This is a genomic window from Phenylobacterium sp., assembly GCF_025351295.1.
GTDB lineage: Bacteria > Pseudomonadota > Alphaproteobacteria > Caulobacterales > Caulobacteraceae > Phenylobacterium.
In genome coordinates this window covers 1-55361 of the sequence record NZ_JANXWD010000087.1, presented here as the reverse complement: position 1 = coordinate 55361, position 55361 = coordinate 1, and the positions used below count along the sequence as shown (strand labels likewise).

55 protein-coding genes and 1 pseudogene (1 of these 56 running past the window's edge) are annotated in these 55361 nt (G+C 70.5%); 14 read left to right on the top strand and 42 right to left on the bottom strand.

Annotation, left to right across the window (positions count from 1 at the left end):
- The 8 genes from Q0R13_RS12265 to Q0R13_RS12230 all read right to left on the bottom strand — a co-directional run.
- On the bottom strand, window positions 1–626 hold the 5' portion of the coding sequence (locus tag Q0R13_RS12265; RefSeq protein WP_293904263.1) for a crotonase/enoyl-CoA hydratase family protein. It extends 220 nt beyond the left edge of the window; the window shows 626 of its 846 coding nt (coding positions 1–626); the start codon lies at window positions 624–626; its stop codon lies off the left edge, out of view.
- A gap of 99 nt (window positions 627–725) precedes the next feature.
- Window positions 726–1634, bottom strand: coding sequence for a glutathione S-transferase family protein (locus Q0R13_RS12260; RefSeq protein ID WP_293904261.1), 909 nt, complete (start codon window positions 1632–1634; stop codon window positions 726–728).
- Between the two features lie 211 nt (window positions 1635–1845).
- A complete protein-coding gene (locus tag Q0R13_RS12255) occupies window positions 1846–3708 on the bottom strand; it encodes an AMP-binding protein (RefSeq protein WP_293904259.1) in 1863 nt (620 codons plus the stop codon).
- 370 nt (window positions 3709–4078) lie between these two features.
- A complete protein-coding gene (locus tag Q0R13_RS12250; protein ID WP_293904257.1) occupies window positions 4079–4297 on the bottom strand; it encodes a hypothetical protein in 219 nt (72 codons plus the stop codon).
- A 472-nt stretch (window positions 4298–4769) separates the two neighbouring features.
- Window positions 4770–5561 carry a glutathione S-transferase family protein gene (locus Q0R13_RS12245; protein ID WP_293904255.1) on the bottom strand — a complete coding sequence of 264 codons (792 nt, stop codon included), beginning with the start codon at window positions 5559–5561 and terminating at the stop codon, window positions 4770–4772.
- Entirely contained in the window at window positions 5558–6199 is a 642-nt protein-coding gene (locus tag Q0R13_RS12240) for a glutathione S-transferase family protein (protein ID WP_293904253.1), read from the bottom strand. Before Q0R13_RS12240 ends, Q0R13_RS12245 begins: the two co-directional genes overlap by 4 nt.
- Complete coding sequence (locus tag Q0R13_RS12235) at window positions 6196–6993, bottom strand: enoyl-CoA hydratase/isomerase family protein (protein WP_293904251.1); 798 nt, start codon at window positions 6991–6993, stop codon at window positions 6196–6198. The genes Q0R13_RS12240 and Q0R13_RS12235 overlap by 4 nt, the downstream gene beginning before the upstream one ends.
- Window positions 6994–6995: 2 nt before the next feature.
- Entirely contained in the window at window positions 6996–7961 is a 966-nt protein-coding gene (locus Q0R13_RS12230; protein ID WP_293904249.1) for an alpha/beta hydrolase, read from the bottom strand.
- A gap of 123 nt (window positions 7962–8084) precedes the next feature.
- Here Q0R13_RS12230 and Q0R13_RS12225 point away from each other — a divergent pair, with 123 nt between their 5' ends.
- Both Q0R13_RS12225 and Q0R13_RS12220 read left to right on the top strand, forming a co-directional pair.
- Entirely contained in the window at window positions 8085–8897 is an 813-nt protein-coding gene (locus tag Q0R13_RS12225) for an enoyl-CoA hydratase-related protein (RefSeq protein WP_293904247.1), read from the top strand.
- Window positions 8898–8901: 4 nt separating this feature from the next.
- Complete coding sequence (locus Q0R13_RS12220) at window positions 8902–9684, top strand: SDR family oxidoreductase (protein WP_293904245.1); 783 nt, start codon at window positions 8902–8904, stop codon at window positions 9682–9684.
- Between the two features lie 17 nt (window positions 9685–9701).
- Here the strand turns inward: Q0R13_RS12220 and Q0R13_RS12215 are convergent, their stop codons facing one another.
- From Q0R13_RS12215 to Q0R13_RS12185, 7 genes are all read right to left on the bottom strand, one after another.
- Window positions 9702–10334, bottom strand: a complete 633-nt coding sequence (locus tag Q0R13_RS12215; protein WP_293904243.1) for a hypothetical protein — start codon at window positions 10332–10334, stop codon at window positions 9702–9704.
- A 147-nt stretch (window positions 10335–10481) separates the two neighbouring features.
- Entirely contained in the window at window positions 10482–13130 is a 2649-nt protein-coding gene (gene ppc / locus Q0R13_RS12210) for a phosphoenolpyruvate carboxylase (protein WP_293904241.1), read from the bottom strand.
- Window positions 13131–13256: 126 nt separating this feature from the next.
- The gene (locus Q0R13_RS12205) at window positions 13257–13679 is read right to left on the bottom strand and encodes a hypothetical protein (protein ID WP_293904239.1); all 423 of its coding nucleotides are present in this window, start codon (window positions 13677–13679) and stop codon (window positions 13257–13259) included.
- Window positions 13680–13770: 91 nt separating this feature from the next.
- Window positions 13771–14217, bottom strand: coding sequence for a response regulator (locus tag Q0R13_RS12200; protein WP_293904237.1), 447 nt, complete (start codon window positions 14215–14217; stop codon window positions 13771–13773).
- A 32-nt stretch (window positions 14218–14249) separates the two neighbouring features.
- Window positions 14250–15350 carry a sensor histidine kinase gene (locus Q0R13_RS12195; RefSeq protein ID WP_293904235.1) on the bottom strand — a complete coding sequence of 367 codons (1101 nt, stop codon included), beginning with the start codon at window positions 15348–15350 and terminating at the stop codon, window positions 14250–14252.
- A gap of 158 nt (window positions 15351–15508) precedes the next feature.
- Window positions 15509–16180 (bottom strand): bifunctional 4-hydroxy-2-oxoglutarate aldolase/2-dehydro-3-deoxy-phosphogluconate aldolase, encoded by a 672-nt coding sequence (locus Q0R13_RS12190; RefSeq protein ID WP_293904353.1) that lies wholly within the window; start codon window positions 16178–16180, stop codon window positions 15509–15511.
- A 174-nt stretch (window positions 16181–16354) separates the two neighbouring features.
- Complete coding sequence (locus Q0R13_RS12185; protein WP_293904233.1) at window positions 16355–16945, bottom strand: TIGR00730 family Rossman fold protein; 591 nt, start codon at window positions 16943–16945, stop codon at window positions 16355–16357.
- 186 nt (window positions 16946–17131) lie between these two features.
- Between Q0R13_RS12185 and Q0R13_RS12180 the strand changes: the two are divergent.
- Window positions 17132–17320: pseudogene (locus Q0R13_RS12180) on the top strand (cold-shock protein); the annotation flags it as partial.
- 303 nt (window positions 17321–17623) lie between these two features.
- Window positions 17624–17821, top strand: a complete 198-nt coding sequence (locus tag Q0R13_RS12175) for a cold-shock protein (RefSeq protein ID WP_240606517.1) — start codon at window positions 17624–17626, stop codon at window positions 17819–17821.
- A 66-nt stretch (window positions 17822–17887) separates the two neighbouring features.
- Here the strand turns inward: Q0R13_RS12175 and Q0R13_RS12170 are convergent, their stop codons facing one another.
- Together Q0R13_RS12170 and Q0R13_RS12165 are read right to left on the bottom strand one after the other, a co-directional pair.
- Window positions 17888–18985: a phosphatidylinositol-specific phospholipase C1-like protein gene (locus tag Q0R13_RS12170; RefSeq protein ID WP_293904231.1), complete on the bottom strand. Its 1098-nt coding sequence runs from the start codon at window positions 18983–18985 to the stop codon at window positions 17888–17890.
- Between the two features lie 42 nt (window positions 18986–19027).
- The gene (locus Q0R13_RS12165; RefSeq protein WP_293904229.1) at window positions 19028–19522 is read right to left on the bottom strand and encodes an NUDIX domain-containing protein; all 495 of its coding nucleotides are present in this window, start codon (window positions 19520–19522) and stop codon (window positions 19028–19030) included.
- Between the two features lie 85 nt (window positions 19523–19607).
- On the opposite strand from Q0R13_RS12165, the gene Q0R13_RS12160 reads away from it, so the two are divergent.
- The 4 genes from Q0R13_RS12160 to Q0R13_RS12145 all read left to right on the top strand — a co-directional run bounded on the left by Q0R13_RS12160 (window position 19608) and on the right by Q0R13_RS12145 (window position 24366).
- Complete coding sequence (locus Q0R13_RS12160) at window positions 19608–19868, top strand: hypothetical protein (protein ID WP_293904227.1); 261 nt, start codon at window positions 19608–19610, stop codon at window positions 19866–19868.
- 82 nt (window positions 19869–19950) lie between these two features.
- Window positions 19951–21570, top strand: a complete 1620-nt coding sequence (locus Q0R13_RS12155; protein WP_293904225.1) for an EAL domain-containing protein — start codon at window positions 19951–19953, stop codon at window positions 21568–21570.
- Between the two features lie 192 nt (window positions 21571–21762).
- Window positions 21763–23790: an elongation factor G gene (locus Q0R13_RS12150; protein WP_293904223.1), complete on the top strand. Its 2028-nt coding sequence runs from the start codon at window positions 21763–21765 to the stop codon at window positions 23788–23790.
- Window positions 23791–23970: 180 nt separating this feature from the next.
- The gene (locus Q0R13_RS12145; RefSeq protein WP_293904221.1) at window positions 23971–24366 is read left to right on the top strand and encodes a VOC family protein; all 396 of its coding nucleotides are present in this window, start codon (window positions 23971–23973) and stop codon (window positions 24364–24366) included.
- On the opposite strand, the gene Q0R13_RS12140 is transcribed toward Q0R13_RS12145, so the two are convergent.
- Window positions 24335–24970, bottom strand: coding sequence for a glutathione S-transferase family protein (locus tag Q0R13_RS12140; RefSeq protein ID WP_293904219.1), 636 nt, complete (start codon window positions 24968–24970; stop codon window positions 24335–24337). The two genes, Q0R13_RS12145 and Q0R13_RS12140, sit on opposite strands and share 32 nt — an antisense overlap.
- Before the next feature lie 72 nt (window positions 24971–25042).
- Complete coding sequence (locus Q0R13_RS12135; protein WP_293904217.1) at window positions 25043–25660, bottom strand: DUF2306 domain-containing protein; 618 nt, start codon at window positions 25658–25660, stop codon at window positions 25043–25045.
- Window positions 25661–25819: 159 nt separating this feature from the next.
- Here Q0R13_RS12135 and Q0R13_RS12130 point away from each other — a divergent pair, with 159 nt between their 5' ends.
- Complete coding sequence (locus Q0R13_RS12130; RefSeq protein WP_293904215.1) at window positions 25820–26575, top strand: LytTR family DNA-binding domain-containing protein; 756 nt, start codon at window positions 25820–25822, stop codon at window positions 26573–26575.
- A 209-nt stretch (window positions 26576–26784) separates the two neighbouring features.
- On the opposite strand, the gene Q0R13_RS12125 is transcribed toward Q0R13_RS12130, so the two are convergent.
- The 5 genes from Q0R13_RS12125 to Q0R13_RS12105 form a co-directional block, all read right to left on the bottom strand.
- Window positions 26785–28479 carry a hypothetical protein gene (locus Q0R13_RS12125; RefSeq protein ID WP_293904213.1) on the bottom strand — a complete coding sequence of 565 codons (1695 nt, stop codon included), beginning with the start codon at window positions 28477–28479 and terminating at the stop codon, window positions 26785–26787.
- A gap of 35 nt (window positions 28480–28514) precedes the next feature.
- On the bottom strand, window positions 28515–28799 hold the full coding sequence (locus tag Q0R13_RS12120) for a hypothetical protein (protein ID WP_293904212.1): 285 nt from the start codon (window positions 28797–28799) through the stop codon (window positions 28515–28517).
- A gap of 46 nt (window positions 28800–28845) precedes the next feature.
- On the bottom strand, window positions 28846–29616 hold the full coding sequence (locus tag Q0R13_RS12115; RefSeq protein WP_293904210.1) for an alpha/beta fold hydrolase: 771 nt from the start codon (window positions 29614–29616) through the stop codon (window positions 28846–28848).
- The gene (locus tag Q0R13_RS12110; RefSeq protein ID WP_293904208.1) at window positions 29616–30521 is read right to left on the bottom strand and encodes an alpha/beta hydrolase; all 906 of its coding nucleotides are present in this window, start codon (window positions 30519–30521) and stop codon (window positions 29616–29618) included. The genes Q0R13_RS12115 and Q0R13_RS12110 overlap by 1 nt, the downstream gene beginning before the upstream one ends.
- A 76-nt stretch (window positions 30522–30597) precedes the next feature.
- Window positions 30598–32403 (bottom strand): DUF885 family protein, encoded by a 1806-nt coding sequence (locus tag Q0R13_RS12105; protein ID WP_293904206.1) that lies wholly within the window; start codon window positions 32401–32403, stop codon window positions 30598–30600.
- Between the two features lie 180 nt (window positions 32404–32583).
- Between Q0R13_RS12105 and Q0R13_RS12100 the strand changes: the two genes are divergently transcribed.
- Together Q0R13_RS12100 and Q0R13_RS12095 are read left to right on the top strand one after the other, a co-directional pair.
- Entirely contained in the window at window positions 32584–33879 is a 1296-nt protein-coding gene (locus tag Q0R13_RS12100; RefSeq protein WP_293904204.1) for a M20/M25/M40 family metallo-hydrolase, read from the top strand.
- Between the two features lie 4 nt (window positions 33880–33883).
- Complete coding sequence (locus Q0R13_RS12095) at window positions 33884–35089, top strand: TIGR03862 family flavoprotein (protein WP_293904202.1); 1206 nt, start codon at window positions 33884–33886, stop codon at window positions 35087–35089.
- On the opposite strand, the gene Q0R13_RS12090 is transcribed toward Q0R13_RS12095, so the two are convergent.
- Window positions 35086–35949 (bottom strand): TauD/TfdA family dioxygenase, encoded by an 864-nt coding sequence (locus Q0R13_RS12090; RefSeq protein ID WP_293904200.1) that lies wholly within the window; start codon window positions 35947–35949, stop codon window positions 35086–35088. The two genes, Q0R13_RS12095 and Q0R13_RS12090, sit on opposite strands and share 4 nt — an antisense overlap.
- Window positions 35950–36000: 51 nt before the next feature.
- Here Q0R13_RS12090 and Q0R13_RS12085 point away from each other — a divergent pair, with 51 nt between their 5' ends.
- Entirely contained in the window at window positions 36001–36837 is an 837-nt protein-coding gene (locus Q0R13_RS12085) for a phytanoyl-CoA dioxygenase family protein (RefSeq protein WP_293904198.1), read from the top strand.
- Between the two features lie 166 nt (window positions 36838–37003).
- Here the strand turns inward: Q0R13_RS12085 and Q0R13_RS12080 are convergent, their stop codons facing one another.
- The 14 genes from Q0R13_RS12080 to Q0R13_RS12015 all read right to left on the bottom strand — a co-directional run bounded on the left by Q0R13_RS12080 (window position 37004) and on the right by Q0R13_RS12015 (window position 49441).
- Window positions 37004–37744 carry a dienelactone hydrolase family protein gene (locus Q0R13_RS12080; RefSeq protein ID WP_293904196.1) on the bottom strand — a complete coding sequence of 247 codons (741 nt, stop codon included), beginning with the start codon at window positions 37742–37744 and terminating at the stop codon, window positions 37004–37006.
- Window positions 37741–38559, bottom strand: a complete 819-nt coding sequence (locus Q0R13_RS12075) for an SDR family NAD(P)-dependent oxidoreductase (RefSeq protein ID WP_293904194.1) — start codon at window positions 38557–38559, stop codon at window positions 37741–37743. The genes Q0R13_RS12080 and Q0R13_RS12075 overlap by 4 nt, the downstream gene beginning before the upstream one ends.
- 87 nt (window positions 38560–38646) lie before the next feature.
- Window positions 38647–38868 (bottom strand): hypothetical protein, encoded by a 222-nt coding sequence (locus tag Q0R13_RS12070; RefSeq protein ID WP_293904192.1) that lies wholly within the window; start codon window positions 38866–38868, stop codon window positions 38647–38649.
- Window positions 38865–39923 carry a tetratricopeptide repeat protein gene (locus tag Q0R13_RS12065; protein ID WP_293904190.1) on the bottom strand — a complete coding sequence of 353 codons (1059 nt, stop codon included), beginning with the start codon at window positions 39921–39923 and terminating at the stop codon, window positions 38865–38867. Before Q0R13_RS12065 ends, Q0R13_RS12070 begins: the two co-directional genes overlap by 4 nt.
- Before the next feature lie 78 nt (window positions 39924–40001).
- Window positions 40002–42074, bottom strand: coding sequence for a cell cycle histidine kinase CckA (gene cckA, locus Q0R13_RS12060; protein WP_293904348.1), 2073 nt, complete (start codon window positions 42072–42074; stop codon window positions 40002–40004).
- 151 nt (window positions 42075–42225) lie between these two features.
- Complete coding sequence (gene flhB / locus Q0R13_RS12055) at window positions 42226–43311, bottom strand: flagellar biosynthesis protein FlhB (RefSeq protein ID WP_293904188.1); 1086 nt, start codon at window positions 43309–43311, stop codon at window positions 42226–42228.
- On the bottom strand, window positions 43308–44069 hold the full coding sequence (gene fliR, locus Q0R13_RS12050) for a flagellar biosynthetic protein FliR (RefSeq protein WP_293904186.1): 762 nt from the start codon (window positions 44067–44069) through the stop codon (window positions 43308–43310). Before fliR ends, flhB begins: the two co-directional genes overlap by 4 nt.
- An 11-nt stretch (window positions 44070–44080) precedes the next feature.
- On the bottom strand, window positions 44081–44344 hold the full coding sequence (fliQ, locus tag Q0R13_RS12045) for a flagellar biosynthesis protein FliQ (protein ID WP_293904184.1): 264 nt from the start codon (window positions 44342–44344) through the stop codon (window positions 44081–44083).
- Window positions 44345–44701: 357 nt separating this feature from the next.
- On the bottom strand, window positions 44702–45628 hold the full coding sequence (locus tag Q0R13_RS12040) for a PEPxxWA-CTERM sorting domain-containing protein (protein WP_293904182.1): 927 nt from the start codon (window positions 45626–45628) through the stop codon (window positions 44702–44704).
- Window positions 45629–45747: 119 nt separating this feature from the next.
- Entirely contained in the window at window positions 45748–47301 is a 1554-nt protein-coding gene (locus Q0R13_RS12035) for an ABC transporter permease/substrate-binding protein (RefSeq protein WP_293904180.1), read from the bottom strand.
- A 10-nt stretch (window positions 47302–47311) separates the two neighbouring features.
- Window positions 47312–48079 carry an ABC transporter ATP-binding protein gene (locus Q0R13_RS12030; RefSeq protein WP_293904178.1) on the bottom strand — a complete coding sequence of 256 codons (768 nt, stop codon included), beginning with the start codon at window positions 48077–48079 and terminating at the stop codon, window positions 47312–47314.
- Window positions 48080–48140: 61 nt separating this feature from the next.
- Window positions 48141–48467 (bottom strand): flagellar hook-basal body complex protein FliE, encoded by a 327-nt coding sequence (fliE, locus tag Q0R13_RS12025; protein ID WP_293904176.1) that lies wholly within the window; start codon window positions 48465–48467, stop codon window positions 48141–48143.
- A 10-nt stretch (window positions 48468–48477) separates the two neighbouring features.
- The gene (gene flgC / locus Q0R13_RS12020) at window positions 48478–48897 is read right to left on the bottom strand and encodes a flagellar basal body rod protein FlgC (RefSeq protein ID WP_293904174.1); all 420 of its coding nucleotides are present in this window, start codon (window positions 48895–48897) and stop codon (window positions 48478–48480) included.
- A 130-nt stretch (window positions 48898–49027) separates the two neighbouring features.
- Window positions 49028–49441 (bottom strand): flagellar basal body protein, encoded by a 414-nt coding sequence (locus Q0R13_RS12015; RefSeq protein WP_293904172.1) that lies wholly within the window; start codon window positions 49439–49441, stop codon window positions 49028–49030.
- A gap of 91 nt (window positions 49442–49532) precedes the next feature.
- On the opposite strand from Q0R13_RS12015, the gene Q0R13_RS12010 reads away from it, so the two are divergent.
- Window positions 49533–49808 carry a flagellar biosynthetic protein FliO gene (locus Q0R13_RS12010; protein WP_293904170.1) on the top strand — a complete coding sequence of 92 codons (276 nt, stop codon included), beginning with the start codon at window positions 49533–49535 and terminating at the stop codon, window positions 49806–49808.
- Entirely contained in the window at window positions 49805–50605 is an 801-nt protein-coding gene (gene fliP, locus Q0R13_RS12005) for a flagellar type III secretion system pore protein FliP (RefSeq protein WP_293904346.1), read from the top strand. The genes Q0R13_RS12010 and fliP overlap by 4 nt, the downstream gene beginning before the upstream one ends.
- A 46-nt stretch (window positions 50606–50651) precedes the next feature.
- Here fliP and Q0R13_RS12000 read toward each other — a convergent pair whose 3' ends face one another.
- From Q0R13_RS12000 to Q0R13_RS11990, 3 genes are all read right to left on the bottom strand, one after another.
- Window positions 50652–50969 (bottom strand): DUF559 domain-containing protein, encoded by a 318-nt coding sequence (locus Q0R13_RS12000; protein ID WP_293904168.1) that lies wholly within the window; start codon window positions 50967–50969, stop codon window positions 50652–50654.
- A gap of 210 nt (window positions 50970–51179) precedes the next feature.
- A complete protein-coding gene (locus tag Q0R13_RS11995) occupies window positions 51180–54164 on the bottom strand; it encodes a tetratricopeptide repeat protein (RefSeq protein ID WP_293904166.1) in 2985 nt (994 codons plus the stop codon).
- A gap of 2 nt (window positions 54165–54166) precedes the next feature.
- Window positions 54167–55186: a hypothetical protein gene (locus tag Q0R13_RS11990; RefSeq protein ID WP_293904164.1), complete on the bottom strand. Its 1020-nt coding sequence runs from the start codon at window positions 55184–55186 to the stop codon at window positions 54167–54169.
- Window positions 55187–55361 lie beyond the last annotated feature (175 nt).

Genomic DNA, 55361 nt, shown 5'->3' with positions numbered 1-55361 from the left:
CCGGCCACGTCGCGGGCGAAGGCCAGCGCCTCGGCCCGCGGGTCCTCGCAGACGCGGGTGGCCAGGCCCATCGCCAGGGCCTCCTGGCCTGAGAAGATGCGGCCCGAATAGGTCAGCTCGCGCGCCACGTCGTCGCGCACCAGGCCGCGCAGGAGCGCCATCCCGGCCATGTCGGGGATCAGGCCCCACTTGATCTCCAGCACCGACAGCCTGGCGTCGGCGGTCACGAACCGCAGGTCCGCGCTGAGCTGCAGCTGGTAGCCGCCGCCGAACGCCACGCCATGCACCGCGGCGATCACCGGCACCGGGATCTCCCGCCAGACCATCACCGCGTGCTGGGCCCGATTGGCGCCGCTCGCCGAGCGCTTCGGCGTCACCAGCCCGGCGCTGGCGCCCCGCTCGCCCGACGCCATGGCGGCGAAATTGGAGGTGTCCAGCCCGGCGCAGAACGCCCGGCCGTCGCCGGACAGCACCACGGCGCGCAGGCCCGGCTCGCTCTTCAGCCGCTCGCCGGTCTGGATCAGGGCCTCGAACATGGCGTTGTCGAGGGCGTTCATCTTGTCGGTCCGCACCAGGCGCACGTCAGCGACGCCACCCTGGATATCCACCGTGATCCGGTCGTTCATCGCTTAAGTCCTCCTAGCGTTGCGCTCTCAGGCAAAGTGGGTACCGGTTCGCCGCCCGGAGAGCGCATCCAAAAATGAGCCGCCAGGTCGCTGAGCGACCTAGCGGCGAGCCAGCACGTAGCCGGCGCGCGGGAAATGCACATGCACCACGTCCAGCTCGCCGCACTCGCGGGCCAGGGTGACGCGGTTTCGGGTCGCGGCCACCAGCACGCCCTCGACGGGATCGCGGCCGTAGTCGTCGGCCTGGACCACCACCGGGTCGCCCGCCGTCAGCCCGGACGGGTCGTTGGGATCGCCGGGACAGTCGTCGGACGGGGCGGAGTTGATCGCCACCTGCACCGCCTCGCCCGGCGTCATCTCGCTGCGCCGGCCGTGGCCGATGGCGCGCAGGCGGTCGCGCCAGGCCGCGGTGCGGTCGAAGCCGGCCAGCAGCCCCTCCGAGACCTTGGGGACCGCGCCGCCGGCCCACCATATGTTCATCCAGGCGGCCACGTCGGACAGCGACGGCGTCGCCCCGCCCAGGAAGTCGCCCGCGGCCAGGCCGTCCTCCAGCCAGGCGGCATAGGCCCGCCACTGGGCGCGCATGAACGGCGCGGCGGCCTTCATGGCGTTCACGTCGAACGGGCGGCCCGACAGCTTCTCGCGGTCGGCGATGAAGTCCTTGGGCACGGCGTCGCCCATCTCGGCGAAGATCACCGCCACGCTGGCCTGGAACCACAGCCGGTCGGCCCACAGGTTCACCGCCCAGTCGGCCCCGCGCACCACCGGCGGGTTGGGATAGCGCCGCTCCAGCTCGGCCAGGATCACTTGGCTGTCGCAATAGACGTCCGCCCCGATCTGCATCACCGGGATGCGCCGATAGCCGCCGGTCAGCGGGATCAGGTCGGGCTTGGGCATGATCACCGGCTGGATCACCGAGCGCCACGCCAACCCCTTGATCCCCAGCATCAGCCGCACCTTCTCGGAGAACGGCGAGGCGTCGTAGTGGTGGAGGATGATGTCGGCCATCTAGGACGTACTCCTCCTCTCCCCCCGCGAAGCGGAGAGGGAGAGGGCAGGGAGAGGGTCGGCGCAGGACTGCGCGGTAGCCGCTCCGGTTTGAACCAGGATCCTGAGCGGGCGGGCCCTCGCCCGACCGTCGTGGGAGACCGGTCGCCGAGCCGACCCTCTCCCTACCCTTTCCCTCTCGCTTCGCGGGGGAGAGGAGATTTGCCGGGCGCTAGACAACGACCACCCCATCGCCGGGCGGGTTGGCGTAGAGCGCCTTCACCAGGTCCACGCGGCGGTCCAGGGTCGCGCGCTGGTTCACATAGCCCTTGTCGGTGATCTCGCCGCCGTCGATCGAGGGCGGTTCGGTCAGCACGATGAACCGGGCGACCCGGCGCGACGAGCCGCCGGCGGTGCGGTTGAACTCGCCGATCCGCGCCTTCAATACCTCGGTCAGCTTGGCCAGCGGGTTGTCCCCCAGCGTTGGCAGCGCCGCCGGGGAGGGCCAGATCAGGGCGGCGGCGAACGGCTTGTCCTGGCCGGCGATCACCATGTCGAAGGCATAGGGCGTGCAGGCGGCGACCAGGTCGGGCCGAAGGGTCCCCACCGAGACCCAGGTGCCGGAGTCCAGCTTGAAGTCCTCGGTCACCCGGCCGTCGAACACGATCCCCAGCTCGGGGTGTTCGGGGTCAAGGAACCGGCAGGCGTCGCCCAGCTTGTAGTAGCCCTCCTCGTCGAAGGCGGCGGCGGTCTTCTCCGGGTCGTTGTGGTAGCCGGTGGTGACCGTCGGGCCCTTCACCCGTACCTCCAGCTTCGAGCCGTTCGGCACGAGCTTGAGCGTGATGCCGGGCAGCGGCAGGCCGATCAGCCCGACCAGTTCCGTGATCCAGTGGACCACGGTGATGCCCAGGGTCTCGGTCGCGCCGTACATGGTGGTCAGCGGGATGCGGAAGCCGGTCTCGGCGATCGCCAGGGCCTGCAGGCGGTCAGAGACGTCCGACGACAGGGTCGCCCCGCCATAGCCGCAGCTGCGCAGGTTCTTGAAGAAGCTGGCCCTGAGCGCGAGGTCGCGCTCCATCGCCTCCACTAGCATCCCGAACGCCACCGGCGCCGAGCCGAAGCCCATGGGCGAGATCTCGTAGAGGTTCTTGATCGTGGTCTCGAACTGGCCGGGAATCGGCTTGCCCTCGTCCAGGTGCAGCGTGCCGCCGCCCCACAGCACGGCGTTGAAGCCGATGGTGCCGGCCGAGATGTGGCTCCAGGGCATCCACTCCAGGCTCTGCGGGATGATGCCGGGGTCGGCGGGCTCGGTCCGCAGCCCCTCGCCGCCGGCGATCACGCCCGCGAACATGCCGTGGGTCTGCGGCACGCCCTTCGGCATGCCGGTCGAGCCGGAGGTGAACAGGTATTTGGCCACCGTCGAATGGTCGATGTTCGCCCGTACGACCTCGACCGCCGCGGTGGGCGCGGTGGCCGTCAGCTCCGCCAGCGGCGTGGTCCCCGCCCCCCCATCGACCGTCACGAAGGTGAGCGCGGGGTCCAGGGCCCGCAGCGTCGCGAACGCCCGCTCGAACTGCGCGCTGTGCTCGGCGAACACCACCTTGGGCCGGACCGTCGCGAAGGCGTGCTTGAGCTTGGCGTGGTCGGTGGAGATCAGGCTGTAGGCCGGGCTGATCGGCGCGATCGGCACGCCCACGGTGTAGCAGCCCAGCATGATCAGGCCGTGGTTCACCGAGTTGGCCGACAACACCATGACGCTGTCGGCGCCGGTCAGGCCGCGGTCCAGCAACCATTGGCCGATGCCGTCCGCCGCGCGCTTGGCCTCGCCATAGGTGACCCCGCCCCAGGGGCCGTGGCCTGGCGCGCGCTGCCGGATGTACGGCCGGTCGGGATGGGCCGCGGCGCGCTCGGCCAGCAGGTGGGCGATGGAGCGCGGGCCGGCGCCCGGCGCATGGTTGGAGCGGACGTAATAGGTCCCGTCCGCCGTCTTCTCGATGCTGACGTCGGGGGCCTTCTGCGGAAGGGCCTTGAACGGCGGCAGGGTCGCGGCGGGTCCGCTGGCGATGGCGGCGCCTTGGTCGTCGGCAGGGGTCATGGTCCGTCCTCCCAGGGTCGGCAGGCATTGTCGTTGTTGGCGCAAGCCTAAGCCAACCACACGGCCCTGCAACGGCGCCGCAACGGAAGGGACGCGTCAGCCGACTTCAACCGCAGAAAACGCGGTAACGACGCAGAACCTCGGCGCGCGCCCGTCCGCTTCTGCATTTTCTGCGGTTCAATGATGGGGCCTGTCGGCCCGTCCGGGGAGTCCGGGCGGTTCATGCCGGGCTTTGCCACTACGCCTCGTCCGGCGCGACGATCAATTTCGGCGACAGTTTACTCAATTGCATCCGGTGAGTCGCTGCGCGGCCGCAGCTAAGATAAAATTGAGTAAACTGTCAGCGTAATCCTGAAAAATCCTGAAATCGCTACGGCAGTGGGGCGGGGTGGGTCGCCAGCGGGACGCCCTCTATTCGCGCCAAGTTCTCTGAAACTGTTCCATGCAAGGCAAAAAAACTTCCGTCAGCCAGAACCATGGAGGTGTCGTCCGGGAAGATGCGGTTTGCGGGTTGAAGAGAGACGATATCCTTCACGTTGACGTGCAGCGTGTCACCATCAACTTTGGTAAAACTCACGAATACCTGCATCGGGTCGCTCACTTTCTGAACGTAAAGCTAGTGTTTTCCGTGGGACACTGCGCCTCATACAGGAAAGTTCGATCCTTTTCGAGCCTGTCACCTCAGAGGCGCCCATCTGGACTGCGTAGACCTATTTTGGGTGGACCTTGCCCACGGGTGGGGCCGGATGCGGCGCTTCCGGAACCCCCGCTATCTGCGAAAGGACGTCGTGGACCGGGGCTTGAAGTCTCATTTCCCCGCTCCCGAGCAGGAACAGAGTGGTAAAATTCTTGTCGACAGCCTGAACATACACGACGTGCTCCACGTTGACGTGGATCACGTCGCTGCTCGCACTTGTAACGGCTCTGAACGTTGGCATGTCGGGATCCTCTCGTTACGTGAGAAGCATGTGATAGGCGCAGCTTTGGCGCCAGTCCTGATCGCCGATTGCTGCAGGCGTTGCCGAAGGGGGATCCGGTGCGCTTGCGCCGGCGTGCCGGGCTCAGCCGAACGCCGGCGCGAAGCGGATGTTGTCGCGTTCCAGGCCTTTCAACACCACGTCGATGCCGCCGGACTTGATCATCCATTCCAGGCGGTGGTCGCGGTATTCGCGCTTGAACAGGCCCTGCTCCACCAGTTCGGCGACGTTCGGCATGCTGGCGCCGGCGTTCAGCTGGGCGATGTCGGCGACGCAGGCGGCGACCGACGGGCGGGCGTTGGCGCGGGCCAGCCAGGCCGCCAGCTTCGACCCCTCGGCCGGCGGATGGCCCTGGCCTACCGAGCCGTTCAGGTAGGGCACGACGGACAGGTCCCCCCAGCCGAAGGCCGCGCCGTTGAACCACTCGCGATCCCCCAGCTGCTTCTCCAGCCAGGCGAAGAAGCCCTCGGTCTGGGTCTTGGCGGCGGCGAACAACACGTCGGCCTGCGCGCCCTCGGCGCGGCGGAACCAGCGGATCTCCGACAGGCCCCAGTTGATGGCCTCGAAGTGGGTGTCCATCACCTCCTCCAGCATCCGCACGCGGGCGCGATCGGCGGCGTTGGCCGGGCGCATGGCCGGGTCCGGATAGGCGTCGTCCAGATATTCCAGGATGATGGTGCTGTCGAACACCCGGACGTCGCCGTCGACCAGGGCCGGCACCTCGGCGCGCGGGCTGGCCTCGACGAACTCGCCCGCCGCGCCGCCGGCCCCCAGCCCGCCGGGCATGGCGGTCTCATAGGCCAGGCCCTTCTCGCGCAGCGCGATCTTGACCTTCTGGGCGTAGGGCGAGAGCGGGTGGTCGTAGAGCGTGATCATGACGACAGCGGCTCCGAGAGATCGTGTTTCTGGGCCAGTTTGGCGGCGAGGAAGGCGGGCCGGGACTTCAGCCGCGCCCAATAGGCCTGGATGGCCGGGGTGAACCGCCCGCTCAGCTTCAGCTGCTCGGCGAGCAAGAGGGCATAACCCACGGAAATATCGGCCGCCGTGAACCGTCCAAGACAGAGGTAGTCGTCCTCGGCCAGGGCGCGGTCGACGTGGCGCAGGCGGCTCATGAACCACTTGGCGTAGTCGTCGGCCACATGCTCGGCGCGGCCGGGCTCCAGCTGGCGATAGCGCAGCACCAGGGTTTGCGGAAACGTCAGCGTCGCCTCCCCGAAGTGCAGCCAGTTCAGCCAGGCGCCATAGGTCGGGTGGTCGGGCTGGATCACCAGGTCGTTCGGTGCGTGGCGGGTCGCCAGGTACTGCACGATGGCCGCGCTCTCGGTCATGAACGTCGCGCCGTCCTGCATCGCCGGAATGGTGCCGAGCGGATTGATCTCCAGATACGCCGGCTGCCGCACCCGCGGCGGGAACGGCATCAGGTGCAGCTTATACGGCAGCCCCAGTTCCTCCAGCGCCCACAGGACGCGGAACGAGCGGGCGTCGGGACAGTGCCACAGCTCGATCATGCTCATCCCCCCCGCTTGGCGTAGTTGGGCTTCCGCTTCTCCAGGAACGCCTGGACGCCCTCCTGGAAGTCGCCGTCCGAGCTGGCCAGGATCTGGTTACGGTCCTCCATGGCGATGGTCGCCTCCAGCCCCTGGGCGTCGATGGCGTGGTTCAGCGCCTCCTTGGTCAGGCGCAGGCCCAGCGGCGTGGCGTGCAGCATGTCGTCGACGAAGCCGCGGGCCTCCGCCTCCATCTGCTCGCGCTCGATCACCCGGCTGACGAGGCCCAGCTGGTAGGCCCGCTCGGCGGTGATGAACCGGCCGGTCAGCATGTATTCGGCGGCCACCGACGACCCCACCATCCGCGGCAGGAAATAGCTGACCCCGATGTCGCAGGCCGACAGGCCGATGCGGATGAAGGCGGCGTTCATGCGCACATCCGGCGTCGCCAGCCGCACGTCGCTGGCCAGGGCCAGGGCGAACCCGCCGCCCGCCGCCGGCCCGGTCACGCAGGCGATGATCGGCTGCGGACAGCGCCGCATGGCGATGACGATCTCGCTGATCTCCCGCTGGCGGGTGAGCCCGGCCCCGATGCCGCGCGGCGCCTGCGGATCGCCCCGCTCCTTCAGGTCCAGCCCGGCGCAGAACGCCTTGCCGGCCCCCTGCAGCACCACCACGCGCACGTCGCGCCGCCAGTACAGCCCGACGAAGAATTCCCTGAGTTCGGTGACCAGGTTGCGCGACAGCGCGTTCAGCCGGTCGGGCCGGTTCATGGTCGCCCAGACCACCTCGCCCTCCTGGCGCAGTTCCAGATCGGCCATGTTCAGAGCCCCTTCAGCCAGTCGAGCAGAATCGCGGTCACCTCGGCCGGCCGTTCCTGCTGCGTCCAGTGCCCGCAGCCCGGCAGGACGTGGACGCTGCGCAGGTCGGTGACGTGGCCGCGCATCATCGCCGCCGGGTCCGGAATGCGGCCGAAGCCGTTGAACGCCGGGTCGCGGTCGCCGCCGATCAGCGCGGTCGGCATGGTCAGCTTGCGGTCCTTGAACTGTTGCAGCCATTCGAAGTCGCGCTCGTGGTTGCGATAGCGGCTGATCGGTCCCCGGAAGCCGGAGCCCTCGAACTCGCCGACGTAGTAGTCGAGGTCCGCGGGCGACAGCCACGCCGGGAACTGACCGGGGTCAATCATGCCTTCCAGCATGGTCGCGCCGTGCGCCTTCTGCGGCCAACTTCCCTCTGGCGCCTCCCCGGCGATGCCGAAGTAGAACTTGCGCAGGAAGTCGCGAACGTCCTTCTCGGCCTCCGCCTCGGGCGGCCCCACCTCCTGGAACCAGGCCTGGTAGAAGAAGTGGCCCTTGTCCGTGAACAGCTCTTTGAAGATGTCCGTGAACGCCCGCTGCGGCACGCCGCTGAACGGCACCGACAGGCCGGCGACGGCGCGGATGCGGTCGGGGCGGCTGAGCGCGGTGTTCCAGACGATGGGTGCGCCCCAGTCGTGGCCGATGAGGATGGCCTGTTGGCCCGGCGCCAGCGCCTCGGCGACGCCGAGCACATCGCCGGTCAGTTCCTGCATCGAATAGGCCTCGATGGGCCGCGGCTTGTCCGACCCGCCATAGCCGCGAACGTCGAGGGCGGCGACCTGGAAGCCGGCCTGCGCGACAGGCCCGATCTGGTGGCGCCAGGAGTACCAGCTCTCGGGGAAGCCGTGGACCATGATCACCAGCGGACCCTCGCCCTCGACGGCGGCGCGCAGCTTCACATGGCCGGCGTCGATGGTCCGGAAGTCCGGCATGGGTCTCCTCGTCTGGTTTTGCTGCATCTTCGCCCCGGGCGACCTCCTGGCAAGACTGACCCGGCGTCACCGTTGACCTTGCCGCCCCACGCGCGAACGATGACGCCCAAGGGAGGAGCGCCCATGGTCTCGTTGACCGAGAAGAGCGCCGGCTTCGAGCACGTCGTCTGCGGGCTCCAGGACCATGTCGCGACCATCACCCTGGACCGGCCGCAGCGGCGCAATGCGCTGAACTACCGCGCCTATGACGAGCTGGAGCAGGCGTTCCGCGCCGCCACCGCCGACCCGGACGTGCGCTGCGTGATCGTCACCGGCGCCGACCCGGCCTTCTGCTCCGGCGACGACGTGGGCGAGATCATGGCCGGGCCGAAGCCGGCCTCGCGGGCGCCCATGCCGGTGACCTTCCAGGCGACCCCGGCGGCCATCGCGGCTCTGGAGTGCGACAAGCCGGTGATCGCCGCCATCAACGGCGCGGCGGTCGGCTGGGGCATGGAGCTGGCCCTGTTCGCCGACATCCGCATCGCCTCGGAGAAGGCCAGGTTCGGCGAGCTGTTCGTCAAGCGCGGCCTGGTCTGCGACGTGGGCGGCTTCTATCGCCTGCCGGCCATCGTCGGCCCGGCCAAGGCCGCCGAGCTGCTGTTCACCGGCGACATCATCGACGCCGCCGAGGCGCTGCGGATCGGCCTGGTCACCCAGGTCGCGGCGCACGAAGACCTGATGCCCCAGACCCGGGCGCTCGCCGCCCGCATCGCCGCCAACCCGCCGCTCGCCGTGCGCCACCTGAAGGCGGGCCTCAGCCGCTATGCCTATGGCGACCCGCGCGAGATCGGGGCCTGGGCGATCGAGAAGATCCGGCTGCTGATGCAGACAGCCGACCACAAGGAGGGCGTCGCCAGCTTCCTCGAGAAGCGCGCGCCCGTGTTCGAAGGACGCTGACCCCATGACCGACTCCGGCAAGGCCAACGGGCGCTCCGTCGCCGGCTCCACCGTCCTGATCACCGGCGCCGCCAGCGGCATGGGCCGGGCCACCGCCGAGGTCTTCGCCGCCGAGGGCGCCCACGTGGCCGTCACCGACATCGCCGCCGAGAGCGTCCGCGAGGTGGCCGATGACCTCACCCACCGCGGCTACTCGGCCGAGGCCTGGACCCTGGACATCGGCGACCCCGCCGCCATCGAGCTGACGGTCGCCGCGGTGGCCAAGCGGTTCGGCGGCATCGACATCCTGGTCAACAACGCCGGGATCTCGGCCTTCGCTCCCATCGACTCCGACAGCTACGAGGCCGTCTGGGGCCGCGCCTTCAACATCCTGATCACTGCCCAGCAGCGGCTGATCCGCGCCGCCCTGCCCCACCTGCGCAAGTCCGCCGCGCCGCGCATCGTCAACATTGCCTCCACCGAAGCGTTGGGCGCCACCAGCCGCGACAGCCCCTATGCCGCCGCCAAGGCCGCGGTCACCGGGCTCACCCGGGCGCTGGCCGTTGAGCTCGGGCCTGAGGGGATCACCGTCAACTGCATCTGCCCGGGCCCGATCCTCACCGGCATGACCGAGGCCATCCCCGACGCCGACAAGGCGACCTACGCGCGGCGCCGCACGGCGCTCCGCCGCTACGGCCGCCCCGAGGAAGTCGCCCACATGACGCTCAGCCTTTGCCTTCCGGCGGCCTCGTTCATCACCGGGACCACGATCCCCGTCGACGGCGGCCTGATGGCGCGCAACGCCTGAGGCGACGAAAGCGCGCGTCAGTCCTGGCGCGGCGTTCCCGGAATATGCGGCAGGCGCCAGCGCTTGGATTTCGCCGGCGTTGCGGTTGGCGCGACAGCGGCCGCCGCCGTGGCTGGCGCGGCGGTCTCCGTATTGGCCGCCGTCATCTGCAGACCCATGTCGCGGTCGCAGCGGTCATCGCGCTTCGCCATCTCGAACACGGTGGCGATCACCACCGGGCTGAGGCCGGGCTTGGCGGTCGAGACGAAGGCCGCATAGGCGCGGCGGCCCGGCAGGTTGCAGAAGGTTTCCCGCGAGGCCAGGCCCGCCGGCTCCCAGGCGGTGCGCGCCGGGCTGAAGATCTCCGGCCGCCGCTTTAGCGCCACCAGCACCGCGTCGCGGATCACCACCGGCTCGCCCGCCGTGACGGTGACCGTGCAACTCACCGGGTCCTTGCCGCGGCGGATGGTGACGTCGTCGCCGTCGATATCCTCGACCGGCGCGCCATTGATGACCGCCGACAGGCAGGCCGAGGTGGCGGAGCGCGCCTCCTGCACCGGGTCGGCGCGCGACGCGGCGGCGGGGACGATCAGCAGGAGGGCCAGGGCCAGGATGCGCATGGGCCTCCGTTCGCGCAGCATCGCGGCGGGGATGTGGCGGCGTCTCCGCATGCGCCAGCGCCCCCTCCACCCCTTCGGGGTCCCCCTCCCCCGCAAGCGGGTGAGGAACCTGGCTGGGACGATCGGCATAAGTTCCTCACCCGTGACAGCGGTGGAGGGGGACCGCGAAGCGGTGGAGGGGGCGCTGGGACCGCGCACTCACCCCGTGTTCCGCAGCCCCGACGCCACCCCCGCCACCGTCAGCTGGATGGCCAGCTTCAGTTGCGGGTCGTCGTCGCCGGCGCGGCGGCGGGAGAGCAGTTCCACCTGCAGGTGGTTCAGCGGGTCCACCACCTCGGCGGCCAGCGCCACCGACTCGGCCATCTTCGGATGGTTGTCGAGCAGGGTCGTCCCGCCGCGGATCGCCAGCACCAGCTCGCAGGCCTGGGCGTGCTCGGCCCGGATGCGCTCGAAGATCGACCGGCTTGCGGGGTTCGGACAGAGTGCGGCGTACTTGGCGGCGATGCCCATGTCCGACTGCGCCAGCGCCACCTCCATGTTGGAGACCAGGGTCGAGAATACCTGGTCCTCGGTCAGGGTCTTCAGGTCCTGCGCCGACAACCCGGCCTTGGCCGCGCCGCCCGCGAACCCGTACCAGGCCGGCAGCATGACGCGGGCCTGCGACCAGCTGAACACCCAGGGGATCGCCCGCAGGTCCTCGATCCGCCGGCTGGCGGTGCGCGAGGCCGGGCGGCTGCCGATGTTCAGGCCGACGATCTCGGCGATCGGGGTGGCCGCCCAGAAGAAGTCCTCGAAGCCCGGATTGTCATAGACCAGCTCGCGGTAGGCGGCGAAGGAGGCCTGGCTCAGGGTCTCCAGCATATCGGCGCAGCCGTCGACGCAGGGGTTCTCGTCCGGCCGCGCGCTGGCCATCAGGGTGGCGGCGGCCAGGCTCTCCAGGCTGCGCACCGCGGTGGGCCGGTCGCCGAACCGCCGCGAGATCATCTCCCCCTGCTCGGTCGTGCGGATGCGTCCCTTCACCGTGCCGGGCGGCTGGGCCATCACCGCCTGGGCCGCCGGCCCGCCGCCGCGCCCCACCGAGCCGCCGCGGCCGTGGAAGTACCACAGGTCGACACCCTGCCCGCGCGCCTGGGCCGCCAGGGTCGCCGCCGCCTTGGCCACATTGTGCCGTGAGGCGACGTAGCCGCCGTCCTTGTTGCTGTCCGAATAGCCCAGCATCACCTCGCGCCACGTCGCCTCGCCGAACAGGGCGGGCGGCAGCGGCAGGGCCAGCCATTGGCGCAGCAGCTCCGGCCCGTGCTCCAGGTCGCCGATGGTCTCCAGCAGCGGCGTGATCCGCACGGCGCTGCGCCCGTTGTCGCCGCCCCTCACCAGCCCCGCCTGCTTCAGCAGCACCAGCGGCTCCAGCACGTCCGACAGGCTGGCGGTTTTCGAGATGATGTAGGCGCCGAGCGCCTTCTCGCCGTAGAGGCGCACCACCTCGGCGGCGGCGTCCAGGGCGCCCAGCTCGCGGGTGGTCTCCTCGCTGTAGTCCAGGAACGGCGAGCGCAGCGGCCGGTCGTGGCTCAGTTCCTTGCTCAGCACCCGCACCCGCTCGGCCTCGTCGGACCCGAGGTAGTCGATCGCCACCCCGGCCCGCACATAGAGCTCGTGGATCATCCGCTCGTGCACGTCGGCGTTCTGGCGCAGGTCCAGCGACAGCAGGTGGAAGCCACACGCCTTGGCCACCGCGATCAGGGTGCGCAGCCGCGCGCCGATCACCCGCTCGCCCAGGTGCTGGCGGATCGACTGGCGGACGGTCTCCAGGTCGGCGACGAAGGCCGCGGCGCTGGCATAGGGCGTGGTGCCGCCCCAGGCGCCGCCGGCCAGCTTGTCGGCCGTGGCCGCCAGCCGGTCCCAGATCTCCTGCAACGCGTCGCGATAGGGCTCGTCCTGGCGATGCGCCGACGGTGTCGGCGTCGCGTCGGCCAGCGCCATCACGCCGGGGCTGACCGGGGACAGCTCCTCGGTCACCGCCATGTCGAACCACAGGGCGCGGACCTCGTCGGAATAGTGGTTGAGGATCAGCCGGGCCTGCGAGCGCAGCGCCAGCTTCAGGGTCTCGCCGCTGACGCCGGGGTGGCCGTCGCGGTCGCCGCCAAGCCAGGAGCCTAGGGTCAGCGGCGTCGCCGTCTCGAACTGCTCGCTCCAGCCGTCATAGATCTCCGACAGCGCCGGCAGGATCGAGCGGCGGACGATGGCCAGCGTGTTGCGGATCTCGTCTGCGGGGGTGATCCGCTCGGGCCGGTGCATCCGCGCCTTCCAGAGCAGGCACATGGCGCGGAACAGGTTCTCGTTGACCCGCTTCGCCTCGCCGGGCGTCAGGTCGGGGTCGGCGCGGCGCGCCATCAGTTCGGCGATCTCGGCCTCGCGCTCCACCACCGCGCGGCGGCGGACCTCGGTGGGATGCGCCGTCAGCACCGGCGAGACGGCCATGCGCGGCACGATCCGGGCGGCGGCCTTGGCGCCCACCCGCTCGGCCGCCTGCGCCAGGGTGGCCGGCAGGTCGCCCGGCCCGGCCTCAGCGGCCAGGCGGCGGCCGGCGACGTCCTCGCCCAAATTCAGCAGCATGCAGGCGCAGGTGAAGGCCCGCGCCAGATAGACCGCTTGGTCGGTCCGCAGCCCGTGGAACAGCGCCTCCAGCGCCTCCTCGTCGTCGGCCTGGGCCACGCCCTGGGCGCGCTTGACCAGCGCCGCGGCGTCGTCGCCGTCCAGATAGCGGATCACGTCCTCGAGCAGGCTCTCCAGATAGTGGACGGCCGCGCCGGCGCCGGGGAGGATCTCGGGCGCGACCTTCATGTCCATCATCGGCGGGCTCCTCCGGCGGGTCCGGCCATCATACCGCAAGCCCAGGGCGCGTCAGCCGGCATCGCGCGATGCAACGCCCGCCTTCGGCCCGGCGCCCGTGGCGCAGGCGGACGGTGGTGAGGCTGGCTAATCGGGCCGCGGTGGGCTCGGGATGTAGGTCTTGTGGCAGCCGTTGCAGGCATCGTAGAGCTGCCCGCCGATCTCGAAGGCCTTGGGCGCGTCCTTCGCCTTGGCCGCGACCTCGCCGGCCTTGGCGGTGTCGACCATCAGCTGGGCGAAGGTGTTCCAGGGGCCGGGGCGCGAATGGTCAAGCAGTGCCTTGCCCTTCGCCTGCATGACCTGGGCGCCCTTCACGGCCTCGGCCCAGCGGATCCTGGCGTCGGCCTTGGTCTCGTCGTCCGGCGGGTCGTTGCCGCCGGCCCAGAACGCCAGCGCGCCGGGGTTCACGGCGGTCGCCATGATCGCCTGCACCGGCGGGTCATGGTTCACCACCTGCGCCAGGGCGCCGCCCGAGGCCAGCGCCAGGGCCGCGGCAAGGATCAGGCGCATAGGGACTCTCCGGTTCGACCCAACCTAGGTCGATCCCCCACCGCCGTCATGGTCTGGATATACGCCCGGGTCGAGATGTCGTTTCCGGCCTCTACGCAGCGTCCGGCACGGCGTCGAAGACCTCGAGGCCAGGGGGTCGTTCGCGGGTAGCATCGCCCTTCAGGCGGCCCAGCAGATAGGTCACGGCCAGAACCATGTCCCGGCTGCTGTAAGGTTTGGGCAGGGAGCCGATCGCCGCGGTCCGGGACATCCTGGCCCGGCTCCCCTGGCCGCTGATGAAGAGCACCGGGATCCCCATGCTTTTCAGCTCCCGGGCGAGCTCGATGCCGTCGTCGCGGCCGTGCAGCTGGATGTTCACCAGCGCGAGATCGGGCTTGCGGCCCAGCGCGGCGTCGAGCGCCTCCTGCGGGCGGCTGGTCAGGTCCATGACCCGATAGCCCGCGTCTTCCAGCTCGTCCCTGAGCGCCATCGCGGGAAGGATCTCATCCTCGACGATCAGCAGGGTGACGCCGGCGCCGGGCAGGGTCTCACGATCCATGGCTACGCTCCACTTTCAGCGGCGACGGTCATTCAGCTGGCCTGGGCCACGGGATGTCCGGCGGCCGAATTCGCGGCGACGCCGCCCGCGTCGTCGTCGACCAGCGCGATCCGGGTGCGGTCGATGGTGACGCGCGTGCCGGGGTGCGCGGGGGCGATTTCAAGGGTCGCCGACAGCTGTTTCACCAGGGCCCGCACGATGCTGGTCCCAAGGCCGACCTGCACCAGGGCAGGGTCGCTAGGCATGCCCACGCCATTGTCCGCGACCGTCAAGGTCCAGTTTGGCCCCTGGAACTTGCAGTCCACGGCGATCTTGCCGGGCCGACGGTCCGGAAAGGCGTACTTCAGGGCGTTGATCACCAGTTCGGTGACGATCAGGCCCAGGCTGACCGACACCCGGGCCTCGACGACGCCCCGCGCGCCCGTGACGACCAGGGAGATATGCTCGCTGTCGGCGATCATCGAGGCGGCCAAGTTACTGCAAAGGTTGGTGAAATAGGCGCTCAGCTCGACATGCGCCTCGCCGGATCCGGCGAGCTGGCGCTCCAGGGCGGCCACCGACATCACCCGGTTGTGCGCGTCGTTCAGGTGGCTTCTAGTCTCGTCCGGGTCTGTCTTGCGGGCATTCTGCAGCAGGACGCTGGCGATGATCTGCAGGCTGTTGGCGACCCGGTGGCGGACCTCCTGCAGCAGGATCAGGTTGTGGCGAAGCGCCTCGTCCTTCGCCGCTTCGCTAGCGCGCGCGTCCGTCACGTCGGTCACGGCCACCAGCAGCCGCTGGTTGTCGGCATCCAGATAGACCAGCCGCTGGGCGTGGACGACCAGGCGCCGCGTCGGCCGCCCTGGCCGCTTCAGGTCCATCTCATAGGCCTCGATCTTTGCCGCGCCGGCCAGGGTGGCGTCTAGCAGCGACCGAAGCTGCGGCAAGTTCCATTCCCCGGCGCCAAGGCTGGACAGCGAGACGCCCGGCGTGCCCAGGACGTCGATCTCGAAGGCCTCGGCGGACGAGGCGCTGGCGGCGACGATCCGCAGGTCCCCGTCCAGCAGCAGCAGCGGCCCCGGCGACGAGGCGACGATCGCCAGGGTCAGGCTGAGCGCGGCTTCCTCCGAATAGGTCGGGGTCTGGGCAGCCACGGCTCGCCCTTCACAAAACTGGAGGCTCGCAAGGCGAAAGCCGTACCCAGGCAGATTATAAGGAGTTGCGCCCGAGCATGGGTTGGCGCTCGGCGTATAGAACGCAAGCAACGGTCAGTTGTTGCATAGCCCTTAAACTCCCTCGGCGTCGCCGAACATCAGAGTCCCCGGATGGTCTTGATCAGTTGCACCGTGTCGCGCACCCGCGCCTCGATCCCGGCGTAGTCGCCGGCGTCCAGCAGGACCTTGGTGATCAGGTTCGAGCCCATGCCGCAGGCCACGATCCCGGCCTCGAACCACGGCCTGAGCGAGGCCTCGGTGACATCGACGCCGCCGGTCGGCATGATCTTGCTCCACGGCATCGGCCCCAGCACCGCCTTGACGAACTCCGGCCCGCCCACCGCGCCGCCGGGGAACAGCTTGACGATCTCGCAGCCCAGTTCCTGGGCCTGGCTGATCTCGCTCGCCGTGCCGCAGCCCGGCGAATAGGCGATCATCCGGCGGTTGCAGACTCTGGCCACGTCGGCGTTCAGGATCGGCCCGACCACGAAACTGGCCCCGTTGGCGATGAACAGCCCCGCGGTCGGCGCATCGACCACCGAGCCCACGCCCATGATCACGCTGGGGTCCGCCTTGGCGAAGTGCCGGGTCACCTCCAGGAACGCCTGGCTCGCGAAGTCGCCGCGGTTGGTGAACTCGATGCACTTGGCCCCGCCGTCGGCGCAGGCCTGGATCGCCTTCACGCAGACCTCGGGGTCGGGGTGGTAGAACACCGGGATCACGCCCTGGTCCATCATGGCGGTCAGCACGGTCAGGCGGTCACGGGCCACGGCGGTCTCCTGGGGTGCGCCGCCGTCCACGGGGACGCTGGCGCCGTGCATGTAATCCGCCACGCGGCCGGCAAGGAAGACCGCAGCGCCGCGAAATCGCGGGCGATTCCGGACTCGTCCCAAACCGCCCAACGTCCCAAACGCTCGACACGCTCAACTACGCAACGGTCCCTATTAAGGGAGGGAAACGGCCACTTTCGCCAGGCCCCACTTGGGCGGCGGGGCGACGTAGGTACGGAAGGCATCGATCACCTCGGGCGTGGTGTCGGCGTAGATCAGCATGTCGACGTAGGGCTGGGCGATGAAGCCGTTGTCGGCCATCTGCTGGATGGTGGCGCGCATCAGGTCGTAGTAGCCGCCGACATTGACGAAGCCGCACGGCTTGGCGTGAAAGCCCAGCAGGGCCCAGGTCCACTGCTCGAAGATCTCCTCGAACGTCCCCGGGCCGCCCGGCAGGCACAGGAACCCGTCGGCCAGCTCGGCCATGGCCCATTTGCGCTCATGCATCGAATTGACCACGCGCAGCTCGGTCAGGCCCCGGTGGGCGATTTCCTGGTTGACCAGGTCGACCGGCATGACCCCCGTCACCTTGCCCCGCGCCGCCAGGGCCGCGTCGGCGACGGCCCCCATCAGGCCCACCCGGCCGCCGCCATAGACCAGGGTCAGCCCCGCCTGCGCGATCAGCGTCCCGCAGCGGACAGCCTCGTCCATGAACCTGGGATCGGTCCCGGGCGAGGAGCCGCAAAAGACGCAGATGCTCTTCAAAGGGGCGCCCCGGACAACGCTGTTGCGAAACGGTCGCTCCCTTAGGCTGATTGCACGCGCCTGTCACGGGCGCTGGCCTTGCTCGAAATCCCTCGCTACAAATTCGTTCACGGCTCTTCAGCAAGATTAGCCGGGCGCCGCCATGCGTGCGGCGTGGGACTTTCTCTCCGGTTAGGTTGCGACGATATGGCGAGCGGCACAGTCAAGTGGTTCAACACGGCTAAGGGTTTTGGCTTCATTCAACCGGACGACGGCGGATCAGACGTCTTCGTTCACATCTCGGCCCTGAACCAGGCCGGCATGGACAGCCTGAATGAAGGCGACAAGGTGGATTACGAACTCGAGCAGGATCGACGTTCGGGAAAATTGGCGGCGACCGGCATCGTCGTGACGGCAGCGGGCGAGCCCCAACCCCGTCGCGCCGGCGGCGGCGGCGGCTTCGGCGGCGGCGGTGATCGTGGCGGCTACGGTGGTGGTGGCGGCGGCGGCGATCGCGGCGGCTACGGCGGCGGCGGCGGTGGTTACGGCGGCGGCGGCGGCGGCGGTGGTTACGGCGGCGGTGGCGGCCGGGATCGCGGCTTCGGCGGCAGCAGCGGTGGCGGCGGCGGCGGCTTTGGTGGCGGTGGCGGTGGCGGCGATCGTCCGCGCGGCACGGTCGCGGGCTCCGGCACCGGCTCGGTGAAGTGGTTCAACCCCACCAAGGGCTTCGGCTTCATCAAGCCCGATGGCGGCGGCCAGGACATCTTCGTCCACATCTCCGCGGTCGAGCAGGCCGGCCTGTCGGGCCTCAACGAGGGCCAGACGGTCAACTTCGACCTCGAACAGGACCGTCGTAGCGGCAAGACCTCCGCGACCAACCTGAAGGTCACGGGCTAGACCGGGACAGCGGGCCCGCCGCACCGCGGTGGGCCCTGCCATCGGCCATGGGGCGCCGACCGGCCGTCAGCGCGCTGGCTGCACCGGCGAGAGCCGCGCCACCCCGCCGCCCGGCAGCGCGGCCACATAGGGGCTGAAGCGGGTGTCGGGGGTCAGGTAGTCCGTCGACACATACTGCGCGCCCGAGGCGAACGCGGCGACCTGGCGGCGGGTGTCGTTCTTGCGCGCCTCCACGGTGTCGGCGTCGGCGCGGGTGCGCACGATGATCCCGGCCTTCACCGCCGCCGTGATCTGGTCAGAGAGTTCCGGAACCTCGTTCAGGGTGATGTAGCCGGCCGCCGGCGAGCCCACGTCGATGTTCACGAAGGCAGCGCGGCCCTCCAGCACCTTGCGGGCCTCGCGGTAGCGGGCGACCTGGTCCGGTGGGCAGTCCAGGGCGACCATCACCCGGCCCCGCGCGGCCTTCAGGGTCGGCCAGCCGTCGATGGCCACCGCCTCGCGCAGGGTCGCGTGCCGGCCCTGGACCTGGTCCGGCGTGATCAGGGCGGCCTCCGGGAAGACGGATCGGATCTCGGCGTCGATCTCGTTCATCGCCTTGGCGTCGAACAGCGGCGCCTTGGTCGCGCCCGGAATCGGCAGCCCACCCTCCTTCAGGTTCATGATGATCAGGATCGGCACATGGTCCGGGTGCGCCGTCGACCAGGCGCGGATCTCGCCCAGGCACCCGGTGAACAGCGGGCAGACCGAGCGGTAGTCCACCGACGGTTCGTGCAGCACCTTCAGCCCCGGCTGCTTCAGCGGCGCGAAGTCGTAGGGAACCGCGGCCTTGCCGGCCATGACATAGCCCAGCGGCCTGGCGTAGTGGCCGACCTCCGGGTCGTAGACCACGTCGATCTCCAGCTGCCGGGCGCCCTGGTTCAGCTGGGTGGTCAGCGACGGCTTCGAATAGTCGATCGCGTCCGCCTCCTTGGCGTTGGCCCCGCGGATGGTCGCCATCTCGTTGGGAGCGATGGCCATCTTGTAGCTGTTGTGGGTGCCGATCACCTGGATGGCGTTCATCGGCAGGGCGTCGACCGCCGCGCGCGTGCAGCCCGGCTGGCCGGACGGCGCCTCCAGGTCGCAGGCGGCGGAGACGGCGGCGGCGGCGAGCAGGGCGGCGAGCATGGGGCGATCCTCAGTCCGAAGGCGTAGACAGTAGGGTGAAGCCTAGTCCCAGGGAATGCGGCGTGGTTCGGCCGGCAGGTCTCCGGCCAGCACCCGCGGCAGACGCGCCAGGCCCGGCGGGAAGACCGGCTCCTGCGTGGTCGTGAGCGCCTGCACGGTCCACCAGCGGATGTCGTCGATCAGGTCCCGCTCCAGGGCGTTCCAGCCGGCCCGGCTCGGCTCGGCGCCGTGGCACCGCGCGACGATATACTGCTCGCGGAAGAGGGTCGGTTCCGGGATCCCCAGGACGCCCTCGCGCAGCCAGACGGCCGGCCCCAGCTCGAACTCCGCGATGCCGGTTTCCTCCCGGATCTCGCGGGCCGCGGCCTCGAGATAGGTCTCGCCCGCCTCCACCCCACCGCCGATCGTGAACCATGCCCCGTGCCCCGGCGGCCGACCGGGCAGCCGCCCCTTCATCAGCAGGATGCGGTCGTCGCGGTCCAGCAGCAGGACGCGGGCGGTCGGCCGAACGGGGGTCGCGGAAGCGTGTTTTTTCATCAACCTGGCCACGGACTATCGATGCCTTAAGCCCGATCGCCCCAATCTCCGGGACCACAGCAGCTCCAGAAGCACGAACCTTTCGATGAAGGACGATCTTCCCACCAGCAAGCGCGATCTGATCGCTCGCGTGGCGACGCTGGAACTGCTGGCGACCGACCTGATCCACATCCTCTGGCAGGTCTCGCCCACCGCCATGAACCGGCTGGCCGGCGACGCGGTCCACGACCTGGAGATCGGCCACACCCGCATCGCCCTGCCGGTCGGCGACCATCAGCGCGAGCGCCTCTACACCGTCCTGCAGAGCCGCCAACGGATGCTGAAGCGCAAGGACGTCGACGGCTGAGGCCGCCCTTCGGGGACCCCGGCGCGCAAACCCGATCTTAAGGCCGGCTCGCACATCCTGGGCGGCGAAGGGAAACGCGCCTTTGTCAACGCCACACAGGTTCCTGGGGTTCGGCTTCGCCGGCGCCGATCTCCTGCTGGAGATCCGGCCCGACGGGCGCGTGACGTTCGGCCTGGGGGCGGGCGAAACCGTGGTCGGCGTCGCAGACACCGCGCTGAGCAACCGACCGTGGACATCGTTCGTGGCCACCGAGGACCACGGCATGGTGGAGGCCATGTTCGCCGGCATGGGCGAGAGCGCCCGCGCCGGCCCGGTCGTGGTCGGGATCGCGACGCCGCCCAGGCAGCCGTCCCGGTATGCCAGCCTGACGGCCATCCGGCTGCCGCAGAACCAGGGCGCCATCTCCTGCGCCCTTGCCCGCGCGACGGGCCGCGGACCCGCCGTGCTCCACAGCCGCGAAAGCTTCGAGGCGCGCGCCGCCGAACTGCTGGCCGGGGCGACCCAGGAGCTGGAGCTGGCGTTCGTCGAACTGGGCGGGCTGTCGAAGGCCGACACCGACCCGAACAAGCTGCAGGCGCTGGTCGCCGGGGTGCTGCGCGCCCAGGCCTATCGTGGCGAGGCGCCCACCTCCCTGGGCACGGAGCGCTATGCGCTGATCCGCGCCCGCGAGGATACGGTGGACTCGCTGACCGACCGGATCGACCGGACGCTCGCGAACGCCGGCGTGCGCGGCGTCAGCACGGAGGCCGCGGCGGTGCCGATGACCGGGCTGGACCGCCCGCGACAGGTCACCCAGGCGCTCCGCTTCGCGCTGAACCAGGTGATGGAGCACGGCCTGGGCAAGGCCCTGCCCAGCGACTTCGCCGCCGTGCTGGAACAGTCCCTGCGCTCCACCCTCAGCAACGCCGGGCAACTGGGGGCGGCGATCAGGCACAAGCGCTTCAGCCTGGCCTACCAGCCGGTGGTGTTGCTCACCGACGGCAGCGTGCACCACCACGAGGTCCTGGTCCGCTTCGGCGCCAACGGCAGTCCGTTCCCGACCATCCGCCTGGCCGAGGAACTGGACCTGATCGAGTCGCTGGACGTGGCGATCCTCGAGGAAACGCTCGCAGTCCTGCTGCGCACGCCGGACATGATCCTGGCGGTCAACGTCTCCGGCCGCAGCCTGATGGGCGACAGCTACGTCGATACGGCTCTGCGACTGGTACGCGAGAACCCGGACATCCAGGGCCGGCTGATGTTCGAGCTCACCGAGAGCGCCGCCGTGGAGGACCTGCCCGCCGCGGACCGCCGCCTGCAGGCGCTGCGCGCGGTGGGCTGCAAGTGGTGCCTGGATGACTTCGGCGCCGGCGCCGCCTCGCTGGCCTACCTCCAGCAGCTGACCCTGGACCTGCTGAAGATCGATGGCCGCTACATCCGCGATCTGCAGCACGGGGGCCGCGAAGCCACCTTCGTGAAGCATCTGGTGAACATGTGCGCCGAGCTGAAGGTGGAAACCCTGGCCGAGATGGTCGAGACGGCGGAGGCGGAGGACGCCGTGCGCCGCGCGGGCGTCGACTACGCCCAGGGCTGGCTCTATGGCCGCGCCACCGAGACGCCGGCCGACGCCGCGGCCCTCACCGCCAGCCGCGGGCAGGCGCGGGGCGACGGGCGCCTGGCGACCCGCATGGCCCGCGAGCGCAAGCAAGGCGAATGGGGCTGACGCCTCACATTCTCTTGAGCGCGGACCCATGCCGTTTGTGCTCAGCGAAAATAGGGGCGTAGGCTCGATCCCATAGGGCGGCGCTGGCTGGCCTCGACCGGTCTGCGACCGTCCATAACCGCGCGCAAGGGCGCCACGACCTCCCGCAAAGTCGGGCGCCCTCGGCGCCATCGGCGATGGGAGAACGTAGCCATGGCAATCCAGGACATTGTGGGCGTCAGATCCGGGGGGTCGGTTCGGGCGCTGGCGCTCGTCGGCCCCACGAGCGCCGGCAAGACCGCCTTGATGGAGGCCCTGCTGGAAGCCGCCACCGGCACCGCCGTGCGCCCCGGCGAGGTGGGCGACTCCAGCCCGGAGGCCCGCGCCCGCGGCCACTCGGTGGAACTGAACCTCGCCGGTTTCGAGTTCATGGGCGACCGCTATGTGATCGTCGATTGCCCCGGCTCCCTGGAGTTCTGCGCCGAGATCGATCCCGCCCTGCCGGCCGTCGACCTGGCCATCGTGGTCGCCGAGCCGGACCCCGCCAAGGCCGTGCTGCTGCAGCCGGCGCTGCGCGAACTGGAGCGGATGGGCGTGCCCCACGCCCTGTTCATCAACAAGATGGACCAAGCCCGCGGCTCGCTGCAGGCGCTGCTGGAAGCGCTGGCGCCGGTCTCCTCCGCCCCCTTCGTCGCCCGGCAGGTGCCTACCTGGAGCGGCGACAAGGTCACCGGCTTCATCGACCTGGCCCTGGAGCGCTGCTTCGTCTACCGGCCCGGCAAGCCGTCCGAACAGGTCGACATCCCCGGCGACCTCCAGCAGGAGGAGGCGGACGCCCGCTTCCACATGCTGGAGCAGATCGCCGACTTCGACGACGAACTCCTGGAGCAGCTGCTCTCCGACGTCACCCCCAGCCGCGACGCGGTGTTCGCCGACCTGGTCAAGGAGATGAACGACGGCCAGATCGTGCCGGTCTTCTTCGGCTCGGCCCAGAACGGCTTCGGCATCCGCCGGCTGCTGAAGGCGCTGCGCCACGAGACCCCGCCATCGTCCCAGGCCGCCGAGCGGCTCGGCATCACCAGGGGCGCCTATGTGCTGAAGGCGGCCTATGCCGGCCAGTCGGGCAAGCTGGCCTATGCGCGGGTGTTCGGCGCCGACCTGCCGGACGGCGCGGACTTCGTCATGTCCGACGGCCAGAAGAGCCGCGCCGGAGGCCTCAGCCAGGTGCAGGGCTCGACCCTGAAGAAGATCGCCAAGGCGCCGGTCGGCGACATCTGCGCCATCGGCAAGGTGGAGCAGGCCGGCGGCGGCCAGATCCTGTCGACCACCGGCCAGACCCAGCAGGTCCGTTCGGCCGCGGGGTCGCGCCGGCCGCTCTACGCCGTGGCCCTGATGGCCCGCAACCGCAACGACGACGTCCGCCTGTCCGGCGCGCTCGGCAAGCTGGTCGAGGAGGACCCCGGCCTCTCCCTGACCCACGACGCCGAGCAGCGCCAGGTGCTGCTGGCCGGGCAGGGCCAGGGCCATGTGCGCCTGGCCCTGGAACGGCTGAAACGCCGCTACGGCGTCGAGATCGACACGGTCCAGCCGCGCACCCCCTACCGCGAGACCGTGGCCAAGGCGATCGGCCACCGGGCCCGGCACAAGAAGCAGTCCGGCGGCCACGGCCAGTTCGCCGATGTCAGCATCGAGGTCCGCCCCCTGCCCCGTGGCTCCGGCTTCGTGTTCCTGTCCAAGGTGGTCGGCGGCTCCGTCCCCCGGCAGTGGATCCCCGCCGTGGAGGTCGGGGTCCGCGACGGCCTGGTGAAGGGCCCGCTCGGGTTCCCCGTCACCGACCTGGAGGTCACCCTGACCGACGGCCAGAGCCATGCGGTGGATAGCTCCGAAATGGCCTTCCGCATCGCCGGCCGCATGGGGATCGAGGAGGCGCTGAAGGCCGTCGGGTCGATCCTGCTGGAGCCGATCGAGAAGCTGATCGTCTATTCCCCCAGCCCCAGCGCCTCGAACGTCACCTCGGCGCTGACCGCCCGCCGCGGCCAGATCCTGGGCCTCAGCCCCCGCGAGGACTGGCGCGGCTGGGAACGCATCGAGGCCTTCCTGCCGCAGAGCGAGCGCCAGGACCTGATCGCCGAACTGCGCGGCCTGACCCAGGGCCTGGGCGCCTTCGAGGCCGACTTCGACCACATGTCGGAGCTGCACGGGCGCCTGGCCGAGGAGGCGGCGCAGGGCGCGCGGGCTTAGCATCCGATCTTCCTCTCCCATTCAATGGGAGAGGGGTGGAGAGGGCAAGCACCGGTCTGTGAGTCCTGGGCGGGCAAACGATCCGCGGAGCCTGAGGCCTGCCCTCTCCACCATCGGCTCTTCGGCGACGGTCCCCCTCTCCCGCTTCGCGGAAGAGGAAGGGCGCGGTAGTACGGCGGGATGCAGCGCCTCTCCCTCACCGCCCTCCTCGTCGCCGACTATGACGACGCCATCGCCTTCTATGTCGGCAAGGCCGGGTTCGAGCTGGTCGAGGAGACCGACCAGGGTGGCGGCAAGCGGTGGGTGGTGGTCAGGCCGCCGGGCTCGGACGCGGCGCTGCTGCTGGCCAGGGCCGTCGGCGAGCAGGCCGCCCGGATCGGCGACCAGGCAGGCGGGCGGGTGTTCCTGTTCCTGGAGACCGACGACTTCGCCGGCGACCACGCCCGCATGAGCGCCGCCGGGGTGCGGTTCCTGGAAGCCCCCCGCCACGAACCCTATGGATCCGTGGCGGTGTTCGAGGACCTCTATGGGACCCGCTGGGACCTCATTCAGCGGGCTGGGACTGTTTCGCCATGAGCGCGTCGTCGATCTCGACTGCCCGGATCGCCGCCGGCCGGGCGTGGAGCCGCGCCACGTAGGCCTCGAACACCGGCCGCCGCTCGATCCCGCCGAACTGCATGCCCCAGCCGAGGTGCGAGCCCAGGTAGAGATCGGCCGCGGTGAAGCGGTCGCCGGCCACATACTCGCGCCCCTTCAGGGCGCCTTCGATGGCGTCCTGTACGGCCGACATGCTGCCGAACCCGACCATGGCTTGTTGCTCGGTCGGGACCTCGACCTTGAGCGAGCGGAGGCTGGTGGCCTGTTCGACGGGCCCGGCGGCGAAGAACAGCCAGCGATAGTAGGGCCCGCGATCCGGGCTGCCGTGCGCCGGCGCCAGGCCGGCCTGCGGGAAAGCGTCGGCCAGATAGGCGCAGATCGCCCCGCACTCGGTCACCACGGTGTCGCCGTGCCGGATCGCCGGCACCTTGCCCATCGGATTGATCGCCAGGTACTCCGGCCCCTTCATGCTCTCGCCGTAGCCCAGCAGCCGGGTCTCGTAGGGCTGGCCCGCTTCCTCCAGCATCCAGCGGACGATGCGGCCGCGCGACATGGGGTGGGTGTAGAAGGTCAGGTCGGACATCGTTGGGCTCCCATTACGACTGACCCTATCAAGCACCCTGCCTGCTGACATCAGTATGTCAGCAGGATGACCTCATTCGGCAGCCTGCAGCCGCCGGCTCATGCCCCGCCGCAGGTAGAGCTCGGCGACGATCAGGTTCGGGACCCAGGAGATCCAGGCGGTGATCGGATAGGCCTCCTCGAACGATAGGCCGGACGCCTGCAGGGCGCCAAGATAGAGGCGCAGGGTCACGGCGGCGAAGGTCAGGGCGAACGAGCGGATCATCCAGGCGCGGTGCTCGTCGAAGCGCCGGGCGCGCGCCGCCAGCCAACCCTGCGCCGTCACCAAGATCCAGGTCGGTGCGAGCAACCCGAAGCCCCAGGCCGCCACCGGTCCGGAGGTGGTTCCGAAGGCCATCACCAGTCCGCCGACCCCGCCGACCATGCAGGCTGTCACATAGGCTCGTCCGAGCCAGCGGTGGATGGCGCGGCGGCGGCGCAACGCGGGCAGGAACTGAAAGCCGCAGACCAGCAGCGCCGTCGCCGCCCCGGCCACGTGCACCGTCAGGAACGGCCTGGCGAACAGGTTGGCCAGGATTTGCGGCGACTCCGTCACGTTGGGCGGGCCCAGGTAGCGGTAGGAGAACAACGCCACGCCGACGCTCAGAAAGGCGCCCAGGCCCCACAACCCTCGGGAAAGCTTGGCATTCATCGGACTCTCGGCTCCGCACTTTGACGAGACCGGGATGCCAAGTCGCGAAAACCGCCGCCACCGGCAAGACGCGAACGGCGCCCAATCTGCGCGAATGAATGCCGTCGATCCGCCAGTCGTGGCAGGATCGCGCGAACGAATCCGCCGCACCCCGAGGCCATGCCGAACGCCCTGTTCCAGCACCGCGTCACCCGACTCGCCGCCGACATGGCCCTGTGGGCGGGGATCGGCCTGGTGATGGCTGTGCTGGGACCGTTCGGCTCGTCCGAGCGGTCGCTGCCGGAGCGGATCGTCTACTGGCTGATCTGCATGGTCGGCGGTGGAGTGATCGGCGTCGCCATCGATCGACCGGTCCAGCGGCTGACCGGCCAGTTCTGGGTTCGGCTGATGGCGGTCAGCGTGCTGATGACGCCGGGGGTGACCGTCCTGGTCGCCCTGACCAACCACTATCTGGCCGGCATGCACCTGACGTTGAAGAACCTGACGCAGCCGTGGTTCCAGGTGTTCGTTGTCTGTTTCGCCGCCATGCTGTTCCGCCAGCTGGTCTGGAACCGGCCGCCGGCCGCCGCCACGCCCGCCCCAGACCCGGAGACAGACCCGAGCCAGGCCTTCCGCCTGCGCCTGTCGGCCAAGCGCCGCGCCGCCGCCCTGATCGCGGTGGAGGCCGAGGACCACTACCTGCGGGTCCACACCGACGCCGGCGACGAACTGATCACCGCCCGCTTCGGCGACGCCCTGGCCGAACTCGCAGCCGCCCCGGGCTTCCAGACCCACCGCTCCTGGTGGGTGGCGGCCGACGCCATCGACGAGGTCCGCTGGCGGCGCGGCCGGGGCGAGGCCAGGCTGAAGTGCGGCCTCACCGTCCCGATCAGCCGCAGCAACGCCGCGCCGTTGAAGGCAGCGGGGTGGTTCTAGGACGGAGCGTCGCGCCCCGTTACTCCACGCTGATCGTCATGGCCGGGCTTGTCCCGGCCACCCATACGCACCGATGGCTCCAGGTTCGCGGCGGCGCCCGCCAAGCCCATCTTCCGACTGCTGGCGTTTATGGTTGGCCGGGACAAGCCCGGCCATGACGATGGTGGGAAGAGAGTCGCTGGAGCAGCCCTGTTCAGCGTAAGTGTGACCTACAGCCGCGAGGTGGTGATCTTCGTGTCCGCGCGCCGCCAGACCTCGGCCGCGTCGGCTGTGGCGCGGGCGGCGTCGCCGACCTTGCCCTGGGCTTGCAACGCGGCCGCCAGCCCGGTCAGGGCCCAGCCGTCGCGGCGGTAGGCCTTCAGGCTGTCGCGGTAGACGGCTTCCGCCTCGGCGGGCTTGCCGGCTTCGAGCAGGGCCGCGCCCAGCAGGTGCGCCACCGGGCGGTGCCAGTAGGCGGGCTCGGTGTAGGGCAGCGCCAGTTCCAGGTCGCGGGCCTTGGTGAAGGCGGCCACCGCGCCCGGCAGGTCCCCGGACTTGCGCGCGATCTCGCCGTCCACCGAGGCCAGGGCCACGGCGATCATCGCGGCGGCGGGGACATTGTAGGCGTCGTAGCGGGCGAACTTCGCCGTCTGCAGTGCGGCCAGCCTGGCGCGGTCGGCCTTGGCGGTGGGCAGGTCGCCGAGGTTGGCGTGGGCGAAGGCTTGGGCGTAGAGCCACATGGCCATGTCCAGGGTCAGCATGCGGTCCGGCGGCGGCTCGGCCAGCACCGCCTGGTACTTGCCGAACCGCATCAGCGTGACCACCGGCGTGAAGTTGTAGAGCTCGGCCAGCGACATCTGCCTGGACAGGTTCGGCGCATCCACCGCCTTCACCAGCCGCCGCGAGGCGTCGATGGCCGACTGGTAGCGGCCCTCCATCTCCGACGAGGTCCACAGGAAGTGCAGGTTGTGGCCGTAGTAGCCGGCCGGATAGAAGCCCTGAGCCTTGCAGGCGGCGATGTACTGCTCGTCCACCAGGGCGGCGTCCTCGTTGACCCGCGCGGCGTCGGCGTAGCGGCCGACGCGGTAGTAGATGTGGCTGGGCATGTGGACGACGTGGCCCGCGCCCGGCATCAGCGTCAGCAAGCGGTCGGCGGGACCCTCCGCCCGCTCCGGCGTGGTCGAGGCCTCCACGGCGTGGATGTAGAGATGCAGCGCGCCCGGGTGGTTGGGCGACCGCGCGATGGTCTTCTCCAGCACCTCGACGATGTCGGCGGCGTGGCCCTTGGGCGTCATGCCGTCGGCCTGCCAGTAATCCCAGGGCTGGGTGTCCATCATCGCCTCGGCCCAGAACACCTGGGCGTCGAGGTCGTCCGGATATCGGGCGGCGAGCCCGCGCATGGCCTCGGCGAAGGCCTCGTTCAGCAGGCCGCGGTCGGCCTTGCGGTCGGCGGCGTAGCGGCTGCCCAGGGCCGCGATCCAGGCCTGTTCGCGCGGCGTGACCTTGGGCGCCAGGGCCCGGGCCTTGTTCAGCGCCGCCCAGGCCGGGGCGATCGCGTCGTCGGGCATTGGCAGGTTGATGTTGGAGCCCAGCGCCATGGCCAGGCCCCACCAGCACATGGCGCAGTCGGGATCGAGCCGGGCGGCCTCGCGGAACGAGCGGATGGCCTCGGCGTGGTTGAACCCGAACATCAGGTTGACGCCCTGGTCGAAGAACGCCTGGGCCTGCGGCGTCGCCGTGACCGGCATGTTGTGGTCGCCCAGGCCCTTGAACACCGGTGCGCCGGGCTTGTCCGCCTCGCCGGCGTAGATCGACGGCATGGGCGGCAGGCCCATGCTTATCCCGGTCATCTTGGACATGTCGTGCGGCTGGGCAAGCGCGGGGCCCGCCCACATCGCCGCGATCAGAGCCAGAGCCGCGCGCATCCGCCTACCCTCCCACGATGGGGCAGCTTAGGCCGTCAGGCGGTGAAGGTGAAGCCGGAGCCGGGCTTGTAGGGTTGCTGCGCCTCGGCCCTGGGGACCTGGGTCACATTGGCCAGGGCGCCGCTGAGGGTCACGGCCGGGCCGCGGTCCACCGGACCGTCGGCGGGTTTCGCCGCGTCCCTGGATTTTTCCGCGGCCTTCGCCTTGTCGGTCGCATAGACGCCGTTCGGCCCGTCCTTGGGCTTGGCGGGGTCGATGTTCTTCTTGGCGTAGTCCACGTCCGTGCAGTTCTTGCACACGTAGCCGTTCACAACTTCCATGGTCGCGAGTGTCCCACGGCCACGGTTAAGCGACCGTTGTTACGGCTCAACTTTGTTTGAGGCCACTAAGGAAGCCCAGGATCGCGGCGTTGAACGCCTCGGGCTTGTCGATGTTGGCGGCGTGACCGGCGCCCTCGATGATCGCCTTCTTCGCGCCGGGGATCTTGGCGGCCATGTAGTCGCTGGCCGCCAGGAACGGTGTATCCTCCGAGCCCACCACCACGATCGCAGGGACCTTGATCTCCGGCAGCGAGGCCATCACCCCCGCGTCGCGCTGGGTCAGCATGCCCCGCGCCGCCAGGGCCAGCCCCTTGGCGGACTTGTGCCGCGCCGTCCGCCGCTCCGCGCTGCCCTTCTCCAGCAGCGCCAGGCCTTCGATCTCATAGCGCTCGGCGGTCTTCAACGAGGTCTTGTTCCAGCCTTCGCGCGCCTGGTCGTTCTTGTAGCCGGGACCCGTGTCGATGATCAGCAGGGCCTCGACCCGGTCGCCATGCACCCGGTTGAAGGCCAGCGACATGTAGCCGCCCAGCGACAGCCCGCCGACGATGGCGGTCCCGGCGCCCACCGCGTCCAGCAAGGCCGCCATGTCGGCCACCGTGGCCGGCTCGGAATAGAGCGCGGGATCCTCCGGGCTGTCGGACTGGCCGTGGCCGCGCATGTCCCAGATCACCAGCTTGTGGTCCTTCGACAACGCCTCGACCTGGCCCTCCCACATCTGCGACGTCGCCGAATAGCCGTGGGTCAGCAGGATCACCGGGCCCTTGTCGCCGTGGACCTGGTAGTAGAGGTCCACGCCCTCGCGGTTCAGCGTCGCCATCAGGCCGCCTCCGCCTTGCTGCGCTCGACGGCGCGCATCATACCTTCGACCACGGTGTCGTAGAGCGCCGCCGGGAAGTCGTGGCCCATGCCCTCGATGACCCGCAGCTCCGCGCCGGGGATGCTGGCCGCGGTGTCCTGGCCGCCGGTCAGCGGCACCAGGGGATCGGCCGCGCCGTGGATCACCACCGTCGGCGCGGTGACATACGCCAGCTTCGGGCGCCGGTCCGGCGAGGCCGCGGCGGCCGCGTACTGCCGCATGAAGCCCAGCGGGCTGTAGCTGCGCTCGAAGTCGGCGCGGATGCGCTGGCGGATCTCGCCGGCCTCGGTCGGATAGCCGGGCGAGCCGGTCACGAAGGCGCCTTTCACCGCGTGGTCCAGATAGCCCTCGAAGTCCGTGAGCGGGTCCGGCCCGCGGTCGTTCAGCACCGCCATAGCCTCGGGCGAGGCCGGCGGCAGGGCGCGGTTGCCGGTGGTCGACATGATCGAGGTCAGCGACAGGGTGTGCTGCGGATAGTGGGCCGCCACCAGCTGCGCCACCATCCCGCCCAGCGAGGCGCCGACGATGTGGGCCCGCGCGATCCCCAGCACATCCAGCAGGGCCGCGGCGTCGGCGGCCATGTCGTCCAGCAGATAGGGGACGTTGGGCGCCCTGCCCTCGGACAGCGCCTTGAACATCGCCGGGAAGTCCGGGACCCCGGCCGTCTCCAGCTTGGTCGAGAGCCCGATGTCGCGGTTGTCGAAGCGGATCACCCGCATCCCCCGCGCCGCCAACCTGTCGACGAACGCCTGCGGCCAACGGGTCATCTGCGCGCCCAGACCCATGATCAGCAGCAGCGGCTCGCCATCCGCCGGGCCGGTGACGTCGTATTCGATCTCGATCCCGTTGGCCCTGACCCTCGGCATGGCGTTCGTCCCCTGATGCTCTTGTTGGGACTATCGAAGGCTGTTTGGGGCGGGTTGTCGAGCGCGATGCGGCCGCTCAGGCCTTGGTCGCGGCGATGTAGTTGTCGACGGCGTTCCCGACCACGGTCAGCGGCATGGAGCCGGAGAGCAGCACCGCATCGTGGAACTTGCGGATGTCGAAGCGCGAGCCCAGCGCGGCCTTGGCCTTCTCGCGCAGCCGTAGCAGGGTGATCTTGCCGACCATGTAGCTGCACGCCTGACCCGGCCAGACGCTGTAGCGTTCGATTTCCTGCTGGGCCAGGGCGGGCGGATCGCCGTCGATCGAGGACAGGGTCTGCGTCGCCTTCTCGCGGCTCCAGCGCAGGCTGTGCAGGCCGGTGTCGGTGACCAGCCGGCCAGACCGCAGCAGGGCGTCGTGGACATAGCCCAGCTCCCAGGCCGGTTCGTCGGCGTAGAAGCCCATCTCCTGGGCGAGCTGCTCGGAATAGAGCGCCCAGCCTTCGGCGTAGGCCCCGAAGCCGCCGGCCTTGCGGATCATCGGCAGGTCGGCCTCCTGCTGCAGGCTGAGCTGCAGGTGGTGGCCGGGGATGCCCTCGTGGAAGGTGGTGGTCGGCATGTCCCAGAAGGGCGCCTCGCCGGTGTCGCGCAGGTTCAGCCAGTAGATTCCCGGGCGCGTGCCATCCAGGCTACCGGTCGTGTAGTGGGTCGAGGCGCCGGCCTCGGTCGCCGCGGGGATGCGGCGGATCTCCAGCCCGGCCTTCGGCAGGGTCCCGAAGTATTGCGGCAGCCGCCTCTGCATGCCCTGCACCAGGACGTTGAGGTCGGCGATCTCCTTGGCCTTGCCGGCGTCGGTGTTGGGATAGACGTACTTCGGGTCCTTGAAGAGCGCGCCGTAGCGTTCGGCGACGCCGCCCTGGCTCATGCCGATCTTCCGGAACAGCACGTCGGCGCGGGCCTGCAACTCGGCGGTGACGTCGAGGCCGACTTTGTGCACCTCGGCCGGGGTCATGGTCGTGGTGGTGCGGGTCTGCAGGGCCTGGGCGTAGTAGGCCTCGCCGTCGGGCAGGCGCCAGACGCCGGCGTCGTGCGTCGCCTGGCCCTTCAGGCTCTCCAGCAGCGCCATCTGGCGGTCCAGGGCCGGCAGAACCTTGCCCTCGTAGACGCCGGTCGCTTCATGCGCCCAGTTGCCGGCGATCCCCTTGGCCTTGGCCCGGTCGGTGACCGAGGCGACCAGGCTGGATTTGTCGGCCGGCTGCCGCAGGGTCTTCATGCCGGAGAGGGCGCCGGCGATGCAGAAGTCCGGCGGGACGACGCCCAGGGCCACGTCGCGGCGCACCGTCACCAGCTCCTCGTCCATCTGCCGGGCGAACTCGCCGAGGCGGGCGACATAGGCCTCGCAGTCGGCGCGGGTCTCGATGGTATGCTGGCTGTCCAGGAAGTCCGGCACGCCCTGCCAGGCGCCGGTGATCTGGCTCAGCACATAGGGCGAGCCGCCGCCCTCGGCGCCATAGGCAAAAGCCCGGTTGGCCCGGTCGGTCATGTCCAGGTCGTAGAGCACGGAGTCGTAGTTCACCGCCGCCATGCCGGTGAGCGCCTTGCGGTCGATGCCGCGCAGGCGGGCGAGCTGGGCGCCCGTCTCGCCGCGGCGGCGCGCGATGTCGGCCAGCGACCCCTTGCTGAGCTGGGACTTGGCGTCGGCGTGCGCGCCCTTGTCGAGGCCGAGCGCGGTGGCGAGCTCCGGCGACTCGGCCAGGGTCACGGCGAAGAGGTTGTCTAGGGCCGTGTTGAGCTGGGCTTCGGCGCCGGCCGCCGGCGCGGCGGTGGCCCGGCCGGCCAGCGCGAGCGCGGCGGCGGAGACGATGAGCTGGCGACGGCTCTGCATATGCGCCTCCTGTGACCTGATGTGAGGCAGGCTTTGAGGCCGTGGCGTCGCTTGGGCAAGCGAGCGCAGGCGAGGCGCCGCATTAAATCCCGGTAATGCGCAACGCCCTGCCGCCCGCCCTGGCGGAGCGGGGGCGGATCGGATGAAATGGAAGGGCTTTCAGGCAAGGATTCCATCCCGATGTTACGCGTGTCGCGGTACGTGCTGGCCGCCGCCCTGCTGCTTACCCTGAGGTCCGGCGCGACCGCCCAGACCCGGCCGGCGGCGGCTGACAAGACCGTGGCTGCCATCCGCGCCAGCGCCGGGTTCAGGACCGCCATGGCGACCCTGGACCAGGACCACGACCGCATCGTCGCCGAGACCATCGAGCTGACCGAGATCCCCGCCCCGCCGTTCAAGGAGAAGGTGCGCGGCGAAGCCTACCTGGCCAAGTTCCAGGCCCTCGGGCTGACCGAGGTCGAGATGGACGCCGAGGGCAATGTCACCGGCCTGCGCCGCGGGACCGGCCCGGCCGGCGGGCCGCTGGTGGTGATGGCCGCGCACCTGGACACCGTCTTTCCCGAGGGCACCAACGTGAAGGTCCGACGCGAGGGAACCAGGCTGTTCGCCCCGGGGGTCGGCGACGACACCCATTCCCTGGCCGTGCTGCTGGGCTATGTCCGCGCGCTGGACGCCGGTAAGGTGAGGACCCGGAAGGACATCCTGTTCGTCGGCAACGTCGGCGAGGAAGGCCCCGGCGACCTGCGCGGCACGCGGTTCCTGTTCGGCAAGTCGAAGTACGCGGACCGCATCGTCGCCTTCTTCTCCATGGACGGCGCCTCCGCGGAGCGGGTGACCTACGGCGCGGTGGGTTCGCGCCGCTACCGGGTGACCTTCAGGGGGCCGGGCGGCCACAGCTACGGCGCCTTCGGCCTGGTAAACCCGATGGCGGCCATGGGGACCACGGTGGTTGAGATGAACAAGGTCCGCGTGCCGACCCAGCCGAAGACCACCTACATGACCAGCGTGGTCGGCGGCGGCACCTCGGTCAACTCGATCCCCGACGCCATCTGGCTGGAGATCGACATGCGCTCCGAGAGCAAGGAGGAGCTGGCCAAGCTGGACGGCCTGTTCCTGCGCATCGTCAAGAGCGCGGTCGAGCAGGAGAACGCCGCCCGCTCCACCCGCGCCGGCAAGATCGCCGCCGACCTCAAGCTGATCGGCGAGCGGCCGACCGGCGCCACCAAGCCGGACGCCGAGATCGTGCAGATGACCGCCGCCGCCATCCGAGCGGCGGGCTACGCGCCGATCTTGGGCTCCAGCTCCACCGATTCCAACGTGCCCATCAGCCTGGGCATCCCCGCCGTGACCATCGGCTCGGGCGGCGACGGCGGCCGGGCGCACGCGGTGGACGAGTGGATCGACGTGGCCAAGCCGGAGAGCGTCAGGGGCATGGCCGTGGGCCTTTCGGCCCTGCTGGCGATGGCCGGGAGCTGACGCCATGCCGACGGTGGCCGTGGTCGGCGGCGGGCCGGCGGGCCTGTTCGCCGCCGAGCAGCTGGCCGCCGCCGGCCTGGAGGTGAGCATCTACGACCAGATGCCGTCCGTGGGCCGCAAGCTGCTGATGGCCGGGCGCGGCGGGTTGAACTTGACCCATTCGGAGGCGTTCGAGGCCTTCGTCGGCCGCTACGGCCCGGCGGCCGAGCGCCTGCGGCCGATGCTGGAGGCCTTCCCACCGGCCGCACTCACCGCCTGGGCCGAGGGGCTGGGCCAGCCGACGTTCGTGGGCTCGTCGGGCCGGGTGTTCCCCAGGGCGCTGAAAGCCTCGCCCCTGCTGCGCGCCTGGCTGGCGGGGCTGGCGGCGGCCGGGGTCACCTTCCGCATGCGGCATCGCTGGCTGGGCTGGACGGCTGACGGCGCGCTGCGGTTCGACACCCCGGACGGCGAGGCGACGGTGCGGGCGGACGCCACCGTCCTGGCCCTGGGCGGCGCCAGCTGGCCGCGGCTGGGATCCGACGGCGCCTGGACCGGCCTCCTGGCCGAGGCCGGCGTCGAGCTGGCCGCGCTCCGTCCCGCCAACATGGGCTTCGATGTCGCCTGGAGCCCGGTGATGCTTGGCTTCGCCGGCCAGCCGCTCAAGGGGATCGGGCTCAGCTTCGGCGGCCGCGCCGCGCGCGGCGAGGCGATGGTCACCGCCTATGGCCTGGAAGGCGGCGCGCTCTACGCGCTGGCAGCGCCGCTGCGAGAGGCCATCATGGCCCAGGGTTCGGCCGAGCTCCTGATCGACCTGCGCCCCGACGCCGCCTTGGCGGACCTTGCGGCGCGGCTGGCCCGTCCGCACAGTGACCGTTCGCTGGCCAACCACCTGCGCCAGGCGCTCAGGCTCTCGCCCGTCGCGATCAATCTGCTGCGCGAGGCGCATGGCAAGCACCTCCCCGCCGACCCGGCCGCCCTGGCCGCCGCCGTCAAGGCCGCGCCGCTGCGGCTGACCGGCGTGCAGCCCCTGGCCCGCGCCATCTCCTCGGCCGGCGGCGTGCGGCTGGGCGCTGTGGATGCGCACCTGATGCTGCGCGCCCGCCCCGGCGTCTTCGTCGCCGGCGAAATGCTGGATTGGGAGGCGCCCACCGGCGGCTACCTGCTGCAAGGCGCCTTCGCCACCAGCCGCGCGGCGGCGCAGGGCGTGCTTCGCCGGCTGGGCCGAGCCTAGGCCGCCACCTCCGCGCGCACCGCGTGCGGCCAGGGATCCACCGTCACCCGCCGCATGTGGCGGCGGTGGCCGGCATAGTCGTTGAGGGCGAAGTGCCAGACCGAGCGGTTGTCCCAGAACGCCACCGAGCCCCTGGCCCAGGCGAACCGGCAGGTGAAGCCCTCGTGGCGGCAGTGCTCGAACAGGTAGTCGAGCAGGGCCTTGGATTCCCGCGGCTTCCAGCCGTCGATGCGCAGCGTGAAGGCCGGATTGACATACAGCGCCTTGCGGCCGGTCTCGGGGTGGACCAGCACCATGGGGTGGACATATTCGCCCACATAGCCGTCGGCCTCAGCCACCGACATCGAGGTCCGCTTCTTTGCCGAGGCGCCGGTCGAGGAGTACTCCTTGCTGGCGGAGTGCACGGCGCTGAGCGTCTCCAGCGTCGCCTTCAGCCCGTCCGACAGGGCGTCGTAGGCGGCCGCCTGGCTGGCGAACAGGGTGTCGCCGCCGAACTCGGGAATCTCCAGCGCATAGAGGATCGACCCGATCGCGGGGGTCTCCAGGAAGCTCATGTCCGAATGCCAGCCGCCGCCGAAGTTGATGCGGTCCGCCGGCTCCTTGATGATCTCCATCACCTCGGGCTGGCCCGCCATCCCGGCGACATAGGGGTGGATGTTGAGCGGCCCGAAGCGCGCCCCGAACGCCACCTGCTGGGCGGGGGTCAGGGTCTGGTCGCGGAAGAAGATCACCTGGTGCTCGACCAGCGCCTGGCGGATCGCCGCTACCGTGGCGTCGGGCAAGGTCCGCGACAGGTCCACCCCGGAAAGCTCCGCGCCGAGGGCGCCCGCCGCGCGGCGAATGTTCAGGGTCTGGCTCATCGACGGTCCTCCGGAAGGCCATGATACAATAGCTCAGGGAGGACCCGCGAGATGGATAAACCCACCGCCCAGTTCGACGCCGACGCCCATGCCGCCCGGATCCGTGAGCAGGGCTTCACGGTGATCGAGGACTTCATCGGCCCGGCCGTCCTCCAGGCGGTCCGCGACGGCCTCGCGCCCTACCGCGACAGCCACCACGGCCGTAACGACTTCGAGGGCTTCAGGACCGAGCGGATCTATACCCTGGTCGCGCGCGCCAAGGTGTTCCAGGACCTGGTGGAAGAGCCGCGCGTGCTCGGCCTGATCGACCGCTTCCTGCAGCCGGGCTACCTGCTCACCGCCTGCCAGTCGATCCAGATCAATCCCGGCGAGACGGCCCAGGACCTGCACTCGGACGACAGCTTCTACCGGCTGCCGCGTCCGCGGCCGGCGATCAGCTATACCCTGATCGCGGCGGTCGACGATTTCACCCGGGCGAACGGCTGTACCGAGGTGATCCCAGGCAGCCACCTGTGGGGCAATCCCGGCGCCGAAGGCCGGCCCAACGACATGGCCACGATGGAGTCGATGCTGGTCCCGATGGAGATCCCGGCCGGCGCCTGTTTCGTGATGGCCGGCACCCTGCTCCACCGCGGCGGCGGCAACCGCTCGGACAAGCCCCGCCTGGCGTTCACCAACCAGTATTGCGAGCCCTGGGCGCGGCCGCAGGAGAACTTCTTCCTGGCCATCCCGCGCGAAGAGGTCCGCGAGATGTCGCCCCGGGTGCAGACGCTGCTGGGCTACGACATCTGGCCGGCGTTCATGGGCATGGTGACGGCCTCTCATCCGGCCAAGGCGCTGGAGCCCGGCTGGGTCCCGCCGGTGGTGGCGCAGCGGCCTCGAGGATAGGCCGAGCGCGCGGCAGCGCCCCCTCCACCCCTTCGGGGTCCCCCTCCCCCGCAAGCGGGTGAGGAACTCAAGTCCGACCGTCGATGCAAAGTTCCTCCCCCGTGAAAACGGGGGAGGGGGACCCCGAAGGGGTGTAGGGGGCGCTGCCGTGCGCAGGGCGCTGCCGCTACCCCAGATTCCGCGCGAAAAGCCCGAACAGGCGTTCCCAGTGGCGCTCGGCCGCCGGCTTGTCGAACACCGCGCCGCGTTGCGGGAAGGCGAAGCCGTGGTGGACGCCGGCGTAGAGTTCGACCTCGGCGTTCACGCCCTCGGCCTTCAGCGAGGCGTCGAGGGCCTCGACCATCTCCAGCGGCGCCCAGGTGTCGTGTTCGGCGCAGGCGAAGTAGAGCTCGGCCTGGGTCTTCTGCGCCGCCAGGTGCGGGCTGTCCGCCGCGTCGGTGACCAGCTGCACGCCATAGACCGAGGCGGCGCAGCGGATGCGTTCGGGATGCCGCGCGGCGGCGTTGATCGCGTACTGGCCGCTCATGCAGTAGCCGATGGCGCCGGCCGGCCCGGGGCTGGCCGCCGGGTCACGGTCGGCGAAGTCCAGCAGGGCGTCGGTGTCGTCCATGATCAGCGGGATGGTGATCGAGCCCATGAACCCGAACATCCGCGCCCTCGCCTCCTTGTCCTCCAACGGCGGAAGGTCTTTCATCTCCATCACGCCGGAGCGGTAGTAGAGGTTCGGCAGCATGACGTAGTAGCCGACCGCAGCGATCCGCCGGGCCATGTCGCGCAGCTCCTCGCGGATCGCCGGGGCGTCCATGTAGAACAGGATGATCGGGAACGGGCCGCCGCGCTCGGGGTGCGTGATGAAGGTGGTGGTGGTCCCGTCCTTCGTGGCGATCTCGACTGTCTGCTCGATCATGCGCCCACCAGCTCCGAAGGTTCGACGCCGATCTGCTTCAGGAAATCGGCGGCGTAGTCAATGCGCCCGGTCATGATCTTGGGGTCGCCGACCGCCAGTTGATAGACCGCCTCGGCGATGTATTTGATCGGCTGCACGCGATCCTTGGTCGCCTCGGTGATCAGGCCGTGCACCGCGACGCCGGGGGTGTCGACCAGGCCGGGCGAGACCACGTTGACGGCGATGTTGTCGTCATAGACCTCGGACGCCAGGCCGGTGGTGAGGCGCTCCAACGCCGCCTTGCACATCCCGTAGACCGTGCCGCCGCCCCGGCGATTGTAGGGCGGCTTGGGGTGGATGCCGGCGCCGGACGAGATGTTGACGATGGCCCCCGACTTCTTCTGCCGCATGGCTGGCAGCACCAGCTGGCTGAGGTGGAAGGGCGCCCAGACCTGGACCTCCATCATCAGGTCGAAGCGCTTCTTGGGAAAGGTCTCGACGGGGATGAAGAAGGTCACGGCGGCGTCGTTCACCAGGATATCGATGTCGCCATAGGCCGCGACCGCTTCCTTCACCAGGCGCTCGCGGTCGGCCTCCGAGGACAGGTCGGCCTTGATCGCGGTGGCCACGCCGCCGGCGGCGCGGATGCGCTCGACCGTGGCCGCGAGGGTCCCCGGCAGCTTCGAGTCGCCGGTCTCGGCGGTGCGGGCGGAGACCACGACCCTGGCCCCCTCCATCGCCAGGCGCACGGCGATGGCCTCGCCGATCCCGCGGCTGGCGCCGGTCACCAGGGCGGTCTTGCCCTTCAGGGTCCCGTTCGGATCGATCGCCGCCATCGTAAGCCTCCCATACCGTGTTTTCTGGTTTGGCGGGCACGGTCGCGCGGGCGGCCTTCAGTGGCAACCCCCAAGCGGGCGCGGCGCTCAATCCTTCGGAAGATGGAGGTGGCGCACAGTCAGGTCATGGACCTCCAGGCGGTCGACGCGGAGGCGGCGGACCCGAACGCCGCCGATGGCCAGGTAGCCCACGGCCATGCGCCCGACCGCCACCGCACCCACGGCCAGCGCGCCCAACGCCGCGGCGCCCACGGCAGCGACGAGCAGGCTGCGCAGGGGAAACCCTACCACCTTGCGCTCGCCGGTCATGACCGGGCCGCCCTTTCGTCCAGCGCGCGGCGCACCTGCGCCACCACGCTGGCCCAGTCGCCGGGCTTCGGCTGGCGGAAGATGCGGATCGACGGATACCAGGGGCTGTCCGACCGGCCCTGCATCCAGCGCCAGTCGCCGGTGAACGGCAGCAGCAGGAAGCACGGCTTGCCCATTGCGCCGGCCAGATGGGCAGCGGCCGTGTCGACGCTGACCACCACATCCAGCCCGGCCATGATCCGGCGGGTGTCCTCCAGGTCGGTCGCGCCGGTGGCGTCGGGGGCCAGGCTGCGCACGCCGGGCCAGGCCGCGACCTCGGCCGCGAGATCCGCGGGCAGCGAGCGTTGGCGGTCGTTTGGGTGGTCCGCGCTGCCGGCCGCAACCAGGCCGATCCCCGTCCCGCCGGCCTGGCCCGGCAGATAAGGCGCGGGCGGGATGGTCTGCAGCGTCGTCCCGCTCAGCAGCGGCAGCGACCCGGCCAGCGCCCAGGCGTCGTGCCGCGCGATATCCACCCGGCCCTCGGCGGTCAGCAGCGGCGCGCCCAGCGGCGCGAACAGTCGGGTCAGCGCCGGGCGACACATCAGGGTGACCTCGATCCCCTGCGCCTTCAGCGCCGGGACATAGCGGGCGAACATGATCTGGTCGCCCAGCCCCTGCTCCGGCAGCACCAGCAGGTCGTCCACCGGCTCGCCGTTCCATTCGGGAAAGCTGAGCTGGGGCTTCTTCATGCCCGGCCGGATCCGCCCTTCGTACAGCGGCCAGCCCTCGGGGTAGCGGCCGGCGCGCAGCAGCACGAAGCCCAGGCGACGGCTGAAGTCCGGGTCGCCCGGCCGCGCTGCCAGCTCGCGCCGGTAGAGCGTCTCGGCGTCGGCGAACTTGCCCTGGTCCTCCAGCACCAGGCCGAGATTCAGCGGCACCTGCGGCGGCGGGCTGGGCCCCATCAGGGCGCGGTAGAGGCCTTCGGCGTCGCCGAACCGCCCGTCGCGCGCGGCGGCGAAGGCCAGCTCATAGACCTGGGCGAAGGTGAGGGTCGTGGGTGGGGGCTGCTGAGTCACGGCGGCGATCAATGAAGCGACCGCGGCGGGATGACAAGCCGTGCGCTCGGCGGCCGCCCCGCCGCCACGGAATTCGGATCAAGCCGCCTTCTGGAGTTCCTGCTTCACCCGTTCGGCCAGGGTCTTGATGTCGATCGGCTTGGGCAGGAACGAGACGTTGCGTTCGCCCTCCAGCAGGTCGGAGAACTCGCTCTCCGCATAGCCGGAGATGAACATCACCGGCGCCGCGCCCAGGTACTGGCGGGCCTGTTTCAGCAGGTCGGGGCCCTGCATGCCGGGCATGACCACGTCGGAGATCATCAGGTCGATCTGGCCGGCGTGCGCCTCGGCATATTCCAGCGCCTCCTCGCCGCTGGCCGCCTCGATCACCTCGTAGCCGCGGGCGCGCAACAGCTTGGCGGCGACGCCGCGCACGGCGTCCTCGTCCTCGACGAACAGGATGCGGCCGGCGCCGGACAGGTCGCGAGCCTTGGGCGGCTTGGGCGCCGCCGGCTCGGCGGCCGGCTGCAGCGAGACCGGGGCCATGTGCACCGGCAGGAAGATGCGGAACGCCGCCCCCTCGCCCGGCTTCGACGCCACCGCGATCCAGCCGTCGGACTGCTTGACGATGCCATAGACCGTCGCCAGCCCCAGGCCGGTCCCCTCGCCCACCGGCTTGGTGGTGAAGAAGGGATCGAAGATCTTGTCCATCACCTCCGGCGCGATGCCGGGGCCGTCGTCGCTCACCTCGACCAGGGCCTGGTCGCCGATGGCGGTGGGATAGCCCAGGCTCCGGGCCTCCTCCTGGGTGAGACGCGCGGTGCGGATGCGGATCACCCCGCCGCCGTGGCTGCGGATGGCGTCGCGGGCGTTGACCACCAGGTTCATCACCGCGGTGTCCAGCTGGCCGCGGTCGGCACGCACGTGCGGCAGGTTGCGGCCGTAGTCGGTGGTGAGCTTGACGTCCTCGTACAGCAGCCGGCGCAGCAGCACCTCGGACTCGCTGATCATCTCGCCCACGTCGAGGATCTCGCGCTGGACGGTCTGCTTGCGCGAGAAGGCCAGCAGCTTGCGCACTAGGTCGGCGGCCCGCATCGAGGTCTGCTTGATCTCGTTGAGGCCTTCATAGGAGGGATCGCCCACCGGGTGGCGCGGGGCCAGCACGTCCAGCTGCATCAGGATGGCGGTGAGCAGGTTGTTGAAGTCGTGCGCCACGCCGCCCGCCAGCTGGCCGATGGCTTGCATCTTCTGGCTCTGGCTGAGCTGCAGTTCGATCTGCTTCTGCTCGGAGACATCCACCAGATAGGCCACCCAGCGGCCGACGCTCTGCGACAGGTAGAGGTGGGCGATGCGGCTGGGGTCGTGCGCCAGGCGCACTTCCAGCGGCGCGTGGCCGTGGCGGGCGTCGGCGATGCGCATGGCGGCGTCGACCCGGCTGGTCGGCTCGATCAGGTCCCCGAACGCCTGGCCCACCTCGCCGCCGTGGGCGACGGCGGCCAGCGCCGGATTGGCCTCGATGATCCGCGCCTCGAAGGGATCCTCGCCTTCCAGCAGGGCGGCGCCGAATGGCGAGGCCGCGGCGAACGCGTCCAGCACCTTGGGCGGCGGAGACTTGGCGCCCGCGACGGCGTTCAGCACCTCCATCGCCGAGGACGGCAGGGCCAGCGCCCCGCTGCCGCGGCCGGTCAGGCGCACCAGGAAGCGCCGCGGGCCGAGCGGCGAGACCAGGGCCTCGCGCTCCTGGCCGCCGGCCTTGACGCCGGCGCGGCCCTGCTCGCCCCGCCGCGCGGCGGCCAGCGCCCCGAACAGGCTGGCGGCGGCGGCCCCGCTCTTGGGCAGGCGCGGCCCAGGGCCCATGGCCTCGCGCCAGGCGGGGTTGACGGTGAGCAGCCGGCCGTCCGGCGCGGCCACGGCGGCCGGCTCGTCCAGCGCCGACAGGAAGGCCTGCGCCCCGGCCTCGCTCTCGGCGGGGGTCTCGGCGGCGCCGCGCAGCACGAACAGGCCGATGCCGCAGACCCCGGCCAGGCCGACCAGCAACAGCATGCTGGCGATGGTCTCGGGCCCGGCGTTCAGCACCGGCGCCCCGGCGAACCCCACGGCCAGCAGGAAGAACAGCACCGCCAGCGCGATGAAGGGATCGACCTTGCGGGTCTTCGGCGGGAGCTCGGCCATGGCGGGCGTCATCGCCTCCGGCGAATCAATGATCTGCATTTTGTCACACGGGCCCGAGCGTTTCGCCTTCCGGTGAGATCACCTGACGGCGAAACGCTCCGTTCAAGAGTTGGAGCGTGACGGGCGCCGAAACCGCAAACACTTTCGGCTGTCACGCTCTGGCGGTCGCACGGCGCCCGGCGGCGGCGCCCAGGATGAAGCCGATGATCTTGGCGACGGCCTCATAGTGCGCCGGCGGGATCATGTCGTCGATGTCCACGGCGGCGTAGAGCGCGCGGGCCAGGGCCGGGTCCTCGATGATCGGCACCCCGGCCGCCTCGGCCACCGCGCGGATCCGGAGCGCCACGTTGTCCAGCCCCTTGGCCACGCAGGTGGGCGCGGCGTCCGCCCCCTGCTCGTACTTCAGCGCCACGGCGTAGTGGGTCGGGTTCATCACCACCACCGTGGCGTCCGGCACCGCCTGCATCATCCGCCGCCGCGCGCGGTCGGCGCGGATCTGCTTCTGGCGGGCGCGGATGTGGGGGTCGCCCTCGGAGTTCTTGAAGTCCTGCTTCACTTCCTCGCGGGTCATGCGCATGCGGGCCATGAACCGCTGGCGTTGCCACAGCCAGTCGGCCGCGGCGACCGTCAGGGTCAGGGCCGCGACCGCGAACACCAGCCGCTTGAGGATCTCGAACGAGAACGGGATGATCGCCGCCGGGTCCAAGGCCGAGAGCGAGGCGAACTGCGGCAGATAGGGTTTCAGCAGCCACCAGGCGATGGCCCCGGTCATGCCCACCTTCACCAGCGACTTGACGAACTGCGCCAAGCCGTCGGGGCCGTAGATGCGCCCGAAGCCCTTGGGGATCGAAACCTTGGAGAAGTCGGGCTTCAGCTTCTCGGGCGTCAGCCGCAGGCCGCCCTGCAGCAGGCTGGCCGCTGCGCCCGAGGCGCCGGTGGTCATCATGACGATCACCAGCGGCGGCAGCGCGGCCATCAGGGCGTAGCGGAACACCTCGACGCTGCTGTGGCCGTCCAGCGGCATGGCGTGGGGATGGGCAAAGAACGGCAGCAGCTGGGCGGCCAGGTTGCGCGCCAGCCCGCCGCCGGCCATCAGCACCACCGCCGCCGAGGCCGCAAGGGTCGCGAACGAGCCCAGGTCCATGGTCTTGACGCCGTCGCCCTTCTCGCGGGCCTGCTCGAGTTTGCGCGGTGTGGCGTCTTCTGTCTGTGACTCGCGATCGGGGGCTTCGCTCATGGCTTGGCGAAGATTCCGATGACCACACGGAAGCGGTCCACCCAGACCATGCCGATCACCCCCAGGCTGAGGGCGAAGATCGACAGCCCCAGCAGCAGGATGAGCGGCGTGGCCACGAAGAACACCTGGAACTGCGGCATCACCCGGCCGACCAGGCCGGTGGCGATGTTGAAGATCAGCGAGAACACCACGACCGGCGCGGCCAACTGCAGGCCGAGGCCAAAGCCCTTGCTCACCGTCTGGACGGCCAGCTGGCCGGCGTCGGCCACCGAGATGTTCCGCGTGAACGGGAACAGATCGTAGGACTGCACGATCGCGGCGATGAACATGTGATGCAGGTTGGTGGCGAAGATCAGCACGATGCCGATCAGCCCCAGGAAGGTGCCCAGGGTGGTGGACGGCTGGGCCTGCATCGGGTTGGCGGTCTGGGCGAAGGAGAGCGTGGTGGCCAGCGACACGATCTCGCCCGCGCTGGCCAGGGAGACCATGAACAGGCGCAGGACCCCGCCCACCGTCAGGCCGATCATCATCTCGCGGATCACCGCCAGGGCCACGCCAGCAGCATCCGACGGCAGGGGCGGCGCATGGCCGCCGACCAGCGGGAACATCATCAGCGCCAGCGACAGGGCGAAGGCCAGTCGGATGCGCGGCGGTATGAAGGTCTCGCCCAGGCCCGGGATCAGCATCACGATGACGCCCAGCCGCGCGAACACCAGGCCGGCGGCATACACCTGCTGGGCGGCGGCGAACGACTCCATGGCCGCGTCTCCTACATGCCCGCGATGCGGGCCGCGATGTTGCGCATGAAGCCGCTCATCAGCGCGCCCATCATCGGCAGGAAGATCAGCAGGGAGACGAAGATCGCGACGATCTTTGGCGCATAGACCAGGGTCTGCTCCTGGATCTGGGTCAGGGCCTGAAGCAGGCCGATGCCGACGCCCACGACCAGGCCGACCAGCAGCACCGGCGCGCAGAGCTGCAGGGTCAGCCAGATGGCGTCACGCCCGACGTCCAGAACCTCGGCGCCGCTCATCGAAAACCTCGTGGGGAAGAACAGGTCCGCGAGCTGTGGACCCGCCCGCCAGTGTTTCGCCCCTCATGGTTAACGAACGGCTACGGCGGGGGTCTCGATCGCCGCCGACACCGCGACATTGTCACCCTCGCGGTGCCCGCCGCAGGCGGTGGGACGAGAGGTTGCGCCAACCTCTAACTACCACCGCTCATCCCCGCGCAGGCGGGGACCCAAGCAGGCTCTCAGCCTTTCTACGGACCTGGCCCCGCCTCGGACTCGGGTTGGGTCCCCGCCTGCGCGGGGATGAGCGGATAGGGGGTGGCGGCGCGCGGCCCCTTGTTGGACCTGCCCCAGGCCACGCTCTACGGTCGCCAGGGATCAGGCGGTCAGCGCGCGCTTGCGGCGGACCACGGCGCCCAGGCCGAAGAAGCCCATCAGCATCATCGACCAGGTGGCCGGCTCGGGCACGCCGGTGACGCCCAGGAAGGCCGAGTTGGAGCCCGCGTGGTCGGAATTGCCGTCGCTGCTCTGGCCGGCGATGATGTACTTCGCGCCCGCCGCCTTGCCCTGCTTGATCAGGGTGTTCACGCTGTCGCCCGCGTAGTTGATCCCGTAATAATAGGCGAAGTGCGAGCTCGCGCCGTGGGTCAGCGCGCCCAGCCTGATCTTGATGCCGACGCCCAGGTCGCCGGTCGCGTCGCAGCCCCCGAGGCAGCTGAAGGTGTAGGCCACGCTGGGGTCCGGATTCTCGAAGCCAAAGTCGCTGCTGTCGATCACGATCCCCGACCCGCCGCTCGGGCCAAAGACGTTCTCGTTCGTCACCGTCGGATCGATGTCGAAGTCGACGTTGCGCTGGAAGATGGCGTTCACGGTGTCCAGCGTGGTGTTGGTGACCGTGGTGTCGATGCGCAGGATGTTGCCGCCGCCGACGAAGCTGTAGTTCTGGACCACGGTGAGGCCGAAGGTGGTCAGCGAGGTCGCGGTCGCGCCGTCGGGGCCGGCCAGGATATGGGTGCTGACGATATTCTGGGCGCCGACGAAGTTCTGGTCGGCGTAGGCGCTGTCGAGGGCGGTGGACACGCCCCAACTGTCGCGCGGCGTGCCGAAGATGATCGGGTCGTAGCCGTCGGCGTTGCGGCGCAGGCCGACGCGGGTCGCATTGTCGAACAGCTCCCCATTGACGCCGATCCCGGCCGAGACCGTGCCCGCGCCGTTGGTGATGGTCTGGGCCGAGGCCTGGGCCGCCAGGGCGCCCGCGGCCAGCCCCGCGAGCGCCGCACCGGCGAAAATCCTTTGGAACTTCATGCAACTACCCCCACGGCCGAGGCGACCGGTCGAATTTAACTCAGCGTTAGCATACAGCCGCCTGTGCGACGAGATCGCAACAGCTTTCGCGCACCGGGCGTGTTTGCCGCGACGGGCGCCTAGGGTCGCGCCAGCGCCGCCCCGAGCGCCCGCGCCGCCTGCGCCGGGGTGACCTTTCCGGCGTCGCGGTCGACGCTGTAGTTGGCCGCCCGCATGGCCTCGACGGGGATTGCGCCGACCAGTGGCCGCAGCGCCTCGATCAGCCGGCGGTCCCCGGCCCGCTTCGGCGAGATCAGGATCACCGCGTCGTAGGGCGGGATCGCGGCCTTGGGGTCGGACAGCACCACCAGCCGGTCGGCGGCGATGCGGCCGTCGGAGGAGAAGGCGCTGATCACGTCGGCGTCGCCGCCGGAGAGCGCGCGGTACATGAAGGTCGGCTGGAACGACCGCTTGGCCTTGAAGCTGAAGCCGTAGGCGCCGTCCACCGCGCGCCACTCCGGCCGCGACAGGAACTCGATATCGGTCCCAAGCGTCAGCTTCGGCGCCTCGCGCGCCAGGTCGGCCAGCGAGCCGATGTTCAGCGCCCTGGCCCGGTCGGGCCGCATGGCGAAGGCATAGGCGTTCTCGAAGCCCAGAGAGCCCAGCACCACCACGCCGTCGCGGCGCTTCAGCTCGGTGGTGAGGCCAGCCAGCACCGCCTGGCGGCCGGGGTTGTCGGCGCGGCCCAGGACGTTGGTCCACAGCGTGCCGGAGTAGTCGACATAGGCGTCGATCTCGCCGGCGGCGAGCGCGCGGTAGGCGACCGCCGAGCCCAGGTCCTCCTTGCGCGTGACGCGGGCGCCGGCGCGCTCCAGCCGCGCGGCCATCAGCTCCGCCAGGATGTACTGCTCGGAGAAGTTCTTGGCCCCGACCACGTAGGCTGCGGGCTTGCCGAACCCGGCCAGCGGCGCGATCGCCGCGGTCGCCCCAATGACCAGCCCGGCCAGCCCCGCGATCACCAGGCCGCGGCACCGCGTGCGCGCCCCGGTCTCCACCAGGCCCAGCAGCTGGTCGGCGGCCAGGGCCAGGACGGCGGACGCCGCGCAGCCGAACAGCACCGAGACCCAGTTCTCGGTCTGCAGCCCGGCGAAGATGTAGTTGCCCAGGCTGGTCTGGCCGACCGGCGTGGACAGCGTCGCCGCGCCGATGGTCCAGACCGCGGCGGTGCGGATCCCAGCCATGACGATCGGCGCGGCCAGCGGCAGCTCCACCTGGAACAGCTTCTGGCGCGCGGTCATGCCGACCCCGTCGGCGGCCTCGGCGATGGCCGGGTCGACGCCGGTGATCCCGGCCACGGCGTTGCGCAGGATCGGCAGGATCGAATAGAGGGTCAGCGCCAGCAGCGAGGGCAGGAACCCCAGCGCCGAGAAGCCGCGCCCGATGGTCGCCGTCGACAGCATCGAGAGCGCCAGCAGCAGCGGGAAGAACAGCGCCAGCAGGGCCAGGCTGGGAATGGTCTGGATCAGGCTGGCCAGCGCCAGCACCGGCCAGCGCAGCCGCGGGCTGCGGGCCGCGGCGATCGCCAGCGGCAGGCTGATCAGCAGGCCCAGGCCCAGCGCGCTGACGCTCAGCAGCACGTGCCAGCCCAGGTATTCCGGCAGCAGGTCGAAGGCGGCCCTGAGGTTGGCGGTCATCGGCGCGGTCTCATGCGCCCAGCCGCTCGCGCAGGCGCTCGGCCTGGCGCTTGGGCGCCTCCAGCAGGGCGCGCACGTCGGGGTCGGTGGTGTGGGCCAGCAGGTCGGCCGGCCCGCCGTCGGCCAGGATGCGGCCGGCCTTGAGCACCACGATCCGGTCGGCCAGCAGAACCGCCTCGGCCATGTCGTGGGTGACCATCACCGTGGTCAGCCCGAGGCGCTGGTGGAGCGCGCGGTAGTCGACACCGAGCGCATCGCGGGTCAGCGGGTCGAGGGCGCCGAACGGCTCGTCCATCAGCATCAGCTTCGGTTCGGCCGCCAGGGCCCTGGCCACGCCCACCCGTTGGCGCTGCCCGCCGGAGAGTGCGACGGGCGCCCGCGTGGCGACCTCGCGCGGCAGGTCCACCAGGTCCAGCAGGGTCCCGATCCGTTCGGCGATCCGCGCCTTGTCCCAGCCCAGCAGCCTGGGCGTGATGGCGATGTTCTCGCCCACGGTCAGGTGCGGGAACAGGCCCACCTCCTGGAAGACGTAGCCGATCCGGCGGCGCAGGTCGTGCGGCGCGGCGCGGGCCACGTCCTCGCCCTCCACCGACACGCGCCCGGCGTCCGGCTGGATCAGCCGGTTGATGGTCTTGAGCAGTGTGGTCTTGCCGGACCCCGACCCCCCGACCAGGGCCACGAACTCGCCCGTCCCCACCGCAAGGTCGACCCCGTCCAGCGCGGCGTGGCCGCCATAGCGCTTGGCGATTCCCTCGAGGCGGATGATCGGTGGGGCCATCGGCGACGCCTAGCACGACCCGCGCCGCCCCCGCACCGAAGAGTGCGGGCCGGCGTGGCCCCTAGATCGGCATCCGCATGATTTCCTGGTAGGCGCCGATCACCTGGTCGCGGACCGCCATGACCGTTTCCAGGCTGGTCTCGGCGGCGGAGATCGCGGTGACCACGTCGACCAGTTCGCCCTTGCCGGCGACCTGGGCGGCCATCTGGTGTTCGGCGTTCTTCGAGGCGCCGACCGCCTCGCTCATCGCCGACTTCAGCATCTCGCCGAAGCCGCCGTGCTGCGGCGCGCTGGGCCCCGCGAGGCTGGCCGCGCCGGAGGGTTCGCCGATCCCCATGCCCTTCTGGACGGAGGCGTAGGCCTTGGCGGCCGCGAGGGCGGTGATCATCGCTTGGCCCTTACTTCTTCAACAGGTCGAGGGTGCGCGCCTGCATGGCGCGCGAGGTCTCGATGACGTTCAGGTTGGCCTCGTAGGCGCGCTGCGCCTCGCGCATGTCCAGCGCCTCGACCAGCGAGTTCACGTTGGGCAGCTTGACGTAGCCCTTGGCGTCGGCCGACGGATTGCCCGGCTCATACTCCTGGCGAAACGCGGTCGGGTCGCCCTCGACGCGGCTCATCTTCACGCCCTGGGCGCCGGCCACGCGGCTCGGCTGGAACACCGGCTCCTGGCGGCGGTAGGGATCGCCGCCCGGGGTCTTCGAGGTCGAGTCGGCGTTGGCAAGGTTCTCGGCGATGATCCGCATGCGCGCCTGCTGGGCGCGCAGCGCCGAGGCGGCGACCGCCTGGACGACGCCGGCGGCGGGTCGGATGTCGGGCATCTAGGCTCTCCTGGCCTCTAGAGCCTGTCCGGATCAGATGGAATCATCTGATCCGGATAAACAGGCTCTAACTTGAATGTTTAGAGCGCGTCGGGCGGCGAAACCGGGATCCACTTTCGCCTGACGCGCTCTAGCGGCCGGGCGGCTTGGCCGCCAGCCGCAGCATGCTGAGCGACTTCTGGTAGAAGCTGATGGCGGCGTCGTAGTTCATCCGCGCGTCGCTCATCTTGATCATCTCCTCCTCCAGCACCACGGAGTTGCCGTTGAGCGTGGTCTCGGAGTCGGGCGTCTTCACCGGCTTGTAGGCGGCGCCCAGGCCGCGCTTCTCGGACGGCGGCGACAGGTGGCCGGCCTGCGTGGCGGCCATCACGGTCGGGCCCTGGGCCTGGACGTGAGCCTCGAAGCTGAACGGCTTCAGGTCCTGCGGGGTGAACCGCGCGGTGTCGGCGTTGGCCACGTTCTGGGCCAGCACCTTCTGCTGCTCGGACAGATAGCCGAGCCGGCCACGGAGCATCGAGAAGAGCGGGATTTCGGCCAGGTTCATGACCTCCGATCCTTAAGCAACAGGGTTAATCCGCGTTTAAGAGACTCAGCGGCCAATGGCGCGGAGCCCCAAACCCCGCAGAACCGCCACCATGAACTTCGCCGATTTCGTCAGAGCCGCCTTTGCCCTCGCCCTCACCCTCGGCCTGGTGGGGCTGGCGGCTGTGGCATTGCGCCGCTATGGGCCCGACGCCATGGCGCGGATGGCGATGAAGCGGAAGGACCGCCGCCTGCGGATCGTCGAGACCCTGGTGCTGGATCCGGCCCGGCGGTTGCTGATCGTCGACTGCGACGGGGTGGAGCGGCTGATCCTGCTGGGCGACGGCCACCTGCTGGCTGACCTGGCGAAGCCGAAGGCGCCGCGCTGATGCTTCAGCTCTGGCGCGCGCTCCGCACCCTGCCCGCCGAGGACTGGCGCAAGGCCGCCCTGCTGGCGCTCGCCACCACCTTCGCGGCGATGATCTTCCCGGCCGCCGCCCTGGCCCAGGCGCTGAACGTCAACCTGGGCTCCGGCGCGGGGCTGACCCAGCGGGTGGTCCAGCTGATCGGCCTGATGACCGTGCTGTCGCTGGCCCCGTCGATCGTGATCATGACCACCTCGTTCGTGCGGATCGTGGTGGTGCTGTCGCTGCTGCGCACGGCGCTGGGGCTGCAACAGAGCCCGCCCAACGCGGTGATCATCTCGCTCAGCCTGTTCCTGACCGCCATCGTCATGGGGCCGACCTTCGAGAAGTCCTACAACGAGGGGATCAAGCCGCTGCTGGACCAGCAGATGGAGCTGCCGGCCGCCTTCGACGCCGCGGGCGGGCCGGTCAAGCAGTTCATGCTGAGCCAGGTCGGCCAGGACGACCTGGCGCTGTTCATCAAGCTCTCGAAGATCCCCCGGCCCGCCACCGCCATGGACACCCCGCTCCGGGTGGTCACCCCGGCCTTCATGATCTCGGAGCTGAAGCGGGCGTTCGAGATCGGCTTCCTGCTGTTCGTGCCCTTCCTGGTCATCGACCTGGTGGTGGCCAGCGTGCTGATGAGCATGGGCATGATGATGCTGCCGCCGGTGGTGGTCAGCCTGCCCTTCAAGCTGATCTTCTTCGTCCTGGTCGACGGCTGGCGGCTGGTGGCCGGCAGCCTGGTCGAAAGCTTCCACCAGCCCCCCGGGACAGGATAGCGCGCTGTTTCCCTCCCTGAATGGGGAGGGACAGATCGCGAAGCGATCAGGGTGGGGAAGTGCGGGCCAGGCTCCGCGCATCGAGATTGTCCGCCCGCGTCGAAGCCGAGGCCTCCAACGCCGAGATGACCTGATCCATCACCCCGCCGAGATTGCCCCGCACCGCTCCGGCCCGGAACCGCAGCACCCGGAAGCCGTGCCGACGCAGGACCGCGTCCCGAACCAGATCATGATCGGCGCACAGGTCGTCGGCATGCTGGCCGCCATCGACCTCGATCACCAGGCGTCGCGCATGGCAGACGAAGTCCAGATAGTAGCCGCGGAACGGGGCCTGGCGGCGGATTTGGAAGCCGCGACTGCGCAAGAGCTAAAGGCGGCTCCAGAGCAGCACCTCGGGTTCGCTCATGTTCCGTCGAAACTGCCGCGCGCGTGCGATCTGGGGCCGCATAGTGACAATTTGTTCGATATTTGTTCTTTTGACAATCCCTGACCGCACCGAACTGGACCACACTTCCCCACCCTGACCGCTTCGCGGTCTGTCACTCCCCGTTAAGGGAGGGAAACGGCGCCCTGATTAGCCCTTGGCGGCCTTGGCTGGGGGGGCGGCTTGTGCCTGTTTGGCCGGCGCGACCGGCTTGGCGGGCGCGGTGGCGGGCTTGGTCGGGGGGCCGACCGGGGCGGGGCGGGTCTTGAAGCGGCCCTTCATCTTTTCGACCCAGCCGGCAAAGGCCTCGTTGTCGGCCGAGACCCGGCTGAAGTCGGCGACGCTCATGCGGCCGGACGGGGCGCCGGTGAGCGCGATGCGCAGGGCGTCGGGGTTGTTGGCCTTCTCGTAGAAGCCCCGGTAGCGCTGTTCCAGGCGCGCCAGCGAGCCGCCGTCGCCGGCCAGGCTGTAGGCGACACCGGCGCGGATCAGCCGGCCTTCCTCGTCGCTGGTCAGCGGGGTGGCGGTCTTGTAGCGGTCGCCGAGGCTCTTCTCGAACAGCGGCCCGGCCATCGGCCAGTTCTTCTGCTTCCAGGTGATTTCGGCGCGCAGGTCGGCGGCGTCGCGGGTGGTGTCGCGCTCGATGATCTCCAGCGCGCTGTCGAATTTGCCGACCCCGGCCCAGGCGCGAGCCTCGATCAGCCGGCGCTCGTTGGTCAGCGCGGCGGGCAGGACGGTGGTGCGCGAGCTGTTGATCGCCTGCAGCGCCTGCTCGGGCTTGTGGTCCATCAGGTAGATCACCGCCAGGTCGGTGGAGACCTGGGCCTTGGGGATGCCGTCCAGCCGGTTCTCGGCCTGGTACTTCAGCAGCTCGGCGGCCTGCGGCAGCAGGTCCACGTCCACCAGCCTGCGCACCATCTTGCGCACCATCAGGTCGCCGTCGGCGCCGATCGGGGTCAGCTCCTTGAAGTCGTAGAACAGCGCCAGCGCCTGGATCGGCTCCAGCCCGTCGGCCGAGCCGTTCAGGAACAGGCCGCGGAAGGCGCCGTTGAGGTCGGCCTGCAACTGCTGGGCTTCCGGCAGGTCGGGCAGGCGCACGCCCGCCGATCGCAGCGCCTCCAGCGCCTCGCGGTAACGGCCCTGGGCCAGGTAGAGCTGCCCCAGCGCGCGGATGGTCTCCAGCTCGGTGGCGTCGCCACGCCAGCGGTAGCGCAGGTTGTCGAACACCCCGGCCGCCTGCAGCGGCGTCATCTGGCCCAGCTCCAGCTTGATCTGGGTGGCGCGCAGCACGGCCGGGGCCGAGATCGAGTCGATCGGCGCGCTGGCGATGGCGGCATAGACCTTCAGCGCCCGGTCCTTGTGGCCCTGCAGCTCGATCACCTTGGCCTTCACCAGGCAGCTCAGCAGCTGCTCCTCGGAGCTGACCTTGTTCTCCATCGCCATGCGGATGCGGTTGTCGGCCCCGACGATGTCGCCCTGGGCCAGGGCCGCCTGGGCGTCGGCGCGGGCGAAGCGGGCCTTCCACAGCGGCGAGAACAGACCATAGGCCTCCACGCCGCGCACGAACTGGGCGCGGCCGTCGGCATAGTGGGCCAGCTTAGTGTCCACATAGGCGCGCCACATGGCGGTGGAGGGGTCGTCGGCCAAGCTGGGCGCGGAGAAGTCGGCGTCGGCCTCGGCGTAGCGGCGGGCCAGCGTCCGGGCGATGCCGCGCAGGCCGCGGAACTCCGGGTCGTCCAGCATCTCGGCATGGGTCCGGGCCAGGTCGCCCAGCACCCCGATGGCCTCGTAGGAAAGGTCGGAGCCGACCAGGAAGCGGGCCAGCGCCATCCGCGCGGCGACCGGCGCCTGGCGGTCCTTGCTGCCGCTTTCGGCGGTGGCCGCCGACAGCAGGCCTTCGTAGCGCCGGAGGAACCCGCCCTCCCCGGTCTTCGCCCAGTCCTCGGACACCAGGGCCGGCATGATCGCCGGCTGCGGCGCGCCCAGCTGGGCCTCCTGCTTGTCGCGGGTGGCCCAGGCGGGCGAGAGGCTGAGGCCCTGGGTGCGGCTGATGCGAACGATCTCGCCGTCGCGCTTGACGCTGAGATCGTCGACCAGCGGCTCGATGGCCAGGCCCTGGATCGAGGGCAGCAGGGCTGCCTCGACGAACACGCGCCGGCCGGGCACCCCCTTGGGCGGACCCAGGGCGGTGACCACGGTGAGGGTGTCGCCCACCACCGGGTCGGGCAGGTTGATCACCCGCGTCGCGCCGGCCACCGGGGCCTTCAGCGTCGCGGGCCCGCCGGCGGCGTCGCGGGCGACGCGGACGATGGCCGGCTGGCTCTGCGGACCAGGACCCAGCGCGATGGTCCAGGTATTGCCCACCGAGCTGACGAACACCGGGGCGTCGGGGTCGGCGTCGATGCGGACGGCGGCGTGGTCGGCGCCCTTGAACGCGGCGATGGCGCTCAGCGGCCGCACGCCCTTGGGCGCGGACGAGACGTCCAGGGTCGCCGGGGCGTCGAACACCACCCAGATGGCGTCGCCCCGGCGGAACACCGCCGCGCCGGCCGGATTGGCCCAGGTGAAGCTGAGCTGCGTCTGGCCGCCGGCGAGCTTGGAGACCATGTGGACCACGCCGCCGGCCGGCAGCGGGTTGGGGCGCGGCGGCTCGGCCTCGGCGACCTCGACCGGCGGCGCGTCCGTGGGCGTGGCGGCGGCGGGCGCGGCGGGCGCGGCTTCCGGGGTCGCCTTGGCATAGACGTTGACGAAGGTGGCGCCGTCGGCCTCGCCGATCTTGGCCTCGCTTTCGTCGGCCAGGGTCAAGACCAGCTGCAGCTGGCCGCCGACCCGGCGCTTGTCGACCGCCTTGATCCACTTCGGCGGCGAGGTGTGGAGCTGGGCGACGTCGGGATCGCCGGCGATGGTCAGGACCACGGTCTGGCCCTCGCGGCGCGCGCTCGCCTTGCCGCCGCGGACCTCGATGCGGGAGAAGCTCTCGGTGGTCGCCACGCGCACCTCGAGGCCGCCGCGCTCCTTTTGCGAAGACGGGTGGGCGACGGCCCGGGCCGCGGGGGCGGCGAGGCTCGCGGGGGCCGCGACGCTGACGATGCAGGCCGCGGCGACCCCGGAGCGGAGAGCGCTCCGGAGGCTCATCGCTATCCGGTCTTGGCCGGGGCGGAGGCGGCGGCGGCCGGGGGCGCGCCAGGCGCCGCGGCGGCCGGGGGCGCAGCCGCAGGCGTCGCCGGGGTCTTGGCGGCCGCCTGCTGGGCGGCGGGGGCCTTCTTGCGCGGCGGGGCTTTCTTCGGCGCGGCGGCGGCAGTCTTCTTAGGGGCCGGGGCGGTCGGGTCGACGCTTGGCTTGGCGGGCGCGGCCGCGGTCTGGTTGGCGACCTGGTCGGCCTTGGCGGCGGCGGCCTGGGCCTCGGAGAAGCGGTGCGCCAGGGACTCGGTCAGCTTCTTGGCGTCGGCCTGCGGCATCAGGGCGAGGATGGCGGAGAGCGCGCGCTCCTTCATCTTGGCGGCGATCGGGATGCGGACGCTGTCGTCCAGGCTGGCCAGGCGCGGGGCGGCGTCCTTGGCCTTCATGCCTTCGAACACCTTGACCAGCCGGTCGATCTCGGCGGCTTCCTTGCTGTTGGTCTGAACCAGCAGGCCCTGGACTTCGCCCTTCAGGCCGTTGAGCGCGCGGATCTTGGCGTCGACCTTGGCCTCGGCGGCGGCCATCAGGGCGAGCTGCGTCGAGAGGTCGGTCTCGCGCTGGTCCAGCTGGCCGCGGCGCGCGCCCAGGCTCTGCAGCACCTGCAGCTCGGCCGGGCTGAGGCCGGCCTGCTTGGCCAGTTCGGCGGCGGTCGGCGCGCAGACCGCCTTGGGGGCCGCGGAGGCCGTCGGCGCGGCGGCGGCGGTGTCGGCCGGCGTGCCGGTGGGGGCCAGGACCGAGGTCTCGGCCGCGGCGGGGTCGGCGGGCTTGGCGGCGTCTGCCTTGCCCGGCTTGTCCTTGGCGAGCTTGGCGCCGAGCTTGGTCTTGCCGGGCGTCACCGACTTGGCGGCTTCCTCGGCGAAGGCCTGGGCGCCCGACAGCAGGCTCGGCAGGTCGCGGGCGCCGGCCAGGGCGTTCACGGCCAGGACGCCGCAGATGGCGACGCCGACCAGGGGCAGGATGCGGGGAACGGATTTCAACGACGGGCTCCCGCAAGGCGTTCATCGGCGTAGCGGTCGAGGCTCAGCGGCGCGTCCTCGAACAGGTCGTCGTCGATGGCGGCCAGGCGGCGGCCGGGCAGCGGCGCGCGGCCGACCAGGGGTTCGTCGGCGACGGGCGCGCGGGCGGGGGCGGACGCGGCGCGGCGCGCCTCGG

Coding starts and splice junctions, on each gene's coding strand:
- Q0R13_RS12260 (WP_293904261.1), bottom strand. CDS start 1,634: ATGGCCGACATCATCCTCCACCACTACGACGCCTCGCCGTTCTCCGAG.
- Q0R13_RS12255 (WP_293904259.1), bottom strand. CDS start 3,708: ATGACCCCTGCCGACGACCAAGGCGCCGCCATCGCCAGCGGACCCGCC.
- Q0R13_RS12250 (WP_293904257.1), bottom strand. CDS start 4,297: ATGCAGGTATTCGTGAGTTTTACCAAAGTTGATGGTGACACGCTGCAC.
- Q0R13_RS12245 (WP_293904255.1), bottom strand. CDS start 5,561: ATGATCACGCTCTACGACCACCCGCTCTCGCCCTACGCCCAGAAGGTC.
- Q0R13_RS12240 (WP_293904253.1), bottom strand. CDS start 6,199: ATGAGCATGATCGAGCTGTGGCACTGTCCCGACGCCCGCTCGTTCCGC.
- Q0R13_RS12235 (WP_293904251.1), bottom strand. CDS start 6,993: ATGGCCGATCTGGAACTGCGCCAGGAGGGCGAGGTGGTCTGGGCGACC.
- Q0R13_RS12230 (WP_293904249.1), bottom strand. CDS start 7,961: ATGCCGGACTTCCGGACCATCGACGCCGGCCATGTGAAGCTGCGCGCC.
- Q0R13_RS12225 (WP_293904247.1), top strand. CDS start 8,085: ATGGTCTCGTTGACCGAGAAGAGCGCCGGCTTCGAGCACGTCGTCTGC.
- Q0R13_RS12220 (WP_293904245.1), top strand. CDS start 8,902: ATGACCGACTCCGGCAAGGCCAACGGGCGCTCCGTCGCCGGCTCCACC.
- Q0R13_RS12215 (WP_293904243.1), bottom strand. CDS start 10,334: ATGCGGAGACGCCGCCACATCCCCGCCGCGATGCTGCGCGAACGGAGG.
- ppc (WP_293904241.1), bottom strand. CDS start 13,130: ATGATGGACATGAAGGTCGCGCCCGAGATCCTCCCCGGCGCCGGCGCG.
- Q0R13_RS12205 (WP_293904239.1), bottom strand. CDS start 13,679: ATGCGCCTGATCCTTGCCGCGGCCCTGGCGCTGGCCTCGGGCGGCGCC.
- Q0R13_RS12200 (WP_293904237.1), bottom strand. CDS start 14,217: ATGGATCGTGAGACCCTGCCCGGCGCCGGCGTCACCCTGCTGATCGTC.
- Q0R13_RS12170 (WP_293904231.1), bottom strand. CDS start 18,985: ATGCTCGCCGCCCTGCTCGCCGCCGCCGCCGTCTCCGCCGCCTGCGAC.
- Q0R13_RS12165 (WP_293904229.1), bottom strand. CDS start 19,522: ATGAAAAAACACGCTTCCGCGACCCCCGTTCGGCCGACCGCCCGCGTC.
- Q0R13_RS12160 (WP_293904227.1), top strand. CDS start 19,608: ATGAAGGACGATCTTCCCACCAGCAAGCGCGATCTGATCGCTCGCGTG.
- Q0R13_RS12150 (WP_293904223.1), top strand. CDS start 21,763: ATGGCAATCCAGGACATTGTGGGCGTCAGATCCGGGGGGTCGGTTCGG.
- Q0R13_RS12145 (WP_293904221.1), top strand. CDS start 23,971: ATGCAGCGCCTCTCCCTCACCGCCCTCCTCGTCGCCGACTATGACGAC.
- Q0R13_RS12140 (WP_293904219.1), bottom strand. CDS start 24,970: ATGTCCGACCTGACCTTCTACACCCACCCCATGTCGCGCGGCCGCATC.
- Q0R13_RS12135 (WP_293904217.1), bottom strand. CDS start 25,660: ATGAATGCCAAGCTTTCCCGAGGGTTGTGGGGCCTGGGCGCCTTTCTG.
- Q0R13_RS12130 (WP_293904215.1), top strand. CDS start 25,820: ATGCCGAACGCCCTGTTCCAGCACCGCGTCACCCGACTCGCCGCCGAC.
- Q0R13_RS12125 (WP_293904213.1), bottom strand. CDS start 28,479: ATGCGCGCGGCTCTGGCTCTGATCGCGGCGATGTGGGCGGGCCCCGCG.
- Q0R13_RS12120 (WP_293904212.1), bottom strand. CDS start 28,799: ATGGAAGTTGTGAACGGCTACGTGTGCAAGAACTGCACGGACGTGGAC.
- Q0R13_RS12115 (WP_293904210.1), bottom strand. CDS start 29,616: ATGGCGACGCTGAACCGCGAGGGCGTGGACCTCTACTACCAGGTCCAC.
- Q0R13_RS12110 (WP_293904208.1), bottom strand. CDS start 30,521: ATGCCGAGGGTCAGGGCCAACGGGATCGAGATCGAATACGACGTCACC.
- Q0R13_RS12105 (WP_293904206.1), bottom strand. CDS start 32,403: ATGCAGAGCCGTCGCCAGCTCATCGTCTCCGCCGCCGCGCTCGCGCTG.
- Q0R13_RS12100 (WP_293904204.1), top strand. CDS start 32,584: ATGTTACGCGTGTCGCGGTACGTGCTGGCCGCCGCCCTGCTGCTTACC.
- Q0R13_RS12095 (WP_293904202.1), top strand. CDS start 33,884: ATGCCGACGGTGGCCGTGGTCGGCGGCGGGCCGGCGGGCCTGTTCGCC.
- Q0R13_RS12090 (WP_293904200.1), bottom strand. CDS start 35,949: ATGAGCCAGACCCTGAACATTCGCCGCGCGGCGGGCGCCCTCGGCGCG.
- Q0R13_RS12085 (WP_293904198.1), top strand. CDS start 36,001: ATGGATAAACCCACCGCCCAGTTCGACGCCGACGCCCATGCCGCCCGG.
- Q0R13_RS12080 (WP_293904196.1), bottom strand. CDS start 37,744: ATGATCGAGCAGACAGTCGAGATCGCCACGAAGGACGGGACCACCACC.
- Q0R13_RS12075 (WP_293904194.1), bottom strand. CDS start 38,559: ATGGCGGCGATCGATCCGAACGGGACCCTGAAGGGCAAGACCGCCCTG.
- Q0R13_RS12070 (WP_293904192.1), bottom strand. CDS start 38,868: ATGACCGGCGAGCGCAAGGTGGTAGGGTTTCCCCTGCGCAGCCTGCTC.
- cckA (WP_293904348.1), bottom strand. CDS start 42,074: ATGGCCGAGCTCCCGCCGAAGACCCGCAAGGTCGATCCCTTCATCGCG.
- flhB (WP_293904188.1), bottom strand. CDS start 43,311: ATGAGCGAAGCCCCCGATCGCGAGTCACAGACAGAAGACGCCACACCG.
- fliR (WP_293904186.1), bottom strand. CDS start 44,069: ATGGAGTCGTTCGCCGCCGCCCAGCAGGTGTATGCCGCCGGCCTGGTG.
- fliQ (WP_293904184.1), bottom strand. CDS start 44,344: ATGAGCGGCGCCGAGGTTCTGGACGTCGGGCGTGACGCCATCTGGCTG.
- Q0R13_RS12040 (WP_293904182.1), bottom strand. CDS start 45,628: ATGAAGTTCCAAAGGATTTTCGCCGGTGCGGCGCTCGCGGGGCTGGCC.
- Q0R13_RS12035 (WP_293904180.1), bottom strand. CDS start 47,301: ATGACCGCCAACCTCAGGGCCGCCTTCGACCTGCTGCCGGAATACCTG.
- Q0R13_RS12030 (WP_293904178.1), bottom strand. CDS start 48,079: ATGGCCCCACCGATCATCCGCCTCGAGGGAATCGCCAAGCGCTATGGC.
- fliE (WP_293904176.1), bottom strand. CDS start 48,467: ATGATCACCGCCCTCGCGGCCGCCAAGGCCTACGCCTCCGTCCAGAAG.
- flgC (WP_293904174.1), bottom strand. CDS start 48,897: ATGCCCGACATCCGACCCGCCGCCGGCGTCGTCCAGGCGGTCGCCGCC.
- Q0R13_RS12015 (WP_293904172.1), bottom strand. CDS start 49,441: ATGAACCTGGCCGAAATCCCGCTCTTCTCGATGCTCCGTGGCCGGCTC.
- Q0R13_RS12010 (WP_293904170.1), top strand. CDS start 49,533: ATGAACTTCGCCGATTTCGTCAGAGCCGCCTTTGCCCTCGCCCTCACC.
- Q0R13_RS11995 (WP_293904166.1), bottom strand. CDS start 54,164: ATGAGCCTCCGGAGCGCTCTCCGCTCCGGGGTCGCCGCGGCCTGCATC.